A 56,742-nucleotide genomic window follows, 5' to 3' on the forward strand; every position below is an offset into this window, starting at 1 on the left:
ACGCCGAGAACGTCGATTTCATCGAGGGCCTGCCGTTGAGCGGCGTGCGCTGGGTGGTGGTGACGTTGCCGCTGGCGGCGTCGGTGCGCGCGCTGCTGCACGCGCTGCGGCAGGCCGGCTACGATGGGCAGGTGGCGGTGACGGTGCGCGACGCCGAGACAGGCGCGGCGCTGCGCGGGCACCGCGTCGGCTGGGTGCTGCGGCCGTTCGAGGACGGCGCGGCGCACGCCGCCGAGCGGCTGCACGGACTGCTGGGGGCAACCCCGCAAGGAGGATGACGACGATGGATCAGGCGACCTGCGAGCAGGCGCCGCCGCAGGCGGTGCTGGCGGCCACCGACCTGTCGGACGGCGCGGCGCTGGCCGAGGCGCGGGCGGCGCGGCTGGCGCGCGAGCAGGGCTGCGCGCTGGTGCTGCTGCACGTGCTGGCGCACGACTGGCTGCAGGCGCTGCGCGAGTGGATGGGGCCGACCGCCGGGGCCGAGCGCGTGCTGCGCCAGACCGAGGCGACGCTGGCCCAGCGCGCCGAGGCGCTGGCCGCAGCGCACGGCGTGCCGGTGCACCCGTGCGTGATCGAGGGGCACCCGGTGGCGCAGATCGTCGCCGTGGCGCAGCGGCTGCAGCCGCGCTGCATCGTGGTCGGCGCGCGCGGCGGCAACCCGCTGCGCCGCCTGCTGCTGGGCACGACCTCGGAGCGGCTGCTGCGCAAGGCCGCCCATCCGCTGCTGGTGGTGCGCACGCCGGCGCGCGACGCCTACCGGCGCGTGCTGCTGCCGGTGGATTTTTCCGCCTGGTCGGCGCCGACGCTGGCGCTGGCGCAGCGCCTGGCGCCGCAGGCGGCGGTGGAGCTGCTGCACGTCTACACCGTGCCGTTCGAGGAGAAGCTGCGCTTTGCCGGCGTGGACGACGAGGTGATCGCCTGCTACCGCGAGCGCGCGCGCCAGCACGCCAGCGCCGAGCTGCACGCGCTGGCACACCGCGCCGGCTGGGTGCCGTCGCGCTACCAGGCGCTGCTGCACGAGGGCGACCCCGCCGCCGCCGTCGTCGAGGAGGCACAGCGCCGCGGCAGCGACCTCGTCATCATCGGCAAGCACGGTCGCAGCGCCACCGAGGAGCTGCTGCTCGGCAGCGTCACCAAGCACGTGCTGGCCGAGGCGCCGTGCGACGTGCTGCTGTCACCGGCGCGGGCCGACGACGTTTGATGTTGGCGATTCGGCCCGCGGTGTATGCCGCGGCTGGGGTCAAAAGCCGGCTTCTTTCTGATGGCGCAGCGCCAGGATCGTGACTTGATCCTCGCCGACGCGGTGTCGCCTTCAGATCCTTCCCGCCGTCCGCAGCGCCTGCGCCACCTCGCCCACCAGCGCCGGGCCGCGGTAGATCAGGCCGGTGTAGAGCTGCACCGCGTCCGCTCCGGCGCGCAGCTTGGCCACGGCGTCGGCGCCGCTCAAGATCCCGCCGACGCCGATGATCGGGTAGCCGGGCCCCAGGCGCGCGCGCAGCGCGGCGATCACCCGGTTGCTCGCCTCGGCCAGCGGCGCGCCCGACAGTCCACCGGCTTCCTCGGCGTGGGGCAGGCCGCGCACCGCCTCGCGCGCCAGCGTCGTGTTGGTGGCGATGACGCCGTCCATCCCGTGGCGCTGCAGCGCCTCGGCGATGGCGCCGATCTGCGCCTCGTCCAGATCCGGCGCGATCTTGACGAACAGCGGCTTGCGCGCGCCGTGCGCGTCCTCCAGGCGCGCACGCTCCTGCATCAGGGCCGCAAGCAGCCCCTCCAGCGCCGCGTCGCTCTGCAGCTGGCGCAGGTTGGCGGTGTTGGGGCTGGAGATGTTGACGGTGACGTAGTCGGCGTGCGCGTACACCCCGCGCAGGCCGAGCAGGTAGTCGTCCACCGCGCGCTCGATCGGCGTGGCGGCGTTCTTGCCGATGTTGAGGCCCAGCACCAGGGCGGCAGCGCCGTCGCGGCGCACGCGGCTGGCGCGCACGTGCCCGACGAAGGCTTCGAGCCCCTCGTTGTTGAAGCCGAAGCGGTTGATCAGCGCCTGCGCCTGCGGCAGGCGAAACAGCCGCGGGCGCGGGTTGCCGGGCTGCGGCCGCGGCGTGACGGTGCCGACCTCGACGAAGCCGAAGCCCAGCGCCGCCCAGGCGTCGATGCAGCGCGCGTTCTTGTCCAGCCCGGCCGCGAGCCCCACCCGGTTCGGCAGCCGCAGGCCGGCCAGTTGCACCGGGTCGTCCACGCGCGCATCGGCCAGGCAGCGCATCAGCGGGGTGTGCTGCACGCGCTCCAGCCAGCGCAGCGTCAGATCGTGGGCGTCCTCGGCGTCGAGGCGAAACAGGACGGCGCGGGCGGCGGCGTAGGGGATCCAGCTCATCGGATAATTGTCGCATCCCAACCCACCACAACCCGAGGAGCCGAGCCGATGACCGCCGCCACCCCAACGACGCAGGACGAACTCAAGGCCCTGGTGGGCCGCGCCGCGCTGGATTACATCGGGCACGGGCGCATCATTGGCATCGGCACCGGCTCCACCGTCAACTGCTTCATCGATGCGCTGGCCCAGCAGCGCGAGCGCATCATCGGCGCGGTGTCCAGCTCCGAGGCCACGACGCAGCGGCTGCGCGCGCACGGCATCCGCGTCTTCGACGCCAACGAGGTTGAGGAATTGGAGGTTTACATTGACGGCGCCGACGAGATCGACCCGCGCGGCTTCATGATCAAGGGCGGCGGCGCGGCGCTGACGCGCGAAAAGATCGTCGCCGCGCAGGCGCGCCGCTTCGTCTGCATTGCCGACCAGAGCAAGTGGGTGGAGGTGCTGGGGCGCTTTCCGCTGCCGGTGGAGGTGATCCCGATGGCCGCGCAGCGCATCATCCGCCAGTTCGCCGCACTCGGCGGCACCGCGCGCGTGCGCCTGCGCGACGGTGCGCCGCTGGTCACCGACAACGGCCAGCACATCCTGGACGTGACGGGGCTTGCGATCACCGATCCGCCCGCGTTCGAGAGCATGGTCAACGACTGGCCGGGTGTGGTGACGGTGGGGGTGTTCGCGCACCAGCGCGCGCACGTCTGCCTGCTCGGCACGCCCGAGGGCGTGCGCACCATCACGTTCGACGGTCCCGGGCGCTGAGACGCCGGGCCGCGGCGGGTCGCCGTGCCCCGTGCGCCCATTCAGACCGGCTCGCCTGCCAGCCCCTTGTGCCGCAGCAGCGCGTCGATGCGCGGCTCGCGGCCGCGGAAGGCGACGAACGACTGCAGCGCCGGGCGGCTGCCGCCGACCTCCAGGATCTCCTGCCGGAAGCGCCGCCCCGTGGCCGCGTCGAGCACGCTGCCGCCCGCGGCGGCGGCCTCCTCGAACGCGGCGAAGGCGTCGCTGCTGAGCACCTCGGCCCACAGGTAGCTGTAGTAGCCGGCCGCGTAGCCGCCGGCGAAGATGTGGCTGAAGGTGTGCGGCATGCGGTGCCAAGCCGGCGGGCGCAGCACGGCCACCTCGTCGCGCACCTGCTCCAGCAGCGCCATCACGTCGCCGTCCGGGGCGCCCTCCAGGTGCAGCCGCATGTCGAACAGCGCGTATTCCACCTGCCGCAGCAGCTGCAGCCCGCTCTGGAAGTTGCGCGCCGCCAGCATTTTGTCAAACAGCGCGCGCGGCAGCGGCTCATCCGTGTCCACGTGGCCGCTCAGGGCCTGCAGCGCCTCGTAGTCCCAGCCGAAGTTCTCCATGAACTGGCTGGGCAGCTCCACCGCGTCCCATTCGACGCCGCGGATGCCGGCCACGTCGTGCTCGTCGATGCGCGTCAGCAGGTGGTGTAGGCCGTGGCCGAATTCGTGCAACAGCGTCGTGACGTCGTCGTGCGTCAGCAGGGGCGCGCGGCCGTCGGTCCCTGCGCCGAAATTGCAGACCAGGTGCGCCGCTGGCGTCTGCAGCCGGCCATCGTCCGGGCGGCGCCAGCGGCTGCGCACCTCATCCATCCAAGCGCCGCCGCGCTTGCCAGCGCGGGCGCTGGGGTCAAGGTAGAAGTGACCGATCAGCGCGCCGTCGCGCTCCAGCCGGAACACGCGCACCGACGGGTGCCACACCGGCGCCTCGTCCGGCACGATGCGCAGCTCGAACAGCCGGCCCACCAGCTCGAACAACCCCTGCAGCACGCGCGGCAGCGGGAAGTAGGGCTTGACCTCCTGTTCGCTGTAGGCGTAGCGCTGCTCGCGCAGCCGCTCGGCGATGTAGGTCCAGTCCCACGGCTGCGGGTCCGCGAGGCCCAGATGCCGCGCGGCGAACGCGCGCATGTCGGCCACGTCGCGCTCGGCGAAGGGGCGCGCGCGCCGCGCCAGGTCGCGCAGGAAGCCGATCACCTGCTCGGGCGTCTCGGCCATCTTGGGCTCGAGCGACAGGTGCGCAAAGCTGGCAAAGCCCAGCAGCCGCGCTTCTTCAGCGCGCAGCTGCAGCAGCTCGCGCATCAGGGGGCCGTTGTCGAAGCGCTTGAGCTCGCCTTCGGCCTGGTCGCTGGCGCGCGTGCCGTAGGCACGGTAGAGCCGCTCGCGCAACGCCCGGTGGTGCGCGAACTGCTGCACCGGCAGATAGACTGGCAGCTTGAGGCCGAGGCGATAACGCCCCGGCTGGCCGGCGGCCTCGGCGGCGGCGCGGGCGCTGGCGCGCACGTCGTCGGGCAGGCCGGCGACCTCCTCCTCGCTGGCGTCGTAGGTCCAGGCGTCGGTGGCGTCCAGCGCGTTCTCGCTGAACTTCTGCGAAAGCTCCGCCTGCCGCTCCTGGATGGCGGCAAAGCGCGTCTTGGCCTCGCCCTGCAGCTCGGCGCCGCCGAGCACGAAGCCCTGCAGCGCCAGTTCGCGCGCGCGCCGCTGCACGGCGTCCAGCGCCGCCTCGTCCAGCGCCTTGTACTTGGCGTAGAGCGCCTCGTCGGCGCCCAGCCGCGTCCAGAATTCGGTGACGCGCGGCAGCAGCGCGTTGTAGGCGGCGCGCAGCGCGGGCGTGTCGGCCACGGCGTTGAGGTGGCCGACCACGCCCCAGGCGCGCTCGAGCCGCTCGGTGGCCACGTCCAGCGTGCGCGCCAGTTCGCGCCAGTCGGCGGGAAAGTCAGGCGCGGTGGCGCGCGCCAGCGCCGCCTCGGCGTCGTGCAGCAACGCCTCGAGCGCCGGCTCGACATGCTCGGGCCGCACGGCGTCGAAGCGCGGCAGGCCGTCAAAGTCCAGCAGCGGGTTGGCAAGCAGGGAAGGGTCGGTGCGGGTGTTCATGCCCGCAAGCATGCCACGGCTGGCGCGCCCGCGCGCGCCGCAGGGGCGGCGGCGCACCGGGCGCTTCAGCCGCTGCGGGCCGCGGCGGCCTTCTTCGCGCTCTTCTGGCGCTTCTTGGCCTTCTTGACCAGGCCGCCCGGCGTCAGGCGCTGGTTGCCCAGCACCCGCACGGTCTTGATATCAGGCCGGCGCCCCGGTTGCTTGGCCGGCTTGATGACCTTGAATTCGCGCGGGCCGGGCTTGCGCTGCGGGTCGGCGGCCTTCTCCTTGGCCGGCTTGGGGCGCCACAGCACCAGCAGCTTGCCGATGTGCTGCACCGGGGCGGCGTGGAGCCGCTCGGCCAGCTCGGCCAGCCACGCCTCACGCTGGGCGCGGTCGCCCGCCAGCGCGCGCACCTTGATGAGGCCGTGCGCCTTGAGCGCCGCGTCGATTTCGGCGACGACGGCATCGGTCAGGCCGCCGGCGCCGATCATCGCGACTGGCTCGAGGTGGTGGGCCGCGCCACGGTGGGCGGCGCGCTCGGCAGGTGTCAGGTTCAGGGCAGGCATGGGGCGATTATCCCGCGGGCGGTGCGTGGCCGATATAGTGCGGGCCATGGTCAAGGTCCGCACGAAAAGCAAGAAGGTCGACAAGGCCTGGTTCCAGCAGCACGTTACCGACCCGTGGGTGCGGCGCGCGCAGCAGGAGGGCTACCGCGCGCGCGCGGCCTACAAGCTGCAGGAGCTCGACGAGGCGTTCCACCTCGTGCGGCCCGGGCAGGTCATCGTCGATCTGGGCTGCGCGCCGGGGGCGTGGAGCCAGTACCTGCGCCGCCGCCTCGGCACGCAGCCGGGGCCGGACGGGCGGCCGCGCGTGCGCGGGGTGATCGTCGGCGTGGACCTGTTGCCGGTGGAGCCGATCGATGGCGTGCACCTGCTGCAGGGCGACTTCCGCGAGGAAGCGACGCTGCAGGCGCTGCAGGCTGCGCTGCGCGCGGCGCTGGGGGCGGCGCCCGAACGCGCGGTGGACCTCGTGGTGTCGGACATGGCGCCGAACCTGAGCGGCATCGAGGAGGTGGATGCGGCGCGCATCGAGCACCTGGTGGAGCTGGCGGCGGACTTCGCGCTGCGGCACCTCAAGCCCGACGGGGCGCTGGTGGTCAAGGTGTTCCACGGCGGCGCCTACGACGCCGCGGTGCGGCTGCTGCGCCAGCACTTTCAGACCGTCAAGGCGCACAAGCCGAAAGCGTCGCGGCCCCAGTCGGCGGAAACCTTCCTCGTCGCCCGCGGTCTGAGAGCTTGAGGCCCGTTGGCGCTACGCTATCCGCGCGATAGCCAGGGTTTCGCATCAAAGGCGGCGTGGTGCGCTTGAGAACGCCTACAATGGGCCTCACATGCAGCAGTGTCGCGCCCCTTGGGCGTCTGGGTTGAGCAGGAGCCTTCGTTGAACAACAACCAGTGGATCTCGAAAGTGGCGATCTGGATGGTGATCGCCATGGTGCTGTTCACGGTCTTCAAGCAATTCGATGGTCGTGCCACCACCGGCGCCGGCTACATGGCGTACTCCGACTTCCTCAACGAGGTCAAGGCGCAGCGCATCAAGAGCGCCACGATCCAGGAAGGCTCCAGCGGCACCGAGATCATCGCCGTCACCACCGACGACCGCCGCATCCGCACCAACGCCACCTACCTTGACCGCGGCCTGATCGGTGACCTGATCGCCAACGACGTCAAGTTCGACGTGCGCCCGCGCGAGGAAGGCTCGCTGCTGATGACGCTGCTGGTCAGCTGGGGGCCGATGCTGCTGCTGATCGGCGTGTGGATCTACTTCATGCGCCAGATGCAGGGCGGCCGCGGCGGCGCGTTCAGCTTCGGCAAGAGCAAGGCGCGCATGCTGGACGAGTCGGCCAACACGGTCACGTTCGCCGACGTGGCCGGCTGCGACGAGGCCAAGGAAGAGGTCAAGGAGCTGGTCGACTTCCTGAAGGATCCGCAGAAGTTCCAGAAGCTCGGCGGGCGCATTCCGCGCGGGCTGCTGCTGGTGGGGCCGCCCGGCACCGGCAAGACGCTGCTGGCCAAGGCGATCGCCGGCGAGGCTAAGGTGCCGTTCTTCAGCATTTCTGGCTCGGACTTTGTCGAGATGTTCGTCGGCGTGGGCGCGGCGCGCGTGCGCGACATGTTCGAGCAGGCCAAGAAGAACGCGCCCTGCATCATCTTCATCGACGAGATCGACGCGGTGGGGCGCCAGCGCGGTGCCGGCTTGGGCGGCGGCAACGACGAGCGCGAGCAGACGCTCAACCAGATGCTGGTGGAGATGGACGGCTTCGAGACCAACCTCGGCGTCATCGTGATTGCCGCCACCAACCGGCCCGACATTCTGGACGCCGCGCTGCTGCGCCCGGGTCGCTTCGACCGGCAGGTGTATGTGACGCTGCCGGACATCCGCGGGCGGGAGCAGATCCTGAAAGTGCACATGCGCAAGATCCCGATCGGCCCGGATGTCAGCGCCGAGGTGATCGCGCGCGGCACCCCGGGCATGAGCGGGGCGGACCTGGCCAACCTGTGCAACGAGGCGGCGCTGATGGCGGCGCGGCGCAACGCCCGCGTCGTCGAGATGCAGGACTTCGAGAAGGCCAAGGACAAGATCCTGATGGGCCCGGAGCGCAAGAGCATGGTCATGCCGGAGGAAGAGCGGCGCAACACCGCCTACCACGAGGCCGGCCATGCGCTGATCGGCAAGCTGCTGCCCAAGTGCGACCCAGTGCACAAGGTCACGATCATCCCGCGCGGGCGGGCGCTGGGCGTGACGATGAGCTTGCCCGAACGCGACCGGTATTCCTACGACAAGGAATACATGCTGAACCAGATCGCGATGCTGTTCGGCGGCCGCATCGCCGAGGAGGTCTTCATGAACCAGATGACCACCGGGGCGAGCAACGACTTCGAGCGCGCCACGCAAATCGCGCGCGACATGGTGATGCGCTACGGCATGTCCGAGAAGCTCGGGCCGATGGTCTATGCCGAAAACGAGGGTGAGGTGTTCCTCGGCCGCTCGATCACCAAGACCACCAACATCAGCGAAGAGACCATGCGGCAGGTCGATGCCGAGGTGCGCCGCATCATCGACGAGCAGTACGCGCTGGCCCGGCGGCTGATCGAAGAAAACAAAGACAAAATGCACGCCTTGGCGCAGGCGTTGCTGGAATGGGAAACGTTGGACGCCGACCAGATTGACGACATCATGGCGGGGCGTCCGCCGCGGCCCCCGAAGGACATCACGCCGCCCAACCCTTCCTCTGGCGGCGGTCAAGGGGGCGGAGCAGCTCCGGTGGTGGGCCAAAACGAAACGGCCCCGCAGGCTCCGACGGCGGCTTGATCCGAACCATTGGCGTCGGTGCGCCGTTGCGGTCGGGCCTCGTGATTCGGCACGGTTCCCAGTTGGAGGTTGCAGCCCGACGGTTCGGCACAATAGCGGGGTATGCACGTTCCTCACGCTCCCGCTTGGCGCACCCGACGTTTCTGGATTGACCTTGCCCGCCCGCGCGTGATGGGCATCGTCAACGTCACGCCGGACTCGTTTTCCGACGGCGGCGTCCATGCGGACACGGCCAGCGCCCTGCGCCACGCCGAGGCGCTGCTGAGGGAGGGAGCCGACATCCTCGACATCGGTGGCGAATCGACCCGACCCGGCGCGCCGCCGGTGCCGCTCGAGGAGGAGCTGGCGCGCGTCGCTCCGGTGGTGCGCGAGGCGGTGCGCTGGGGCGTGCCGATCAGCATCGACACCTCCAAGCCCGAGGTGATGGCCGAGTGCCTGGCGCTGGGGGCCGACATCGTCAACGACGTTTGGGCGCTGCGGCGCACGGGCGCGGATGGCCGCAGCGCCGAGGACGTGGTGGCGCAGGACCCGGCCTGCGGCGTGGTGCTGATGCACATGCACCGCCAGCCGCAGGACATGCAGGTGCAGCCGATGCAGGGCGACGCGGTGCCGCAGGTGCGTGAATTCCTTGCCGCGCGGGCGCAAGCGCTGCTGGCGCGCGGCGTGGCGGCTGAGCGCATCGTGCTGGACTACGGCATCGGCTTTGGCAAGACGGTGGAGCAAAACCTCGATTTGCTCGCCCGCCAGCGCGAGCTGCTGGCGCTCGGCTGGCCGCTGCTGGCCGGCTGGTCGCGCAAGTCCACGCTGGGGCGCCTCACCGGCGTGGCGGTGGCCGCCGAGCGGCTGGGGGCGAGCGTCGCCGCGGCCATGCTCGCGGTGCAGCGCGGCGCGCGCATCGTGCGCGTGCACGACGTCGCCGCCACCGTGCAGGCGCTGCAGGTCTGGATGGCGTTGAACGAAAGGGAAAGCGACAGGGAGGACGCATGACGACACGACAGTACTTCGGCACCGATGGCATCCGCGGCACGGTGGGGCATCCGCCGATCACGCCGGACTTTGCGCTGCGGCTGGCGCACGCGGTCGGCCAGGTGCTCAGGCGCACCGAGGCGCGGCCCACGGTGCTGATCGGCAAGGACACGCGCATCTCCGGCTACATGCTCGAGTCGGCGCTGGAGTCGGGCTTTGCCTCCGCCGGGGTGGACGTGGTGCTGCTCGGGCCGGTGCCGACGCCGGCGGTGGCGTACCTGACGCGCGCGCAGCGGGCGAGCCTCGGCGTCGTCATCAGCGCCAGCCACAACCCCTACCCGGACAACGGCATCAAGTTCTTCAGCGCCCACGGCACCAAGCTGCCCGACGAGTGGGAGCTGGCGGTGGAGGCGGCGCTGGCGCAGCCGCCGGCGTGGGTGGAGTCGGCGGCGCTCGGCGCGGCGCGGCGGCTGAACGACGCCGCCGGGCGCTACATCGAGTTCTGCAAGAGCACCTTTGCCCCGGACCTCAGCCTGCGCGGGCTCAAGATCGTGGTCGATGCGGCGCACGGCGCGGCCTACCAGATCGCGCCGGCGGTGTTCCACGAGCTCGGCGCCGACGTGGTGCCGATCGGCTGCAGCCCCAACGGCCGCAACATCAACGACGGCGTCGGGGCTACGCATCCGCAGACGCTGATCGCTGCGGTGCGCGCGCACGAGGCCGACCTCGGCATCGCGCTGGACGGCGACGCCGACCGGCTGCAGATGGTGGACGCCAGCGGCCGCCTCTACGACGGCGACGAGCTGCTGTACGTGCTGGCGGACGACCGCCTCGGCCGCGACGAGGTGCTGCCGGGCGTGGTCGGCACGCTGATGACCAACATGGCGATCGAGCAGGCGCTGGCCGCGCGCGGCGTGCGGCTGGTGCGCGCCAAGGTCGGCGACCGCTACGTGCTGGAGGAGCTGCACCGCCACCACTGGCTGCTGGGCGGGGAGGGTTCCGGCCACCTGATCATTCTGGATAAACAAACCACCGGCGACGGCATTGTCTCGGCGCTGCAGGTGCTGCAGGCGTGCCTGCGCCAGCAGCGCACGCTGGCGGAGGTGCTGCGCGGCGTGGAGCGCTTTCCGCAGGTGCTGCGCAACGTGCGGCTGGCGCCGGGCGCGGACTGGCGCGCCAACGCCGCGCTGCAGCAGGCGCAGCGCGAGGCCGAGGCGGCGCTGGGCTCCAGTGGCCGCGTGCTGATTCGCGCCAGCGGCACCGAGCCGGTGCTGCGCGTGATGGTGGAGGCGCGCCGCGCCGAGGACGCCGAGCGCTGGGCGGAGGCGTTGGCGCAAGCCGCTCTGTCGCATCCGGCGTTGGCAGCGGCGGCCTAGCTCGGGCGGCGGGGATGCGTTTTCCCCGCAACCACGGACTGCGCGCGCTAGCGCCGCGCGGCGGCCAAAAACGCCTCCAGCATCGGGGTGGGATCCAGCATCGCCTCATCGTCCAGGCGGTGAAATTCGGGGTGCCACTGCACCCCGAACACAAATGGGCGGCCTTGATAGCGAATCGCTTCAATCAAACCATCGGGCGCGGTGGCCTCAACCGCCAAGTCGCGGCCCAGCCGCTTGATCGCCTGGTGATGAATCGAGGCCACCATGCGCCCCGGCAGCGCCCCGTTCCAGCGCTCCAGCCAGCCCCCAGGGGCCAGCTGCACTTCGTGGCGGTGGCGGTCGTAATCGGCGGTTTCATGTGCAATCGCGTGCGGCACCAGCGCAGCGATGTCTTGATAAAGGCTGCCGCCGAAGGCCACGTTGATCAACTGCATGCCGCGGCAGATGCCCAGGATCGGCTTGCCGGCCTCGAGGAACTCGTGCACCAGCTCCAGCTCGTAGGCGTCGCGCACCGGGTCGCCGGCCCACTCGGGCTTGAGCGGCTCCTCGCCGTAGGCGCGTGGGCTGACGTCGGCGCCGCCCTGCAGAATCAAGCCATCCAGATACTGCGCGTAATCGCGCACCCGAATGCTGCTGCGCTGCAGCGCGCCATCTTGCAATACCGACGGGATCATCAACACCAGCGTGTCGCGCGAGGCGGCCCACTGCGCCACCGACTGTTCCAGCACCTGCAGCGTCTTGGTGCGCAGGCCGGTGCCGCCGGCTTCGGGATGGAAAATGCGGGCCGACAGGCCGATGTGCACGGGGCGATGACGTCCGAACATGGCAAGCGCGCTCAAGGGTAGGCTTTGCGATGATAGACCGCCGCGCGCTGGCTCGGTTCAGTCCGCGCGCCGCCACAGCGCCTGCCCGGCGCGGATCGTGCCGCCCGGCTCGATGCCGTCGGCCAGCCGCCAGTGTGCCGGCACGAACAGGATGAGGGTCGAGCCGTGCTCGAACCAGCCCATCTCCTGCCCGCGGCTTAAGCTCGCGTCGCACGGCAGCTCGTGCGGGCCGCGCCAGCGCAGGTGCAGCGTGACGTCGAGGAAGTGCAGCCGGATGCTGGCCACCAGGATCGCCGCCACCGGCACCAGCGCGATCGGGCTGCCGTCCGGCAGCGTCGCCTCGATCAGCGCGCGCTCGTTGCGGCAGAACAGCCCCGGGATACGCCGCAGCGCCGGGGGGTTGACGTTGAAGACGTCGCCGCTGACGTAGCGCACGCGCCGCACGTGCAGGTCGGCCGGGGCGTGGAAGCGGTGGTACATCGTCGAGGTCAGCCGCAGCGTGACGAAGCGCCCGTTGGCGTGCACGGCGGCGGCCTCGGGGCCGATCAGATCCTCCAGCCGATAGGGCATGCCCTTGGCCTGCCAGACGGTGGTGCCGTGCACGTCGCCGCAGGCGCCGACGATGGCGTCGCACGGGCTGCACAGCACGTCCGGGTCGGGGTCGAAGGGGCGCGCGCCGTCGCGCAGCGCGCGCGTGAAGACGTCGCGCAGGCTGCGGTAGTCGGCCGGGGCGGCCTCGCTCAGGTCCAGGTCCGCAAACAGCCGCCACACCGCCAGCGCCAGCCGCGTGAAGGTTCGGTTCTCGATGCGGCTCAGCCGCCCCATCAGCAGGGTCAGCGCCACGCGCGGCACGTGGTTGGTCAGCGCAAAGTTGAGCGGCTCGTGTTGCAGCACGCGGTCGCGCCAGGCGCGCCAGCCGGCCCGCGCGGGCTGCGATTTCACAGGCGTGTCAAAGGGCATACGTAGAACTGTCGCGCAACGCGTTGAAGGAATGGTGACACCGATGCTCGAACCGGTCTGGTGGGGGGCCGCCGCGGCGCTGGCGGCCGCGCCGTGGGGCTGGCGGCGGCTGCGTCTGTCGCGCGCCAAGGCGCCGTCGCTTGCGGGGCACCCGCGCATGGCCAAGCGCGTGGCCCGCTGGCTGCCCGGCTACGCGCTGCAGGCACCGCAGGCGTTCGCGCTGGACGGCGCGCCGGCCGACGTGCTGCAGGCGCGTCTGCAGGGCTGGCAGGCGCTGTCGCAGCGACTGCGCACAGCTGCGCCGCAGACGCTGGCGCTGACCGCGCAGGCGCGCGAAGGCATGCCGGACCTGCGCCTGACCGGGCGCTACCGTGTGCCGTATCCGTTCGCGCAGCTCGCGCGCGAGCTGCCGGTGGGCGCCTTCTGGGCGCGCAACGACGGCCCCTGGCTGATCGACCTCGATGGCAACCGCTTCCTCGACCTGACCGGCTCCTACGGCGTCAACATGCTGGGGCTGGACTTCTACAAGGGCACGATGGAGGAGGGTGCGCGCCTCGGCGCGGCGCTGGGGCCGGTGCTGGGCGGCCTGCACCCGTGCGTGGCCGACAACGTCGCGCGCCTGAAGGCCTTGAGCGGCATGGACGACGTGACGTTTCACATGTCCGGCACCGAAGCGGTGATGCAGGCCGTGCGGCTGGCGCGCTACCACACCGGGCGGCGCTACGTCGTGCGGTTTGCGGGCGCCTACCACGGCTGGTGGGAGGACGTGCAGCCCGGCCCCGGCAACCCGCTGCCGCCGCGCGAGACCTACACGCTGGCGGACCTGAGCGAGGCGACGCTGGAGGTGCTGCGCACGCGGCGCGACATCGCCTGCGTGCTGGTCAACCCGCTGCAGGCGTTGCACCCCAACCGCGCCGCGCCGAGCGACTCCACGCTGGTCAGCGGCGCGCGCGCGGCGGCCTTTGACCGCGACGCCTACGCGCGCTGGCTGCAGCGCCTGCGCGAGGTCTGCACCGAGGCCGGCATCGCACTGATCTTCGACGAGGTGTTCGTCGGCTTTCGCCTGGCGCCGGGCGGCGCGCAAGCGTATTTTGGCGTGCAGGCCGACCTGGTCTGCTACGGCAAGACGCTGGGCGGCGGCCTGCCGGTCGGCGTGGTCTGCGGCAAACGGCGCTGGATGGAGCGCTTTCGCCCCGAGCGCCCGGCCGACCTGTGCTTCGCGCGCGGCACCTTCAACGCCCACCCCTACGTCATGGGGGCGATGAACGCCTTCCTGCGCGCGCTGGATCGGCCGGAGGTGCGCGCCGCCTACGACGGGCTGGAGGAGCGCTGGCGCGCGCGCGAGCGGCGCTTCAACGCGGCGCTGCAGGCCGCGGGGGTGCCGGTGCGGGTGGCGGCGCTGTCGTCGATCTGGACGGTGCTCTACACCCAGCCGGGGCGCTACCACTGGCTGCTGCAGTACTACCTGCGCGACGCGGGACTGGCGCTGAGCTGGGTCGGCACCGGGCGGCTGATCTTTCCGATCGCGCTGGAGGAATCAGTGTTCGAGGAGACGCTGCAGCGGTTTCTCGCCGCCTGCCGGCGCATGCAGGCCGACGGCTGGTGGTGGCGCGACGAGACGCTGCCGCCCGAGGCGTGGGCCCGCCGCCTTCGCCGCGGCCTGCTGCGCGAGACGCTGCAAGCGTGGTGGCGCGGAAGAAAGCAGCACGGCGCGGGGGCGCCGCCTGACGCCGCGGCTGCCCGCTAAGGCTTGGGCTGCCCGGCCCGTGCGGGCGACCCCAGCGCTGCAGGCTGTTGTCGCCGAAGCAGCGAGCCTTGGCGCGCGAGCCGCGAACGGGCTAGGTTGCCGCCGTCAACCGGCGCGCGGATGACCCGGGTCGAGCAGCTGACCGCGCAGCAAATAAAGCGGCGCGCGGTGGTAGAGCTTGATGTCGTGAAACGGGTCGGTGAGGATCTTGGTGACCCAAACCACGCCAGTGTAGAGATCGCGCTCGACCCACAACTGCAGCACGCGCACCAGCAGCCCGCCGACGCCAATCGCCAACCACAGCCAGCCGACGTTGTGCCAGAAGCCGCGCCAGTCTTCATGCGGCTCCAGCCACCCGAACGCCGTCGGATCCCACACCAGCAGCAGCGGCGAGGCCGCCCACACCGTCATCAGCACCACCTTACGCTTCAGGTTGTAGCCGACCTTGACCGCTTCCTTGTATTCGTGCGTCACCTGGTTGACGTGGTCGTAGCCTTTGGGCTCAAAGAAGAAGTGGCCGGATTGGCGCGTCACCATCGAGACGCCCCACGCGATCAGCGCGGCGGTGGCCGGGTCATGGAACAGCCATACATAGGCCACCACAAAGCTGATGGCGCTGATCAGGTGCAGCGTCTGGTTGATGCGGCTTTGGTGGTAGTAGCGGTGGTCATCCCAGCGCTGCTCGCGCAGGGTGTGCAAAAAACGTTGCAGCATCATCGGGCAGCCTTATCCAGCAAAGGGTCAGAGGGGTTGGAAGGGTGGCCGGACGTCCGCTCGGTCGCCGCAGCCTCGCGGCGGCGGGGATCCGGTCCACGTCATGCTCGCGACATCGTGTGACATCGCCGTGACACATGAACGCTAAGACGTCGATGTCACACGCTTGTCGCAAGCGCGGCCGATGCTGTGCGGCATGGATGCGCGCCTGACGGTTGAAAATTTCCCGCCCCGCCGCACGCTGCTGCGTGTTTCGGTGGTCACTGAAACCTTTCCGCCCGAGGTCAACGGTGTGGCCACCACGGTGGAGCGGCTGGTGCGCGGGCTGCAGCTGCGCGACCACCACGTGCAGGTGGTGCGCCCGCGCCAAGACAGCGACGCCTACGACCGCGACGGCAGCCGCTTGGGTCTGGAGCAGGTGCTGACACGCGGCTTGCCCATTCCGCGTTACCCGCAGTTACGCATGGGTCTGCCGGCGCAGCGCGCGCTGCAAGCGCTGTGGATGCGTCGCCGTCCGGATATCGTGCACATCGCCACCGAGGGGCCATTGGGCTGGTCGGCGCTGCGCACCGCGCGCAAGCTGCAGCTGCCGGTGAGCTCGGATTTTCGCACCAACTTCGACGCTTACAGCGAGCATTACGGCGTGGGCTGGCTGCGCCGTTCGGTGCAGGCTTACCTGCGGCGCTTTCACAACCACGCCGACTGCACGCTGGTGCCCACAGAGGGTTTGCGCCAGCAGTTGCGCGCTGCGGGGTTTGAGCGGCTCATCGTTGTGCAGCGCGGCGTGGATGTCGATCGTTTCACCCCCGCGCTGCGCAACCCGGCGTTGCGCGCGGTTTGGGGGGTGGGGCCCGACGAGCGCGTGTTGTTGTACGTCGGACGGCTGGCGCCGGAAAAAAATCTTGAACTCTTGGCCTCAACGTTTGAGGCGATGCTTGCGGTGCAGCCCCGCTGGCGCCTGGTGGTGGTGGGCGACGGCCCGCAGCGCGGCTGGCTGGCGCAGCGTTGCCCGCAGGCGGTGCTGCTGGGTGCGTTGCACGGCTCGGCGCTGGCGCAAGCGTATGCCAACGGCGATTTGCTGGCGTTTCCGAGCTTGACGGAGACTTTTGGCAACGTGACGCTGGAGGCCCTGGCCAGCGGGCTGCCGGTGCTGGCGTTTGACTACGCGGCCGCGGCCGAGGTGGTGCGCCATGGCGAAAGCGGTCTGCTGGCTCCGGTGGGCGATGCGCAGGCTTACCTGCAATGTGCGCGCGCGGTGGCGGGTGACGATGCGTTGTTGCAGCGCTTGCAAGGTGGCGCCGTGCATGCGGTGCAGCACTTGGGCTGGGGGCGCATTGTCGAGCAGGTGGAGTCGATTTGGTTGCGGCTGCTGGCGGCGCACGCTGCTGGGCCGGCGGTGGTCAAGTCGTCGCCGTGGTGGGACGGTCTGCCCGCCACCGGCGCGTGAGACCCCACAGCAGCGCCAGTCCCAGCGCCATCGTCACCCCGAGCGCCGACAGCAGCGGCACCAGCGGCCAGTCGGCGCGCATCGCCCAAGCCAACGCGCCCAGCATCACGAGGACGCTGGCATTTTCGTTGAAGCCCTGGATGGCGATCGACTGCCCCGGCTGCAGCAGCCGATGGCCTCGGTATTGCAGCAGCGCGTTCATCGGCACCACCAGCATCCCGCCCAGCGCGCCGATGACCAGCAGCCCCAGCACCGCGAGCTCCAGCTCGCGCGTGTGCACCGCCACCGCCAGCAGCGCGCCCAGCGCCACGCCCAGCGGCAGCACGCGCCAGGCCCGGCGCAGCTCCACCTTACGGGCGGCCCAAGCTGCGCCCGCGACCACCCCCAACGCCACGGTGGCTTGCAGGTAGGCAGCCTGGGACAGCGCCAGATCGAGTTGCAGTTCGGCCCAGCGCAGCACCGCGATTTGCATCAGCGCGCCAAACCCCCAGAACCATGTGGTCACGGCCAGCGATAGCCCCCCAAGCGGATCGCGCCACAGGCGCAGGTTGTCGCGCCAAAACCGGGGCCAAAGCGCAGGCCATTCTCGCGCGGGCAGGCCGCGCCGAACCGGCCGTGACGGGATGCGGCGGTTGCACCAGGCCGCCAGCACATACAAGGTCAAAACGGCGGCAAAGGCAGGCAGCAACGCGGTCGGCGGCAGCCACGGCGGCAGCCCCAGCCAAGCCGCGGCTTGCGGCGCTTGCCAAGCCGGCGAAACCCACCATCCGCCCAACGCGGTGCCCAGCAGCACCGACAGCACCACCGACACTTCCACCCAGCCGTTGGCGGCCACCAGGTCGCGCCCAGGGGTTGATTCGGTGATCCAGCCATATTTGGCTGGCGCATACAGCGCCGCGCCCAGGCCGAGCATCGCGAACGCCACTAGTGGATGCAGGCCAGCCACCAGACCTGCCACCGCCAGCGCTTTCAAGGCATTCATGCGGCCCATCAGCACGTTTTTGCGCACCGCATCGGCCCATGCCCCTGCGATCGGCGCCAGCAGCACATAGCTCCAGGTGAACACCAGTTTCAGCAGCGGCGCCCACCAAAGCGGGTGGCGTTGCTCTTGCAAATACGCAATCGCGACGATCAGCACCGCGTGGTCGGCCAGTCCTGAAAAAAACTGCGCCGCCACCAACCAAAAAAAACCCGCCGGCATCGAGCCCGCACTCTGACGCGTTTGCATGACAGCCGCATGAAGCGCTGCCGCTTGCCGCACGCGTCACGCGATTGACACGGAACCGCCAACGCGGCGTCATGGCGGCTTCCAACAATGCCCTGTCAGCGGGTCTTGCCGACGCCGCCTGTGCCCTGAAGCGGAGAAATCGCCCGATGAAAGAGTTGCCGATCCCGACGCTGCACTTAACCACTTTAGTGGGGGGCCAGACCCCCCCGGGCCGCTTGGCCGGGAGGTTGCTTCCAGCGCGCCCGACTGAGCGGGCCGCAACCCCGGCAGCCCCGTTGGAAGTGGTCTGGGCGCGCCACCTCGACGAAGTCCGCGCCGCCCAGCGCTTAAGGTATCAGGTGTTTGCCGAGGAGATGGGCGCGCGCCTACGTACCCCACTGCCCGGTCATGACGTGGATCTGTTCGACGATTATTGTGAGCACTTGCTGGTTCGCGAAGCGGGCAGCGGCGAGGTGATCGGCACCTACCGCGTGCTGACCCCCGCGCAGGCCAAGCGCGTCGGCTGCTTCTACAGCGACACCGAGTTCGACCTGACGCGCCTGCGCGCCCTGCGCGAGCAGATGGTGGAGCTGGGCCGCTCCTGCGTGCACCCGCAGCACCGCCACGGCGGCGTGATCATGGCGCTTTGGGGGGCGCTGGCAGACTTCATGGTGCGCAACCGGCTGGACGTGATGATCGGCTGCGCCAGCATCCCGATGCACTACGAGGGTCCGCACGGCATGGCCGGCGGCGGCCACGCCGCGGCCAGCATCTGGCGCCAGGTGCGCGAGCGCCATCTGGCGCCGGTGGAGTTCCACGTTACGCCGCGGCTGCCGCTGCCGGTGCACGAGCTGGACGACACCCTGCCGGTGGAGCCGCCGGCGCTGGTCAAGGGCTACCTGCGGCTGGGCGCCAAGGTGCTGGGCGCGCCGGCCTGGGATCCGGACTTCAACACCGCCGACTTGCCGATGATGATGCGGTTGGCCGACCTGCCGCCGCGCTACCGCCGTCACCTGCTGGGGGCATAATGGTGCGCGCCTGGTGGGCCGGGGCAGCCAAGCGAATGGCAGCAGCCGCCCCTCAGCCCCCGTTGCCTGCTGCCTGGGATGACGAGGACGGCCTGCCGCGCAGTGGCGAGCGTTTGCGAGCGGTCTTCATCTCCGATGTGCATCTGGGCACGCCGGGATGTCAAGCCAAAGCGTTGCTGGCGTTCCTCAAGGCGCATCCCAGCGACCGGCTGTATTTGGTCGGCGACATCATCGATGGCTGGCAGCTGCGCCGCCGCTGGTATTGGCCGCAAAGCCACAACGATGTGGTGCAAAAAATCCTGCGGCGTGCACGCAAAGGCTGCCACGTGATTTACATACCCGGCAACCACGACGAGTTTGCGCGGCACTTCGTTGATCATCAGTTTGGCGGCGTGGATGTGGTGGCCGAGGCGGTGCACGTCACCGCCGACGGCCGCCGGCTTTGGGTGACGCACGGCGATCTGTATGACGGCGTGGTGCAATATGCCCGGTGGTTGGCCTACCTTGGCGATACGCTCTACGAGTGGGCGCTGCGTCTGAACCGTCATCTCAATTCCCTGCGCGCGCGCTTGGGCCTGCCGTATTGGTCGCTGTCGCAATACCTGAAGCATCGGGTCAAGTCGGCGGTCAATTTCATCACTCGGTTTGAGCAGGCGCTGGCCCACGAAGCGCGCCGCCGAGGCTTGGACGGCGTCATCTGCGGCCACATTCACCGTCCGCAGATCCGCGTGATCGACGGGGTGTTGTATTGCAACGACGGCGACTGGGTCGAAAGTCTAAGCGCCTTGGTGGAGCACCGCGATGGCCGCCTGGAGTTGGTGCACTGGGCGCATCCCACTGTGCCGCTGGCGCAGACCCAAACGGCGCCGGCTCCGTCGGGGGCAACGGTCACCAAGCCGTCTTAAAATGCACAAGCAGGCGCGAAACCCGGTTTTTTCCTTGCCGCGTCCTGCATGCGGCCTGTTTGTTGTGCCTGCACCATGACCGCCACCCCCATCTTCCGCCACGCTTTTCTCGATCGCGACCAAAGCATCCTGGCCTTCAACGAGCGCGTGCTTGACTGGGCATGCCGGCGTGATGTGCCGTTGCTGGAGCGGCTGCGCTACTTGGCCATTGTGTCGTCCAACCTGGACGAATTTTTCGAAGTGCGTTTTGCGCCGCACCACGCCGCGCGCTTGGCGGGGGAACAACGCGGCGCGGCCACGGTGGAAACTTATCACGCGCTGACGCAGCGCATCCATGCCTTGGTCGATCGCCAATACGCCATTTACAACGACGAGCTGTTGCCTGCGCTGGAAAAACGCGGCATCCGCATCATCACGCATGGCGAGCGCAATCCCCATCAACGCCGCTGGGTGCGCGATTATTTTGTTCACGAGGTGCAGCCGCTGTTGTTGCCGGTGGCGTTGGATCCGGCGCACCCGTTTCCGCAAGTGGCCAACAAGTCGCTCAACTTCATCGTGCGGCTCGGGGGGCGCGACGCGTTTGGTCGCGAGCATGAAATCGCCATCGTCAAAGTGCCGCGGGCGCTGAAGCGCTTTGTGTTGATGCCTAGCGCCCAAGGCTCGCGCCAGCAGCATTTTGTATCGATCTCCAGCATTATCCGCGCGCATCTGCCGGATCTGTTTCCTGGCCGCACGGTGCTGGAGTTTTCGCAGTTTCGCGTCACGCGTCATTCCGACCTTGCGCTGGACGAGGAGGAGGTCAAGAACCTGCGCACCGCGTTGCGGCTGGGGCTGCAGCAGCGTCACTTCGGTCAGGCGCTGCGGCTGGAGGTCTCGGCCGGCTGCTCGGACTTTTTGGCTAACTTTTTGCTGGAGCAGTTCGAGCTGCCGCCGGAAAGCCTCTATCGCGTGCCGGGGCCGGTCAATCTCGTGCGGCTCAACCAGCTTATTGACTTGATCGACGCCCCGGCGTTGCGCTTTGAGCGCTTCTCGCCAGGCTGGCCGGTGGGGCTAACGCCGGGGCAGTCGTTCTTCGAGCGGCTCAAGCAAGGGGACGTGCTGATTCACCAGCCCTACGAGAGTTTTGATGCGGTGCTGGCTTTTTTGCGCGAGGCGGTCGAAGACCCCGATGTGCTGGCGATCAAGCAGACGATTTACCGCACCGGCTCGCGCGGCGAAATGACCGAGCTGCTGCGCGAAGCCGTGCGCCGCGGCAAGGAAGTCACCGCGGTGGTGGAGCTCAAAGCGCGCTTTGACGAAGAGGCCAACATCAACCACGCCGAGCGACTGGAATCGGTGGGGGCACAGGTTGTTTACGGCATTGTTGGCTTGAAGACCCATGCCAAAATGTTGCTGGTGACGCGGCGCGAAAACGGTCGTCTGGTGCGCTATGCCCACCTCTCGACCGGCAACTACAACCCCAGCACGGCCAAGCTTTACACGGATCTTTCGTATTTGACGGCGGATGAAGATTTGACGGCGGATGTCGATGCGGTTTTTGGGCACCTGGCCAGCCAAAACCGGCTGCCCAAACTGCGCAAGGCGCTGATGGCGCCGTTTCATTTGCAAAAAGGCTTGCTGGAGCGCATCGAGGCATGCGCCGCTGCGGCCAAAGCCGGCCAGCCCGCGCAAATTCTTTTGAAGATGAACGCGCTGACCGACGAGCCACTGGCGCGCGCGCTGGTGCAGGCTTCGCAGGCCGGTGTGGAGATCGACGCCATCGTGCGCGGCGCATGCATCTTGCCGGCTGGCGTGCCTGGCCACACCGAGCGGGTGCGCATCCGCTCCATCGTGGGCCGCTTTTTGGAGCATTCGCGGGTGTTTTATTTCCGCTACGGTGACCACGAAGAGCTGTGGCTGTCCAGCGCCGACTGGATGAACCGCAACATGCTGCGCCGCGTGGAGTTGGCTTGGCCCGTGACGGATCCTCAATTGCGTGCGCGCATCATGGACGAATGCTTGCACCTGTATCGATCGGATCAGCGCGACGCCTGGCTGTTGCAACCGCACGGCGAATACATCAAAGCTTCCAGCCTTGCCGGCAAGACCAGCCGCAGCGCGTTGGTGTCGGCGCAGACGCAGCTGATGACCCGCTACGGAACCCGGGGGTGAGCAACGATGGATTTGATTCTCTGGCGGCATGCGGAAGCGGAAGACTTGGATGAAACCGATGAAGGCGGGGGTAACGACTTGTCCCGCCGTTTGACGCCCAAAGGCGAAAAACAGGCGGCGCGCATGGCCGCCTGGTTGGATCGACAGCTGCCCGAAGGCACCCGCATCTGGTGCAGCCCAGCGGTGCGCACCGAGCAGACGGTGTTGGCGCTGCGACGCAAATACCGCGTGCACGAAGATTTGGCGCCGGGCGCGAGCCCCGATCAGCTGCTGGCCGTGGCGCAGTGGCCCGATGCGCGTCAACCGGTGTTGCTGGTTGGGCATCAGCCGACGCTGGGGCAGGTGGTGGCGCGCTTGCTTGGCATCAGCGCGGGTGAATGTTCGGTGCGCAAGGGTGCGGTTTGGTGGCTGCGCCGGCGCGAGAAGCACGGCCACTGGCAGACCGTGCTGCTGTCAGTGCAAACCCCTGAATTGCTGTAAAAAGCTAACCAGAGCCCCTGGGGTCAGGGCAGCTGCAGTTGCAGCCGCCATGGGGTGCGTTCCCACGCAGCGGCTTCCTCTTGCAGCAGCCAGGCCGACTGCGGAAATTGCCGCGCCCAGCCTGGCTCCGCCAACAGCCGAAACGTCGCTCGTGGGACAAAACGCAGCGCCAACGCCTCCACGGCGGGATCCTTGCGAGCGTGGCACAGCAGCACCGCCAGCCGCAGGCACATCAGTTGCTTAGCGAACAGTTCGTCGGACAGCGCCTCTTCCACCTTGCGCAGCTTGCCACGCTGGCCCAACACCAGCAGGCTCAGCCGGTGCAGCTCGGGCAATGAAAAGCCCGGCGCGTCCACATGATCCAGGATGTAAGCGCCGTGCTTGTGCGCGTCGGTGTGCGAGATGTGCGCGCCGATTTCGTGCAGCCGCGCGGCCCAGGCCAGCTTTTGCGAGTAGCGACCGTTGTGCGGATCGGGTGCGGCCACCTGCTCGAACAACCTCACCGCCGTCGCGCGCACCCGCTCCGCCTGCGCGGCGTCCACTGCAAATTTTTGCGCCAGCCAGCGCACCGTGCGCTCGCGCACATCGGTGGCATCGCTGGCGCGATCGATCAGATCGACCAGCGCTCCCTGGCGCAGGGCGCCCTGCGCGCGGTGCACCTCCTGCCAGTCGAACAGCTCGAACAGCGCCAGCATGATCGACACCCCGCCGGCCAACACCGGGCGGCGATCGTCTTTGAGCCCCTCCAGCCGCAAGGCATCCACATGACCAGCGCGCACCATGCGCTCCACCAACCATTGCAGACCTTCTCGGGTGATCATGCCGGGGGCAAAGCCCGCCAGCGTCAGCATCTCCGCCAGGGCGCCAGCGGTGCCGGAGGAGGCATACACCGCGTCCCAACTGCCCGGGGTGAACACGTCCAAGGCTTGATCCAGCACGGCGCGAGCGGCCACCACCGCCAGCCGCAAGCTGCGCTCGCTGACGCGTCCAGCGGCAAAGTAGCGCGTTGACCAGGCCACGCTGCCCAGCGGATACGACTCCATCCGCAACGCACGGTAACCCCGGCCCAGAATCACCTCGGTGGAGCGGCCCCCGATGTCCACCACCAGGCGCCGCTCGTCGGCCTGCGGCAGCAGATGCGTGACGCCTTGGTAGATCAAGCGCGCCTCTTCATGTCCGCCGATGACATCGATCGGAAAACCCAGCACCTGCTGCGCGCGAACCAAAAATTCGTCCCGGTTGCGCGCCTCGCGCAGGGTTTGCGTGGCCACCGCGCGCACCTGGCGCTTGTCAAAGCCGCGCAGCCGCTCGCCGAACCGCTCCAAGCACGCCCAGCCGCGTTCCATGGCCTCGGGGCTTAGCCAGCCGTCTTCTGACAGGCCGGCCCCTAGTCGCACGGTTTCTTTCCAATACTCGACGCGCTCGATATGGCCGGCTTGGTAGCGGCCGATCTCGAGCCGAAAACTGTTGGAGCCGAGGTCCAGGGCGGCCAGCAGGGTTCCGTCTTGCATGCGCGCGGTGCCGTTGGGGGGTTGCCAAGCCTCAGCATACCAGAGCGCCGCCGCGGCGCCGTGTGACGAGGATGTCACAGAACCGTCATAAAGCCGCCCTAGGATGCGCGGGCGGTCGTCGTGGGAGATGGCCGGTCGAGTCCAACCTTCGGAGCGATGCAGATGAAACTCAAGAAACTCGTGGCGCTGATGGGCGTCGTCACGCTGGGCTTCACGGCCCAACAGGTCATGGCGCAGGCCGCGCAGGTCGATCCGGCCCTGCCCCGGTACGAGAAGGCCGCCGGTGTGTCGGGCAACTTCACGAGCATCGGTTCGGACACGCTCAACAACCTGATGACGCTGTGGGCCGAGGAGTTCAAGCGTCTGTATCCCAACGTCAACATCCAGATCCAGGGCGCCGGCTCCTCCACCGCGCCGCCGGCCCTGACCGAGGGCACCTCCAACTTCGGCCCGATGAGCCGCCTGATGACGGCCAAGGAGATCGAGAGCTTCGAGAAGAAACACGGCTACAAGCCGACCCCGGTGCCGGTGGCCATCGACGCGCTGGCCGTCTACGTGCACAAGGACAACCCGATCAAGGGCCTGAGCATCGAGGAAGTCGACGCGATCTTCTCCAGCACCCGCAAGTGCGGCGGCGCGACCGACATCACCAAGTGGGGGCAGCTGGGCCTGACCGGCGACTGGGCCAACCGCGACATCGCGCTGTACAGCCGCAACTCGGTGTCGGGCACCTACGGTTACTTCAAGGACGTGGCCTTGTGCAAGGGCGACTTCAAGCGCAACGTCGCCGAGCAGCCCGGCTCGGCCTCGGTGGTGCAGTCGGTGGCCACGCAGCTCAACGCGATCGGCTACTCCGGCATCGGCTACAAGACCTCCGGCGTGCGCGCGCTGCCGCTGGCCAAGAAGAAGGGTGAGCCGTTCGTCGAGCCGGACGCCAAGCACGCCGTCGATGGCAGCTACCCGCTGGCCCGTATCCTGTACATCTACGTCAACAAGAAGCCCAACCAGCCGCTGCCGCCGCTGGAGCGCGAGTTCTTCAAGATGGTGCTGTCGCAGCAGGGTCAGATGGTGGTGGTCAAGGACGGCTTCGTGCCGCTGCCGGCTACGCTGGCCAAGAAGGCTCTCGATGACCTGACCAAGTGATCGGGAGCGCCCAGCCATGAACCGACTGCACTGGATGGGCGCGGCCGCAGCCGCCGCCCTGTTGGCGGGCTGCGCGACCCAGCCGGCGCCGGCCCCCAAGGCCGAGCCGGCCAAACCCGCCGCCGCGCCGGCTCCCGCGCCTGCGGCTGCCGCCCCCGCGGCGGCGCCGGCAGCGTCCGCGCAGGCGCGCGAGTTTTACGTCGTGCTGCCGGAAGACGGCCGCTACTACGCGTTCGGCTCCTTCAAGCTATACCAGGACTACCTGGCGCACGGCGAGGTGCCGCTGACCCGCACCCGCATCGGCGCCGGCCCCGGCGGCCGCACGGTGGTGTTCGCCATCACCAACGACGACGTCAAGAGCGGCCAGCCGAGCCAGCCCGAGCAGGTGTTCGACGGCAAGCTGGCCGCCGCGCCGGGCTTCTACGGCGAGGTGTTCAAGGACGGCCGCTACTACGTCTTCGGCGAGCTGAAGGATCTGCTGGACTTCGCCGCCTTCGGTGAAGTGCCCTATTCGTTCACCGACATCGGCGCCGGCCCCAACGGGGCCACCATCGTCTGGGTGATGAACAAAGACTCGTTTGCCAAGGGGCGTCCGGCCGAGCGCATCGAGCGCTTCCGCCAGCAGCGCCAGCAGGGCAAGTGAGCCCGCTTGGCCAGGAGACGAAGCTGGCGGGTCGGTATGATCCGCCAGCCGCTTTTTTCGACCGGCGATGCCCGTTGCGGTATCGTGACGGTTGCCGGCCTGACGACCCCGTTCGCGTCCGTCGCCCCCGACGGTAGACCCATCCCATGAGTTCGACCCAAGCCCCCCAAGCCCCCCGCAGCCTGACCGCCGCCAGCGTCGACCGCGCGATGGGGCGGCGCCTGTGGATCGACCGCTGGTTCCGGCACTTCATGACCGCCGGCGGCCTGGGCGTCATCGTTGCCATCTCGGCCATCTTCTTCTACCTAGCCAGCGTGGTGGTGCCGCTGTTCCTGCCGCCCACCGTCGACCGCGCCACCCAGTACCCGGCGCCGGGCCCCGACCGCCAGCCGGTCGTGGCGCTGCAGGCCGACGAGCGGCTGGAGGAGCTGATCCGCGTGCAGGCCGACGGCCAGGTCGTTTACGCCGATTTCTTCAAGGGCGAGGTGCACGCCACGCGCCGCATCGAGCTGCCCGCCGGCGTGGAGGTCAGCGCCACCGCGCTGTCCGACCGCGCCTCCAAGACGGTGGCGTTCGGGCTGGCGGACGGCCGCGTCGTCGTCGCCAAGACCGGCTTCAAGACCAGCTTCGACGCCGAGGCGCGCCGCGTCATCGAGCCGGAGATCGAATATCCCGCCGGCGAAGCGCCGATCGCGCTGGATCCGCAGGGCCGCCGCCTGGTGCAGCTGGCGGTGCAGTCCGGCAGCGATGGCACCACGCTGGCCGGCGTCAGCGAGGACGGGCGCCTGCTGCTGAGCGCCATCTCGATCGAGCGCAACCCCATCACCGGCGCCGAGACGGTGGACACGCGCAGCGCGCAGGTGGAGCCGGCGCCGGCCGACATCCGCATGGTGCTGGTGGAATTCAAGCAGCGCGAGATGTACGTGCTGGCCGGCGAGCGCGAGCTGTGGCGCTACAGCATCGCCGACAAGGGCGCGCCGGAGCTGCTGGAAAAGGTCATGCTGGCGCCCGAAGGGCAGCGCGTCACCGCGCTGACGATGCTGTCGGGCGGCTACTCGCTGATCGTCGGCACTGACCAGGGGCAGCTTTCGCAGTGGTTCCCGGTGCGCGAGGAGGGCACGCGCTTTAAGCTGAGGCACATCCGCGACTTCAAGCCGATGCCCGGCGCGATCACAGTGCTGGAGCCGGAGTTCAACCGCAAGGGCTTCATGGCCGGCGACGACAAGGGCCATCTCGGCAGCTACTTCGCCACCTCCAAGCGGCTGCTGTTCCTGCGACCGCTGTCGGACCAGCCGCTGGTGCGGCTGGGCTATCCGCCGCGCGGCAACGCCTACATGGCCGAGGACGCCGCCGGTCGGCTGCACGTCGCGCACGTCGAGAACGACTACCCCGAGGTCTCCTTCTACGCCATTTGGCAGAAGGTCTGGTACGAAAGCTACGAGGAGCCGTCGTACGTCTGGCAGTCGTCGGCGGCCAACGCCGACTTCGAGCCCAAGTTCAGCCTGGCGCCGCTGACCTTCGGCACGCTCAAGGCCGCCTTCTACGCCATGATCGTCGCGGTGCCACTGGCGCTGCTGGGCGCGATCTACACCGCCTACTTCATGTCGCCAAAGGTGCGCGGGCTGGTCAAGCCCACCATCGAGGTGATGGAGGCGCTGCCGACCGTGATCCTGGGTTTCCTGGCCGGGCTGTGGCTGGCGCCGTTCGTCGAGAACAACCTCGCCGGCGTGCTGCTGACGATCTTCACCTTCCCGCTGACGTTCTTCGTCGCGGCTTGGCTGTTCCACCTGCTGCCGGAGGGCATCCGCCTGCGCGTGCCGCCGGGCTGGGAGGCGGCGATGCTGATCCCGGTGCTGATCGTGCAGGTGTGGCTGTGCCTGGCCATCGGCCACCCGATCGAGGCGGCGTTCTTCGGCGGCGACATGCCGAACTGGCTCAGCAACGTGGCCGGCATCAAGTTCGAGCAGCGCAACTCGCTGGTGGTGGGCATCGCGATGGGCTTCGCGGTGACGCCGACGATCTTCTCGATCGCCGAGGACGCGGTGTTCTCGGTGCCCAAGCACCTGACCACCGGCTCGCTGGCGCTGGGCGCCACGCCGTGGCAGACACTGACGCGCGTGGTGCTGCTGACCGCCAGCCCCGGCATCTTCTCCGCCGTCATGATCGGCCTGGGCCGCGCGGTGGGCGAGACGATGATCGTGCTGATGGCCACCGGCAACACCGCGGTGATGGACTTCAGCATCTTCACGGGCTTTCGCACGCTGTCGGCCAACATCGGGGTGGAGATGCCCGAGGCCGGCGTCGGCGAGACGCATTACCGGTTGCTGTTCCTGTCGGCGCTGGTGCTGTTTGCCTTCACCTTCGTCGTCAACACCATCGCCGAACTGGTGCGGCAGCGGCTGCGCCAGCGCTACCAGACCATCTGAGCGCCGACCGAGGACACGCTGCATCATGAAAGATTGGCTCAAATCCGGTTCACCGTGGATCTGGATGACCGGCGGCGCCGTGGCGCTGGCGGTGCTGTCGGTGTTCTTCGTGCTGTGGATGACCGCGGCCAAGGGCCTGACCCACTTCTGGCCGAAGGCCGTGCTGGAGACCACCTTCCGCGACGGCGACCGGCAGGTGCGCCTGATCGGCGAGCTGCGCGAGACCGAGGAGGTCTCGGTGCGCCGCCTGCAGGAGGCCGGCTTCAAGATCGACACGCAGGACGCCTTCGTCGAGCGGGTGCTGATCAAGCTCGGCAACCGCGACCTCACCGGGCAGGACTTCCGCTGGTTCCCGCGCCCGCTGCTGGGCGAATTCAGCTACCCGCGCGACATCCTGACCGTGGAGCGCCACGAGTGGGGCAACTTCTACGGCCACCTCAAGGCCGTCAAGGAAGGCGATCAGGTCGTCGCCGAAGGCCCGCAGGCCTGGGGCGAGCTGCAGGCGCGCGTGCAGCGCGCGCAGCGGCTGTTCCGCGAGATCCTGCGCATCGAGAAGGACGACATCGGCGACGTCAACTACCGCATCGAGCAGCTGCGCCTGCGCGAGCGCAAGGCCCAGCTGCAGGGCAAGCTGGACGACGCGCTCAAAGCCGAGCTGGCGCAGCAGCGCGCCGCGCTGGATGCGGAGTTCGCCCGGCTGCAGGAGCGGCTGCAGAAGCTGCGCGAGGACATCGGCCGCGACGCGCTGGTGGCCGAGGTGGCCGACGGCCGCGCGGTCGAGGTCAAGCTCGCGCTGGTGGCCGACGTCTACCAGGCCAACGCCATGAGCACGGCCGACAAGATCGTGCACTACGTGCGCAAGTTCTGGGAGTTCCTCACCGACGACCCGCGCGAGGCCAACACCGAGGGCGGCATCTTCCCGGCGATCTTCGGCACCGTCACGATGGTGCTGGTGATGTCGGTGATCGTGACGCCGTTCGGCATCATGGCCGCGGTTTACATGCGCGAGTACGCCAAGCAGGGGCCGCTGATCCGCGTCATCCGTGTCTCGGTCAACAACCTGGCCGGCGTGCCCTCGATCGTCTACGGCGTGTTCGGCCTGGGCTTCTTCGTTTACGTGCTGGGCGGCAACATCGACCGGCTGTTCTACCCCGAGGCGCTGCCGGCGCCGACGTTCGGCACGCCGGGCCTGATGTGGGCGTCGCTGACGCTGGCGATCCTGACGCTGCCGGTGGTCATCGTCGCCACCGAGGAGGGGTTGGCGCGCGTGCCGCGCTCGGTGCGCGAGGGCAGCCTGGCGCTGGGCGCCACCAAGGCCGAGACGCTGATCCGCACCGTGCTGCCGATGGCCAGCCCGGCGATGATGACCGGGCTGATCCTGGCGGTGGCGCGCGCTGCCGGCGAGGTGGCGCCGCTGATGCTGGTCGGGGTGGTCAAGCTTGCCCCGTCGCTGCCGATCGATGGTTACCCTCCGTTCATTCACCTGGAGCGCAAGTTCATGCACCTGGGCTTTCACATCTACGACGTCGGCTTCCAGAGCCCCAACGTCGAGGCCGCGCGCCCGCTGGTGTACGCCACCGCGCTGCTGCTGGTGATCCTGATCATGGTGCTGAACCTGGCGGCCATCAAGCTGCGCAACCACCTGCGCGAGAAGTACCGCGGACTGGAAAGCGTCTGACCCCCGACCCCCCGAACGGCCCGCCGGCCGGCCGCCGCCGCGCCCGCGGGCCCCGATGCCGAGCACGATCATGAGCGAGCAAGCCAACAAGACCACCTTCGTTCAGACCCACGCGGCGTTCCACCAGGCCCCGCCGCTGGAGACGCTGCCCAAGGCGCTGGAGGTGAAAAACCTCAACCTCTGGTACGGCGACAAGCACGCGCTGCACGACATCAACATGGGCATTCCGAAGGGCAAGGTGGTGGCCTTCATCGGGCCCAGCGGCTGCGGCAAGTCCACGCTGCTGCGCTGCTTCAACCGCATGAACGACCTGGTGGACAATTGCCGCATCGAGGGCGAGATCCTGCACGAGGGCGTCAACATCTACGACCGCAGCGTCAACGTCGCGCAGCTGCGCCGCCGCATCGGCATGGTGTTCCAGAAGCCCAACCCGTTCCCGAAGTCGATCTACGAGAACGTGGCCTACGGGCTGCGGCTGCTGGGCGTCAAGAACAAGGCCTACATCGACGAGGTGGTGGAAAAGTCGCTGCGCGGCGCGGCGCTGTGGGACGAGGTCAAGGACCGGCTCGACGCCAACGGCCTGAGCCTGTCGGGCGGCCAGCAGCAGCGGCTGGTGATCGCGCGCGCGATCGCGCTGGAGCCGGACGTGCTGCTGCTGGACGAGCCGTGCTCGGCGCTGGACCCGATCTCCACCGCCAAGATCGAGGAGCTGCTGATCGAGCTCAAGGAGCGCTTCACGATCGTGATCGTGACGCACAACATGCAGCAGGCCGCGCGCGTGTCGGACTACACCGCCTACATGTACCTCGGCGACCTGATCGAGTACGACGCCACCGACACGATCTTCACCCGGCCCCGGCGCCAGGAGACCGAGGACTACATCACCGGCCGCTTCGGCTGATGGCCACCCACGCAAGGAGCAACCCATGGACAAGCACATCTCCAGCCAGTTCGACGCCGAACTCAACTCCATCTCCACGCGCGTGCTGGAGATGGGCGGCATCGTCGAGCGCCAGATCCAGTGGGCGGTGCAGGCGCTCGTGCAGGAGGACGGCGCGCTGGCCAAGCAGGTGCTCGACGCCGAGCGCGCGATCAACGAGCTCGAGCTCGGCATCGACGCCGACCTGTCGACCACCATCGCGCGGCGCCAGCCCACCGCGCGTGACCTGCGCTTCCTGATCGGCATCTCCAAGACCGTCAGCAACCTGGAGCGCGCCGGCGACGAGGCCGCGCGCATCGCGCGCATGGCCGCCTCGATCGCCGAGAGCGGCCACGGCCGGCGCCTGCCGGTGTCGGAGCTGCGCCTGGCCAGCGAGCTGGCCGCCACCCTGCTGCGCCGCGCGCTGGACGCGCTGGCGCGGCTGGACGTGGAGGAGGCGCTGGCCATCCTGCGCGAGGACGACCGCGTCGACGTCGAGTTCAACGGCTTCGTGCGCAAGCTGGTCACCTTCATGATGGAAGACCCGCGCACGATCTCGCCGAGCTTGGACCTGCTGTTCGTCGCCAAGGCGATCGAGCGCATCGGCGACCACGCCAAGAACGTCGGCGAGGTCATCATCTACATCGTCAAGGGCCTGGACGTGCGCCACGCCCCGATCGAGCAGGTGGAGTCGGTGGTGCGATGAGAAAGCTGCCGCGCGTGCTGGTGGTGGAGGACGAGCCGGCGATCGCCGAGCTGATCGCCGTCAACCTGCGCCACAACGGCTTTGCCCCGATCGTGGTGTTCGACGCCGACGCGGCGCAGCGCGAGGTCGACGCCGTGCTGCCCGACGTGATCCTGCTGGACTGGATGCTGCCCGGACGCAGCGGCGTGCAGCTGGCGCGCGCCTGGCGCATCGACGACCGCACCAAGGGCGTGCCGATCATCATGCTGACGGCGCGCTCGGAGGAATCCGACAAGGTGCAGGGGCTGGACGCAGGCGCCGACGACTACGTCACCAAGCCGTTCTCGACCCAGGAGCTGCTGGCGCGCATCCGCGCCGTGCTGCGCCGCCGCGCGCCGGAGAGCGTGCCGGATACGGTGCAAGCGGGTGCGTTGGTGTTGGACGCCGCGGCGCATCGCGTCACGTGGCAGGGAAGGGAGCTGAAGGTGGGACCGACGGAATTCCGCCTGTTGCATTATTTGATGAAACACCCGGAACGCGTTCATAGTCGAGCCACGTTGTTGGATCGGGTATGGGGGGATCACGTCTTTATTGAGGAGCGCACGGTGGACGTGCACATCAAGCGCTTGCGCGAAGCTTTGGGTCCGGCAGGCGCCATGATCGAAACGGTGCGCGGGGCTGGCTATCGGTTTTCAACAGGGGCTGCGGTCGCTGCGTGACAGCTTAGCCGCGCGAATTCGTTTTTGAGGATGTGGCCGCGCGTCTTGGGTTTGGCCGCAAGCTCGCTTGGCGTGGCGGGGTTGCTGGCTTGGTTGACGCCTTGGCCGCAGTGGGCGTGGGCTGGCGCGGTGGGCGGGGCGTTGCTCTGGCAGGCTTGGGATCATCGGCGTTGGCGCGTCGTGTTGCAATGGTTGCGCGATCCGCAAGCCGCGACGATGCCCGAATTCGGTGGCGCGTGGGGTGAGTTGCTGGCCCGGGTGCGCAAACCGATCAAAAGCGCCAACCGTAAAGCACGCAAAGCTCAGGCCCGGCTGCAAGAGTTTCTGTCGGCCATCCAGTCGGCGCCTAATGGGGTGGTGCTGCTGAGCAAAGAAGGCGCCATCGAGTGGTGCAATTTGATGGCTGGAGAGCATCTTGGCTTTGATGCCAAAAGGGATTTGGGGCAGCGCATCCGCAATTTGGTGCGTGATCCGGCGTTCATCGAGTACTTAAATCAGAAAGATTTTAGCCGCCCGGTTGAAATTGATGGCCGCGATGCTCGACCTGGTCATCCTCAGCGCATCGCGCTGCAAATTTTTCCCTATGCCAAAGGCCGCCGGCTGTTGTTGACGCGCGACGTGACGGCGATTGAGTTGGCCGAAGCCATGCGGCGCGACTTTGTCGCGAATGTGTCGCATGAGATTCGCAGTCCGTTGACAGTGATCAACGGTTTTATCGAAACGCTGCAAACCCTGGATTTGGATGAAAGTCAACGTCGGCACTTTTTGGATTTGATGGCCCAGCAGGCGCGGCGCATGCAGGCGCTGGTGGATGATTTGTTGACCTTGTCGCGGCTGGAGGGCAGCCCCGCGCCGGACGCCAGCCACTGGGTCGACGTGGCCGCGCTGGTCGACGAGGTTGCCGCGCAGGCGCGCGCGCTGGCCGAGGTGCTGCATCAGGGCCGGCAGAGCTTGGAGGTGCGGGCGGGGCCTGCGCTGATGGTGGCAGGTTCGCAGGCCGAGCTGGCCAGCGCGCTGAGCAATCTGGCCAACAATGCGGTGCGTTACACCCCCGCTGACGGTCACATCGAAATGGGCTGGCTGTGGCTGCCGGATGAGAGCGTGGAGTTTTTTGTGCACGACGATGGCCCAGGCATCGAGCCCGAGCATTTGCCAAGGTTGACCGAGCGGTTTTATCGTGTCGATCGCAGTCGCTCCCGTGAGACCGGCGGCACGGGGTTGGGGCTGGCCATTGTCAAGCATGTGGCCCAACGCCATGGCGGACAGTTGCTGATCGACAGCGTGGTGGGGCATGGCTCGACCTTTCGTTTAAGGTTGCCTCCTGCGCGTGTAACCCCTATGGAGTCCGGTGAAGCAGGTCGCCTTGCCAGCGTGCCTTCGCTCGAACGTCATGGCGCGCGCCCAACCTCTGGGGTTGGCGCCCGCTCATAGAGTCGCCAACGTTCCCGGTGCGGGCGCAGGCGGGCAAGGTCGGCGCGCAGCAGCCAGCTGTCTTCGGGAGTCACCGTGGCGCGCGGCCCCACCAGCAGCAGCGGGCAAGCGGCATCGGAGCCGCCCTGCCAGCGCCGCAACGTCAGGCCCCCATGCAGTTGCAAAGCGCCCAATTCCCCGGCACTGAGGCCCGTGACGGCCAGGCAAACCCCCGGCGGCACCCGTGCGGCCACGCGTTCGCTGATGGGACGCAGTCCCAAACCCCAGTTCAACAGGGGCAGCCAAAGCGTCATCAGCAACAACCAATTCAACGTCAAGCCTGACGCCGACAGCACTAGACCTTTCCAAAGCGCCGGAGCGCAGCGGCTTGCGCGCCACAACGCCACAGCGAACCACGACACGGTGGCTGCCAGCGCCAAAGCCAACGCGCCCCAGTGGAGGGGGGAATCGAAACCCGGCACGAGCCGCGCCACATTCGCGGCTGGTTTGGCCGGCACCCCGGTCATCATGGCGATCCAAATCACCCAAACGATGATCGCGGCCCCGGTGTAGAACAACAGGGCAAACCAGTCCACCGCCGCTGCAAGGCTGCCGCGTAGGGTGGGCAGCGCCCAAGCCGCCAAGATGGCCAGCGCCGGCAGCGCCAGCAACAGGGTGCGATCGTTGCCTCCTTCGGCCCACGCCATCATCAGCACCAAGCCTGCCCACGTCAGCGGCCAACCCAGATGCGGCTGCGTCAGCTGCCGACGCCAGCGCCACAGCGCCAGCAGCGCCAGCAGGGCGCTGGGCCACACGAACCAAGCCAGCAAGCGTCCCCAGCTGCGCCAGCGATCGCTGTCCAACAGGCCATCCCAGCCGTGGGGCCAGGGCAGCGCGGGCACACCGTAGGTTACTCGGGCCAATCCAAGCGCGGCCGCCAGCGCCGCAACGCCGGCCAGCGTAGCCGCGACCACGTAGCGGCGCCGCACCCCGGTGCGACGCCACCACAGGGCTGCAGCCCAAGGCAGCGCCGCTCCCAGCGCTGGGGCGCCTGAGAGGGCCAAGGCAAGCGCCGACAGAGCAACAGCGAAGAGGGCTAGGAACCAGGCGCGCCGGTCTTGCGATGCTGAGCCTCGCCAGGCTTGCGTCGTGGCCCAGCCGAGCACGCTGACGGCTGCAAGTTGCACCGCCGCGCCGCTGATTTGGTGCGCCAGGGTGGCCAACCCCAGGGTGGCCACCAAAGCCAGCAGCGCGCCGTCGGCCAAGGCGCGCGCATAATCCACCGCGCGCACCGACTCTCCAAACGCTGGGGTAAGCGGTTGCGCGGTGGGCTGCCTGGCCAGCCGGTAAGCTGCATACCACGTGCACGCCAAGCTCAGGCCCAACATCGCCACGAACGGCAACTGCGCTGCCACCACGGGGGGCAGCATCGGCAGAGCGCTCATGGCGGCGGCCCCGAGCCAGTAAGGCAGCCATTGCAGCGGCAAAACCGCTTCACCCAGGACCTGCGGGTGCAGCCATGAGCCGCCGTCGCGCATGCTCAGCATGGCCGCCAGCGTGGTGAGCTCCGCGCCGCGCCACGGGTCGCGCCCGACGAAGCCCGGCAACACGTAGGCGACGATCAGCAGCCACGGCACCCAGCGTGGCAGACGCCGCACCGCTTCGGGGGTGACCAGGGCAGGGGTGGGGGCTTTCATCTCACGAAACAAAACGGCCCGCAAGCGGGCCGTTTTGGGGAGCCAAACAATCCAACACCCGAGTCAATGGCCGGGCTTGGGTGTGGTCGGTTACTTGGCCGCAGCGCGCGCGTAGCGGCTGCGGAACTTCTCGACACGGCCGCCCATCGTGTCCACCGTCTTTTGCGTGCCGGTGTAGAACGGGTGCGACTCGCTGGAGGTCTCCAGCTTGAACAGCGGCAGCTCGCGGCCGTCATCCAGCTTGATCGTTTCCTTGGTCGGCGCGCACGAACGGATGATGAACTGGGCGCCGTTGGACAAATCCACAAAACAGACTTCGCGATATTCGGGATGGATGCCTTCTTTCATGTTGCGCTTCCTGGTAAGCGGCAGCCACAATCCGGCCCATCCGGAGTGCACTTGCCTTTGTCAAATCTTTGTATTATAGCTTCTCAGCCGCCTCGGCGCATTAGTTCGAAGAACTCCTGGTTGTTCTTCGTCTGCTTCATGCTCTTGAGCACCATCTCCATCGCCTCGATCTCGTCCATGTTGTAGAAGAACTGGCGCAGGATGCGGGTCTTTTGCAGGATCTCCGGCGGCAGCAGCAGCTCCTCGCGCCGCGTGCCGCTGCGGCTGAGCTGGATCGAGGGGAACACGCGCTTCTCGTACAGCCGGCGGTCGAGGTGGATCTCGCAGTTGCCGGTGCCCTTGAACTCCTCAAAGATCACCTCGTCCATGCGGCTGCCGGTGTCCACCAGCGCGGTGGCGATGATGGTCAGGCTGCCGCCTTCCTCGACGTTGCGCGCCGCGCCGAAGAAGCGCTTGGGCCGCTGCAGCGCGTTGGCGTCCACGCCGCCGGTCAGCACCTTGCCGCTGGAAGGCAGCACGTTGTTGTAGGCGCGCGCCAGCCGGGTGATGGAATCCAGCAGGATCACCACGTCCTTTTTGAGCTCCACCAGCCGCTTGGCGCGCTCGATCACCATCTCGGCCACGTGCACGTGGCGCGCCGCCGGCTCATCGAAGGTGGAGGCGATGACCTCGCCGCGCACGGTGCGCTGCATCTCGGTCACCTCCTCGGGGCGCTCGTCCACCAGCAGCACCATCAGGATCACCTCCGGGTAGTTGGTGGTGATGGCGTGCGCGATGTGCTGCATCATGACCGTCTTGCCGCTCTTGGGCGGGGCCACGATCAGCGCGCGCTGGCCCTTGCCGATCGGGGCGATGATGTCGATGATGCGGCCGGTGATGTTTTCCTCGCTCTTGAGCCCCTCGCGCTCCAGCTTCATCTGTTCCTTGGGGAACAGCGGCGTGAGGTTCTCGAACATGATCTTGTGCTTGTTCTGCTCCGGCGGCAGCCCGTTGACCTTGTCGAGCTTGTTGAGCGCGAAGTAGCGCTCGCCGTCCTTCGGGATGCGCACGTCGCCCTCGACCATGTCGCCGGTGTGCAGGTTGAAGCGGCGGATCTGGCTCGGCGAGATGTAGATGTCGTCGGTGCTGGCGGTGTAGCTGGCGCTCGGGTCGCGCAGGAAGCCAAAGCCATCTGGCAGCACCTCTAGCACGCCGTCGGCGAACACCTGCTCGCCGGCGCGGGCGCGCTTTTTGATGATGGCAAACATCAGCTCCTGCTTGCGCATGCGGCCGGTGTTCTCGATTTCGAGCGATTCGGCCATTTTGAGCAGTTCGGCGACGTGCAGGGCTTTCAGTTCGTTGAGGTGCATGAGCAGGGGCCTCCGAATACGGGGGCTGGACGCAACCCAATCAGGGGATCACGAAGAGCGGTCGGTTAAAAGCCAACCGCGAACAGGAAGGGCAGTCATGCAGAGCAGAAGAGCATGACCGCCCGCGCGTTCGATGCAATGATTTGCGGAGGGCTCCGGGCTGAAAGGGCAGCCTTTGGGGAGCGGCCACGCCACGATGCGGTTTGAGCCTCGGCAAGCTGCTTTAGGCTACCGCCGCAAGCCCGTATTATCGCACGAGAAAGGAGGGCGCACCACAGGCGCCTGGGCGGCATCAAGCCAGATGCGGCTCCACAAAGGCCGTCAGCTGCGCTTTGGACAGAGCGCCGACTTTGGTGGCCACCAGCTCGCCCCCCTTGAACAACATCAGGGTTGGGATGCCGCGGATGCCGTAACGCGCGGGAATGTCCCGGTTTTCATCGACATTGACCTTGGCCACCACCAGCCGGCCTTGGTAGGTTTGCGCCACGTCGTCGAGGATGGGGGCGATCATGCGGCATGGCCCGCACCACTCGGCCCAAAAATCCACCAACACCGGGGTGTCGCTTTGCAGCACCGCGCGGTCGAACGTGGCATCGGTTACATGTTGAATCAGTTCACTGGCCATGGTGGGAAAAGCGCAAGGGATAGCAACAGGGGTGGGGTGACGAGCCTTGACCCCGGCACTGACTCCACGGTTAGGGCTGCTTGGTTCCCCACCTGACCCGGTTGGCCGCTTCACCATGCGGGAAGGCCCGTCAGATGTCATTCTACGCCACCGGATCGTCCGATCGCTGAAGTCGGCAGTTCAAGCCAACGCCCATGTCATAGGGGTTTCATGGTGGGCCGGCACGCTTAGGCAGGTTGGGCCGAGCCGATCGAGACGTTTTGGAGGATGGTTTCACATGGATTGGGCATCGCCGTCAACTCCCAAGAGCGCTGTCTTCTGTGGCAGGCCACGGCGTCGGACGCTGGCGTGGCTGGGGGCATTGGTCGCCGGCATGGCAGCGCCGTCGCTGCGCGCGGCGGCCTACCCTGAGCGAGCGGTGCGCATCGTGGTGCCGTTCGCGGCAGGGGCGGGCACCGACGCGATGGGCCGCCTCATTGCGCAGCAGCTCAGTGCCCAGATGCAGGCGCCGTTCGTGGTGGAAAACCGCACTGGCGCCTCTGGCGCTGTGGGGGCCCAGGCGGTGGCGCGCAGCCTCGCCGATGGTCACACCCTGCTGCTGGCGGCGGCGCCATTTACTACCGTGCCCGCGGTGTTGCCCACAGCTGGTTACGACCCGCTCGCGGATTTCGACCCGGTGGGCATGTGGGCCACCGGCCCTTTGGTGTGGGCTGTTGGCGCTCAGGTGCCGGCGCGAACCTTGGGCGAGTTCATTGAACTCGCGCGCAAGCGTCCAGGGTATTACAACTACGGATCGGCGGGGGTTGGCGGCGTCAACCATTTGGCGCTGGAGATGCTGAAGGCGCGCACCCGCACCTTCATCACCCACATTCCCTACCGTGGCATCAGTCAGGCGGTCAGCGACACGCTGGGCGGTCAAATTCACGTGCTGACCGGCACCGTGCCAGCGCTGGCGCCCATGATTCGGGACGGGCGCTTGCGCGCGTTGGCGGTGACCGGCCCGCGGCGTACCCCGGTGCTGCCTGAAGTGCCCACGATGGCCGAAGCCGGCTTGCCTGACTTTGTGGTGCTGAACTACTTCGCTCTGGTGGCGCCGCGCGGCACGCCCTCAACCATTCGCGAGCGGCTCAACCGCGAAATGGGGCAAGCCGCGCAGGCGGCCGAGGTCAAAGCCCGTCTGGCCGCCGACGGGCTTGATCCCGCAGTGGACACGCCGCAGGCGCTGGCGGCGTTTCTGGCCCAGGACTTGGCCATGTGGCGCGACGTGGTCAAGCGGCAAAATTTGAGCGTCGAAGCGCTTTGAACCCAGGCATTGGGGCCGCGCGACGGCAGGCGGGCTTGCAGCCTAGAATGCCGGCATGGCTTACGTCGTGCTGGCCCGCAAATACCGCCCCCGCACCTTCGCTGAGATGGTGGGGCAAGAGCACGTGGTGCGGGCGCTGTCCAATGCGCTGCGCAGCGGGCGGCTGCATCACGCTTATCTTTTTACCGGCACGCGCGGCATCGGCAAGACCACCGTCTCGCGCATTCTGGCCAAGGCGCTCAATTGCACCGGCCCGGACGGCACGGGCGGGGTTACCGACCAGCCGTGCGGGGTGTGCGACGCCTGCCGCGACATCGACGCGGGCCGCTTCATCGATTACACCGAGCTGGATGCTGCCTCCAACCGCGGCGTGGAGGAGGTGCAGACACTGCTGGAGCAGGCCGTTTACAAGCCAGTGCAGGGGCGCTTTAAGGTCTTCATGATCGATGAAGTGCACATGCTGACGAACACCGCCTTCAACGCCATGTTGAAGACGCTGGAGGAGCCGCCGCAGTATCTGAAATTCGTGCTGGCCACCACCGACCCGCAGAAGGTGCCGGTGACGGTGCTGAGCCGCTGCCTGCAGTTCAATCTGCGACCGATGCCGCCGGCCACCGTGGCTGAGCACCTGCAGCGCGTGCTGGCCGCCGAGGGCATTGAAGCCGAGCCCGCGGCGCTGCGGCTGCTCGGGCGCGCCGCGCGCGGCTCGATGCGTGACGCGTTGAGCCTGACCGACCAGGCCATCGCCTACGGCGGCGGGCGGGTGCGGGAAGACGCGGTGCGTGCGATGCTGGGCGCCGTCTCGCGCGGCCACGTGGCGGCGCTGCTGCAGGCGCTGGCGGCGCGCGACGCGGCGCGGCTGGTGGCGCTGGTGGAGGCGATGCGTGCCGAAGGCGTGGCCGCCGCGGCCACGCTGGAGGAGCTGTGCGCGCTGCTGCAGCGCATCGCCGTGCTGCAGTGGGCCGGCGACATGGCGGCGGCCGACGAGGACGAAGACGCCGCCGAGGTGGGGGCTCTGGCCGAGCAGTTGGCGCCCGACCACGTGCAGTTGCTCTATAGCCTGGCGCTGCATGGCCGCGCCGAGCTCGGGCTGGCGCCGGACGAATACGCGGCGTTGACGATGGTGCTGTTGCGCGCATTCGCGTTTGCCCCGCCGTCTGGCGCCGTGTCGGCGCCGCAGGCCATCCCGGTGGCGCAGGCGCAGACGCAGACGCAGGAGGCTGTCGCTCCATCCACGCACCCGGCAACCTTGCCCGTGGCCTCAGAGCCGCCTGAGCCGACACCGCAGGCGGATGCGGCCGAGGCGGCCTCGATGCAGACGGTTCGCCTGGAAGAACCGGCGGTTGGTCCCGCAGCCAGCCAAGCCGGTCACGCCGTCCACCGATCAAGCGCTTCGAACGAGCCTGCCAGCCACGCCGCGGCGCTAGCCGACGCCTGGGCCGAATGGGTGGAGCGCCTGGATGCAGCTGGCCAGCTGCAGGCGCTGGCGCGCGAGTTGGCGTTGCAGTCCACGCTGGTGGCGCGCCAGCCGCAGGGCTGGCGCTTGCGTTGCCCCAACGCGACGCTGGCGCAAGACGGCCCGCGCGAGCGCTTGCGCGCCGTGTTGGCGTCGCATCTGGGCGCTGGTGAGGCTTGGCGGTTGGAGGTGGAGGTCGGGCCGGCGCAGGACACGCCGGCGCAGCGCCGGGCGCAGCGCCGGCGTGCGCGTCTGGCCGCGGCTGAGCAGGCGGTGGCCGAGGATGCGGTGGTGCAGGCGCTGCAGCGTGACTGGGGCGCGCGGGTGGTGCCTGGTAGCATCGAACCCTTCGATCCCGCGCCGCAGGCATGAGGCGGACGCGGCTCGTCCCGGTCATCATGCTCTTTTCCTGAAGGACGCCCACACCGATGTTCAACAAAGGACAACTCGCGGGCCTGATGAAGCAGGCCCAAGCCATGCAGGACAACCTCAAGCGCGCGCAGGAAGAAATCGCGGCGTTGGAGGTCACGGGAGAAGCCGGCGCTGGCTTGGTGAAGGTGGTCATGACCGGCAAGCACGACGTCAAGCGCGTCACCATCGACCCGAGCCTGCTGGGCGACGACAAAGAGATGCTGGAAGATCTGGTGGCCGCCGCGTTCAACGCCGCGGTGCGCAAAGTGGAGGAGGCCACTCAAGAGCGCATGGCGCGGGTGACCGCGGGTATGCCCGGCCTGCCGGGCGGTCTGAAGCTGCCGTTCTGAGTGCGCGGGGCTTTCGGCTACCGTGGCGGCGACGGATGACGGCAGCCTGCAACGCTTGGTGGGCGCGCTGCAGCGCCTGCCAGGCGTGGGGGTGCGTTCCGCCGCTCGCATGGCTTACCACCTGCTGCTGCACGACCGCAGCGGCGCGCTGGAGTTGGCGCACGCGCTGCGCCAAGCGGCCGAAAGCGTGCGTCACTGCGCGCTGTGCCACACGCTGTGTGAACAAGAGGTTTGCGCCACATGCGCAGACCCCAACCGGGATGCCAGCCAGCTTTGCGTGGTCGAAAATCCGGCCGACCAAGCCGCCATGGAGCGCGCTGGCATCTACCAAGGGCGATACTTTGTGCTGATGGGTCGGCTGCGCCCGCTGGAGCCGCAGGACGCGCAGGCCCCGGGTTGGCACGCGTTGCAGCAGCGCGTGCAAACCGACGCTGCGTTGCGGGAGCTCATCGTGGCCACCAGCTTTACGGTGGAAGGCGAGGCCACGGCGCACGCGCTGGCGCAACTGGGGCGCGCCTTGGGGCTGCGGGTGACGCGCCTGGCGCGCGGGGTGCCGTTGGGCAGCGAGCTGGAGTTTGTCGATCCCGGCACCCTTGCGCACGCCTTGGCCGACCGTCGGCCTGTTTGAAGCCGGCCCGGGCAGTCAACCAGCGCGCAGCCCTGCGGGCAAGTCCCGATGCCCCGCGAGGGCCATCGCGATAAGCTGCCGACCGAGGTTGAAAGCGGGCGGCGCGGCGGTCAGATGGCCCGGTCGCGCTGCCGTCCAGCCACAAAAGGCTTCCGATGGATCGTCGGCGCTGCTGTGCGAGTCTGGTTGCGCTGCTGGCGGCGCAATCGGCCAGGCCGGCGGCGTTGGATCGGGTGGCGGTGCAATGCGAGGCCGTCACGCCTTGGGCGGCGTTGCCGTTGCGCCTGGCGCAGCGGTTGGGATTCACTGCCCAAGAGCGGGTGGAGCTGCGCTGGGTCACGTCAGCCGACGCCGAGGGCAGCGAAAGCTCGGCAGTCCCTGGGTTGCGCGTAGGGCCGTTTGACCGTTTGGTGCGCTGGGTGCTGGCGGGCGGAGATGCACGCATTGTGGCCGGCTGGGTGCGCTCGCCCCAATTTGCGGTCGGGTTGGCGCCCGCTACGCCCGACAGCCAGCCGTGGCGCTTGGGGGTTCCCCATGACCGCCAGCTCTGGGCCAGTTTGGCTGGTATGGTGCTGCAGCGCGGCTGGTCGCGCAAGGCGGTGCTCTGGCAGCCCCTGGCCGACGCCGCCGAGGCCGAAGCGGCGTTGGCGTCGGGCTCGGTGCAGGGGTTGGCGTGGGGCGATCCGCTCCTGACGCGCTTGGAGCGCGCCGGGCGGCTGCATGTTTTGGCCGATTTGCGCCATCCGCTGCAGGGCCAGCGCTGGCTCGGCGGGCCATTGTTGTGCACGGTTCTGGCGGCGCCGTCGGCTTTGTGGGACGCCCAGGCGGCGTTGCTGCAGCGTGTGGCGCGGGCGTTGCGGCGCGCCCTGGCCTGGCTGCAAGAGGCCAGTGCGATGGATCTGGCGCCGCACGCTGATCTGGCGGGGCTGGCGCATGACCGTGTGACCTTTCTGCAAGTGTTGGAGCGTTTGCGCCCTTCTTACAGCCTGACGGGCAGCGTGGACGCCCAAGCCGTGCATCAGTCGCTGCGCTTGCTGGCCTCGTTGCCGGGCGGCGTGGTCGATCAGGGTTTTGATCCGCAGCGCTTGCTGCCGCCGCGCGGCTGGGCCGGTGCCTGAGCGGCGGGCCGGGGGCGATAATCGGCCCCGATGAACGAGCCTGCCCCCCAAGCCGACCTGTTCGCCGCCGCCGACGCCACCGAGGCGGCCGAGCGCGTGCGCCTGCAGGCGCTGCGCGAGCAGCTGGCCTACCACGCCTGGCGCTACTACGTGCTGGACGACCCGGAGATCCCGGACGCCGAGTACGACCGCCTGATGCAGGAACTGCAGGCGCTGGAGGCGCGCCACCCCGAGTGGGTGACACCGGATTCGCCGACGCAGCGCGTGGGTGGCCAGGCCCTCTCCAGCTTTGCCAGCGTGACGCACCGCGTGCCGATGCTGTCGATCCGCACCGAGACCGACACCCGGCCCGAGGCGGCGCTGGCGTTCGACGCCCGCATCCGCCGCGAGCTGGAGCTCGCGGACGACGCGCCGCCGGTGGACTACGTGGCCGAGCCCAAGTTCGACGGGCTGGCCATCACGCTGCACTACGCGCACGGGGTGCTGCAGCGCGCCGCCACGCGCGGTGACGGCGCCACCGGCGAGGACGTGACGCACACCGTGCGCACGATCGGTCAGGTGCCGCTGCGGCTGCGCGGCGCGGGCGCGGCGATCCCGCACGTGGAGGTGCGCGGCGAGGTCTACATGCGCCGCGACGACTTCGAGGCGCTCAACGAGCGCCAGCGCCAGCGCATCGCCGCCGGCGAAAAGAACGAAAAGACCTTCGTCAACCCGCGCAACGCCGCGGCCGGTGCGGTGCGCCAGCTCGATCCGGCGGTGGCGGCGGCGCGTCCGTTGAGCTTCTTCGCCTACGGCCTGGGCGAGATCACCCCGCCCGAGGAGGGCGGGCCGGCGTTTGAGCGCCACTGGCAGGTGCTGCAGGCGCTGCGCGAGTGGGGTTTTCCGGTCTCGGAGCTGGCCGAGCGCTGCGCCGGCGGGGCGGCGCTGGCCGACTACCACCGCCGCATCGGCCAGCGGCGCGACGCGCTGCCGTTCGACATCGACGGCGTGGTCTATAAAGTGGATCGGCTGGACTGGCAGCGGCGGCTCGGGTTCGTCACGCGCGAGCCGCGCTGGGCGCTGGCGCACAAGTATCCGGCGCAGGAGCAGCTCACGCGCGTGCGCGCCATCGACGTGCAGGTCGGCCGCACCGGCAAGCTGACGCCGGTGGCCCGCCTCGAACCCGTGTTCGTCGGCGGGGTCACCGTCACCCACGCCACGCTGCACAACGAGGACGAGGTGCTGCGCAAGGACGTGCGCGTCGGCGACACGGTGATCGTGCGCCGCGCCGGCGACGTCATCCCCGAGGTGGTGGCGGTGGCCCCGCCGCTGCCGCAGCCGCGCGGCGAGCCGTTTCGCATGCCGGCGCACTGCCCGGTGTGCGGCAGCGCCGTGGTGCGCGAGCCGGGCGAGGTCGATCACCGCTGCAGCGGCGGGCTGTTCTGCCCGGCGCAGCGCAAGCAGGCCATCCTGCACTTCGCGCAGCGGCGCGCGATGGACATCGAGGGGCTGGGCGACAAGCTCGTCGATCAGCTGGTGGACGGGGGCCTGGTGCGCACGGTGGCCGACCTGTATCGCCTGGGCCTGCGCCAGCTCGCGGAGCTGCCGCGCATGGCCGACAAGTCCGCCGGCAACGTGCTGGCGGCGATCGAGCGCTCCAAGGCGACGACGCTGGCGCGCTTCCTCTACGCGCTGGGCATCCGCCACGTCGGCGAAAGCACCGCGCGGGATCTCGCGCGCCACTTCGGCCGGCTGGAGGCGATCATGGACGCCGACGTCGAGGCGCTGCAGCAGGTGCCCGACGTCGGCCCGGTGGTGGCGCGCAGCATCCGCGCCTTCTTCGACGAGCCGCACAACCGCGAGGTGGTGGAGCAGCTGCGCGCCTGCGGCGTGCACTGGCCCGAGCATGACGGCGCGCGCGAGGACTCGCAGCCGCAGCCGCTGGCGGGCAAGACGCTGGTGCTGACCGGCACGCTGCCAACGCTGACGCGCGAGGAGGCCAAGGCGCTGATCGAGGCTGCCGGCGGCAAGGTGGCTGGGTCGGTGAGCCGCAAGACCGACTACGTCGTCGCCGGCGAGGCCGCCGGCAGCAAGCTCGACAAGGCGCGCGAGCTCGGCGTGCCGGTGCTGGATGAGACCGGCCTGCGCGCGCTGCTGGCCGGCGGCGCGGTCAGTCCTTGAACTTGTAGTGGTCGCGGTTGAGCACCGCGGCCACCGCCGTCACTTCCTCCGGCCACATCTGCATGTTCAGCGCGGCGTTGCACTGCTCGACCATGCCGCGCAGCAGGCCGGCGGTGTTGATGCGGCCCTGCGGGCGGTAGATCGCGCTGCCGTCGCCGCCGACCCGCTCGGCATGGCACTGACTGCAGCGGTGCTGGCGGATCAGCTGTTCGCCGAGCGCCAAATCGGCATCGCGAAAGATGGCCGGCACCTCCGCCCCGACCCCAGGCGTTGCCAACAACGCCGCCGCGGTCAGCCAGGGCGCCGCAGCGCGGCGGGTGGCATGACGGGAACGAGCTCGAGCAAAGTCAAGCATGGCGGTTGTCTCCTCTGCTTTCTAAGCGGGACGCAAGCTCGCGGGTGCGCCATAGCACTCTGCATAGGGTAACGCGCCTTTTTAGGCTTCGTCCAGCACTTGAAGCAGATCCTGCGTCAGCAGAGCTTGTTCCCGCGGCAGGTGTAGCGAAGGGCCGCTGAGCAAAAAGGTGTCTTCCACCCGCTCGCCCAGCGTGGCGATTTTGGCCAGATGCAGTTGCACCTGGTGCCGCGCAAACACCCTTGCCAGGCCGTAAAGCAAACCCTTGCGGTCGCTGGCCGACAGCGACAGCAGCCAGTGCTGGCCGCGCTCATCAGGCTGCAGCGTGACGCGCGGCACGACCGGAAAGTTGCGTACCCGCCGCGAAACCCGCGCCCGCGCCGGCGCAGGCAGCGGCCTGTCCGGATCCAGCGCCCGAGGCAGCTCGCTTTCCACCAGCGTGACCAGCTCGCGGTAATGTTCGGCCAGCGCATCGGTGGTCACGTGAAAGGTATCCAAGGCGTAGCCATCTGCGGTGGTGTGGATCTTGGCATCCAAAATGGAAAACCCCGCGTGGTCGAAGTAGCCGCAGATGCGGGCGAACAGTTCGGGTTGGTCGGCGGTATAGAGCAACACTTGCAAGCCTTCGCCACCTGGCGCCAAGCGCGCGCGCACCACGGTGGGCGGCGCGGACGCGGTGTCGTGCGGCGCCAGCGCGCGCGACAGGTGGCGGGTGTGCCAGGCGATTTCATCGGCGCTGTGGCGCATGAAATAGCCCACGTCCAGGCGCGCCCACAGCGCGGCGTGCGCCTGGTGCGGCAGCGCGTGCAGCGCCAGTTGCGCCAGCGCCTCGCGTTTGCGCGCCTCCACCTCGGCGTGCGGGTCGGGCGCGCCGCCGCCCAGCACGCGCAACGTGGCGCGGTAGAGGTCTTCCAACAGCCGCGCTTTCCAGCCGTTCCACACTTTGGGGCTGGTGCCGCGGATGTCGGCCACCGTCAGTAGATACAGGCCGGTCAGCCGCCGCTCGTCGCCGACGCGGCGCGCAAAGGCTTCAATCACCTGCGGGTCGCTGGTGTCCTGGCGTTGCGCGACGTGGCTCATGGTCAAATGTTCGGCCACCAAAAAGCGGATCAGCTCGGCGTCCTCCCGCGCGATGCCGTGCTGGCGCGCGAACGTCAGCACGTCGCGTGCGCCCAGTTCGGAGTGGTCGCCGCCGCGGCCCTTGGCGATGTCGTGAAACAGCGCAGCCAGATAAAGGACCCAGGGCTTGTCCCAGCCGGCGGCCAGCTGTGAGCAGAACGGATATTCGTGCGCGTGTTCGGGAATAAAAAAACGTCGAATGTTGCGCAGCACCATCAGGATATGCTGATCCACTGTGTAAACGTGGAACAGGTCGTGCTGCATCTGGCCCACGGTGTGCCGAAATGGCCACAGGTAGCGGCCCAACACCGAGGTTTGGTTCATCAGCCGAAAGGCGTGCGTGATACCTTGCGGCTGTTGCAGGATTTGCATAAACGTGCGGCGGTTGACCGGGTCGCGCCGAAACGCCGCGTTCATCACCGGACGCGCGTTGTAGAGGGCGCGCAGCGTGCGCGCCGACAAGCCCTTGATGCCGGGAATTTGCTGATACAGCAAAAAGGTTTCCAAGATGGCGTGCGGCTCGCGCCAATAAAGTTCGTCGCTGATCACCTCCAGCATGCCGTCGCGCTCGGCAAAGCGGGCGTTGATGGGACGCAACGGCGTCGGGCTGCGTTCGTCGTGTTCCAGCCGTTCGCGGATGTTGAGCAGCAGAATTTGGTTGAGCTGCGTGACCGCCTTGGCGGCCCAGTAGTAACGCCGCATCAGCCGTTCGCTGGCGCGGCGGGCGCGACGCGCGCTTTGCTCGCGGCTGAGGTCGGCAGGCCCAGCAGCTTCAAGGCCAAACGCTTGAGCCAGCGCCGCCTGCAGGTCAAACACCAGCCGATCCTCGCGCCGGCGCGCCAAAGCGTGCAGCCGCGCCCGGATGAGGCTCAGCAGCGCTTCGTTGGCGCGTAGTTGACGCGCTTCGTGCGCGGTGGCCAAGCCCCGGCGCGCCAGCTCGCTCCAGGAGTGTCCCAAACCCGCAGCTTTGGCCACCCACAGAATGACGTGCAGGTCGCGCAGGCCGCCAGGCGATTCCTTGCAGTTGGGCTCCAGCGCGTAGGGGGTGTTTTCGTAGCGCTGGTGGCGCTGCTGCATTTCGAACTGCTTGGCGCGGCAGAAGGTCAGCGGGTCGATGGCCTCCAGCACGCGCTGTTGCAGCTGCTGCGCGGCGCGGCGCGGCCCGGCCAGCCAGCGCGCCTCCAGCAACGCCGTCTGCACGGTGATGTCGCGGGCGGCTTCGCGCAGGCATTCCTCGACCGTGCGAGCGCTGGAGCCGATTTCCAAGCCGATGTCCCAGCAGGCTCCCACGAAGCGCTCCACTGCGGCGCGTTGGGCGTCCTCAGCTGCGTCGGGCAGCAGCACCAGCACGTCGATGTCGGAGTAGGGGAACAGCTCACCGCGGCCGTAACCGCCTACCGCCAACAACGTCAGCGCAGGCGGCATGCTGAGCTCTTTCCAGAGCGCGCGCAGCGTCGCATCGGTCAGCGCCGCCAGCCGCCGCAGCCAGCGCCGCACGCCGGCGCTGCGGCCCCCCAGCGCTTCGATGCCGTTGAGGATATCGGCCTTGCCTTGGCGATGCCGCTCACGCAGCGCAGCCAGCCGGGGAGTGAGGTCGTCGGCGACCATGGCGTTGGGAATCATCCCCACGGCGCAAGCAAGCGCCATGCCACAGCATGATCAAGCTGGCGCGGCAGCCCCAGCGCCACGCACAAAATCGGGCGGCGGCGGCGCACCGGGCGACAGCGTCAGCACCTCATAGCCGTCTTCGGTGCACAGCACGGTGTGCTCCCATTGCGCCGACAGCATGCGGTCCTTGGTCACGATGGTCCAGCCGTCGCCGAGCTCGCGGATTTCGCGGCGGCCCTGGTTGATCATCGGCTCGATGGTGAAGGTCATGCCGGGGCGCAGCTCCAGCCCTGTGCCCGGCTGGCCGTAGTGCAGCACCTGCGGATCCTCGTGGAACTTGCGCCCGATGCCGTGGCCACAGAACTCTCGCACCACGCTGTAGCCGGCGGCCTCGGCGAAACGCTGGATCGCGTGGCCGATGTCGCCCAGCCGCGCCCCAGGGCGCACCATTTCGATGCCTTTCCACATGGCCTGGTAAGTGATTTCGCACAAGCGGCGGGCATGCGGCGCCACCTCGCCAACCAGGAACATGCGGCTGGTGTCGCCGTGCCAGCCGTCCTTGATGACGGTGACGTCGATGTTGAGGATGTCGCCTTTTTTGAGCGGCTTGTCGTTGGGGATGCCGTGGCAGACGACGTGGTTGACCGAGGTGCAAATGCTTTTGGGAAAAGGCGGGTAGCCGTGCGGCGCGTAGTTCAGCGGTGCGGGGATAGCACCCTGCACGCGGACAATGTAGTCGTGCGCCAGGCGATCCAGCTCATTGGTGGTCACGCCTGGACGCACGAACGGCGCCAAATAGTCAAGCACCTCAGCCGCCAGCCGCCCTGCGCGGCGCATGCCTTCGATGCCGGCGGCGTCTTTGAACGTGATGGTCATGGAGCGCGATCGTAACAAAGCCCCCGTTCGCCCCACGTCGGCGGGGCTGTTGGAACGCGGCCCTAACCAGGGCGTGGCGGCAGCAAGCAGGGTGCAAGCCGACTATCGATCCGCAGCGGCCTGGGGTGCGGCAAGCGCGGCAGCTTCGGCGCCGAGGTGAAACACTTGCAGCGCGCGCAACAGCTCCTGCGCCTGCTGGCGCAGCGCCTCGGTGGCGGCGCCGGCCTGCTCCACCAGCGCGGCGTTTTGCTGCGTGGCCTGCTCCAGCTGGCCCATGGCGGCGTTGATCTGCGCGATGCCCTCGGACTGCTCGCCCGCGGCGGCGGAGACCTCGCCGATGGTGTCGGCCACGCGCTGCACGGCCTGCACCACCTCCAGCATCGTCTGGCCGGCCTGCTGCACTTGCTGGCTGCCGTGGCCGATCTGGGCCACGCTCTCCTCAATCAGCGCCTTGATCTGGCGCGCGGCCTCGGCGCTTCTCTGGGCGAGCGCCCGCACCTCGCCGGCCACCACCGCAAAGCCGCGTCCGGCCTCACCCGCGCGGGCGGCTTCCACCGCGGCGTTAAGCGCCAGGATGTTGGTCTGGAACGCGATACCGTCGATGACCCCGGTGATGTCGGCGATGCGCTGGCTGCTGGCTTGGATGGCTTCGATCGAAGCCACGGCTTGCTGCGCGGTGCTGCCGCCGCTTTGCGCCACGCGGGAGGCTTCGGCGGCCAGCTGGTTGGCGGTGCGGGCGGCTTCGCTGCCATGGCGCACGGTGTCGGCCAGCGAGGCGGTGCTGGCCGCGGTTTGTTCCAGGCTGGCGGCGGCTTGCTCGGTACGGGCCGACAAATCCTGATTACCGCGCGCCAGCTGCTCGGCGGCGCTGGCCACCGCCTGCGCGGCCTGCACAAACTGCCGCACCAAGTCGGCCCAGGTGCGCCGCAGCGCTTCCGCCGCCTGCAGCAGCTGGCCAAATTCGTCGCGCGAGGCGGCGCGCGCCGGCTCATCCAGCCGCCCTTGAGCCAGCCGTTGCAGCGCGCGCTGCGCCAGCGCCAGCGGCTGCACCACGTGGCGACGCACAAACCCGATCAGAAACGCCAGAATGACCGCCGCGGTGACCCCAACGATGCTCCACAGCAACGCCAAATCGGCCCGCACCGTGCGAGTGGTTTCCGCCTGACGCTGCAGCGACACCATCGCCCACTGCCAGGCAGGGTAGGCTTCCCAAACTGCATCGACCGCGCCGTGCCCAGGCAAGCCATCAAAATCGGGCAGCACCAGGCGGCCTCGGGTCTGATCGCGCTGCAACGCTTCGCGCAAGGCTTGCAGCAAGGGGTGATCGGCATTCAGAGCGGGGCGATCGACGCCATACCACGAGCCTTGGCGCGGTCCGGCGCCCACATCCAGCGCGGCCATCAGCCGGTTGGGGCTGTTGTTGGCTTGCAGCATCTTGGCCAGAACCCCCAATTCGCTGGACAGGTCATAGCCCACGAACAGCACCGCCCGCACTTCGCCGTCGATTTTGACCGGTTGGTATTGCGTCATGTAGGGGCGGCCAAACAGCACCGCGCGTCCGACGTAGCGCTGACCCGCCATCAGCGCCTTGTAGGCAGGGTGCGACTGACCCAGCAGCGTGCCCACCGCGCGCGAGCCGTCTTCTTTCTTGAGGCTGGTGGCAATGCGAAGAAAATCATCACCTTGGCGCTGAAAGATGGTGGCCACGCCGCCGGTGCGCTGGGTGAACAGATCCACCTGCGTGAAGTCGCCTTCCAGTGGTTGGCCGTAAAGCGTCAATTTGTTCTGTGATGACCAGCCCAGCGCGACGGCTGGGACGAGCTGCTCGAATTCGCCAAAAAGCCGCGCAGCCCCGCGTTGGCCGGCCCGATCCACTTGCTCAGCCACGGTGACGGCGGCTTCGGCATCGGCGGCCAGCCGATCCAGCGCCGCTTCGCGCCGCTCCGCATGCATCTGCACGCTGAACCAGCCCAGCGCCAGCATCATCAGCAGCCAAGCGCTGAGCAGCGCCAGCGCCAAGCGAACCCCGATGCGCTGCGTCCATGGCAGCTCGGTGATGGTGTGCGAACTCATCGGGCCAAGCCCTCCAGATGTCGTTTTTGGCGTCGATCCTGATGGAACGATGCCAAGCATAACCGTCTGCCGCTGCGCTGAGGGCGCCAACCTGCACGTATCTTGTTGACCGCTAGCGCAAGCCCGAGGGAGTTGGCCGGAAAGGTTGAGCCAGCCATGGGGGCGGCATCGCTTAAAACTGTTTTTTTATACAGTATAGGCGTGGCGTCAACGCAACTGCATCCCCAAGTCTGGCGCGCCAGCGAGCTGGCCGCCTCCGTGCAGTCCACCACCCCTACCGGCTGGACGGCGTTGGACGCGCAGCTGCCCGGCGGCGGCTGGCCGCTGGGCGCGGTGGTGGAGCTGCAGGCGGCGGTGCCGCCGTGGCGGCTGCTGCTGCCGGCGCTGCAGCAAGCCTGCCGGCACGGCCAGGTGGCGCTGGTGGCGCTGCCGCTCGTGCCGAACGCGGCGGCGTGGGCCGCGCACGGCCTGCCGCTGTCGCGGCTGTGGTGCGTGCACCCGTGCGACGCACGCGAGGCGCTGTGGTGCGCCGAGCAGTTGCTCACCTGCCCCGAAGTGGCGCTGTGCTGGCTGCACGTGGAGGAGCCGCCGCCGCTGGCGTGGACCCAGCGGCTGCAGCAGGCCGCCGCGGCGGCGCGCTGCGCCGGCGCTCGTGGCGACGGCGCCGACTGGCCGGCCCCGCTGGTGGTGCTAAGCCGCCCGGATGACTCGGCGCGGCCCGACGGCGCCAGCGCCGCGCCGCTGCGGCTGCGGGTACGCGTGGAAGGGCCGGCCACGCTCGTGGTGCAGGTGCGCAAGCGCCGCGGCCCGCCGCTGGCCCGCGCGTTGCGCCTGCACGCGCCGTGGCTGTGGAGCGAATGGATCGAACCATGAACGCGGATCCCTCCGATGCCCCGGCCCCGCTGTGGGCGGCCTGTCTGCCGAGCCGACCCGACGCGGCGCCGGTGGCCGCCGCGCTGGCGACGCTCGCGCCCGCCGTCGCGCCGCTGCACGACGGCTGGGTGGCCGATCTGACGCGCACGCAGCGCCTGTTCGGCGGGCGCGTGGCGCTGCTGCGGCGGCTGCAGGCCGCGCTGGCGCCGCTGGGCTGGGCGCGGCTCGGCGTGGCGCCGACGGCGCCGGCGGCGCTGGCGCTGGCGCGCATGGCGCCGGCTGGCGGAGGTCTGCGCCACGCGCTGCCGCCGCGCTGGCCGCAGGCGTTGCTGGCCCTGCCGCCGCAGGCGCTGCCGGAGGCCGCTGCGCACGCGCCGACGCTGCAGGCGCTGGGCCTGCGCACGCTCGGGGCGCTGCATGCGGTCGGCGACAGGCTGGCGGCGCGCACCGACCCGGCGCTGCCGCGCGCGCTGCGCCAATGCCTGGGCGAAGAGCCGCTGGCGCTGGAGCCGTGGCGCGCGCCGCCCGAATGGCACGGCGAGCAGGCGCTGCCCGGCCCCACCGCCGAGGCCGCCGCGCTGGCGTTTGCGGCGCAGCGGCTGCTGCAGCCGCTGCAGGCGTGGCTGCGCGCGCGGCAGCTCGGCGTGCTGCGCTGGGCGCTGGGCTGGCCGGGGCAGCCACAGGCGCTCGTCTTCACGCACCGCGAGCCGGTGCAGGACGCCGCGCGTCTGCTGCGGCTGCTGCGCGAGCGGCTGCAGCGGCTGACGCTGGCGCAGCCGGTGGAGACGCTCGTGTTGCGCACGCTGCAGCTGGCGCCGTGGCGCCCGCGCTCGGCGGCGCTGCTGCCCGGCGCGGCGGGCGATGACGGCGGCGCCTCATGGGCCGCGGTGCTGGAGCGACTGAGCGCCCGTCTGGGGCCGCAGCGCGTATGCCGCGCCGACCTGCGCGCCACTTGGCAGCCGGGCGAGGCCGGCGGCTGGCGGCCTCTGTCCGACGACGGTGCTGCCGAGCCGACGCTGGCGGCGCTGCCCCCCGACGCCGCCTGGCAGCCGCCGTGGTGGCTGCCGCAGGACTGCGTGCTGGCCGGCGACGCGCGTGGCCGCCCGGTGCGGGACGGCCAGCCGCTGCGGCGCCTGCACGGGCCGCTGCGCCGGCAAGGGGATGGGGCAGCGCCGCCGGTGCAGGCCTGCCTGGCGCTGGACGCGCACGGGCAGCCGTGGTGGATCGAGCGCCAAGGCCGTGCGCCGTGGCGGCTGCGGGGCGTCTATGGCTGAGGATGCCGCCGACGCGCCCGCCGCAGCAACGGCCCGAGGGGCGGCGCAGCCGGTGACGCTGTGGACGCAGAGCGCCTACGCGTTCGGCGAGGCGTGCGCGGCGCCGGAAGCGCTGGTGGCGCGGGCGCACGCGCTCGGCCATGCGGCGCTGGCACTGACCGACGCCTGCACGCTGGGCGGGGTGGTGCGCGCGCATGTGGCGGCGCGGCGGCTCGGGCTGCCGCTCATCGTCGGCGCCCATTGGCGGCTGCAGCACCCGGCGCTGCCGGGCGGCGGCTTCACGCTGCTGGCGCTGGCGATGAACCGCGCCGGCTACGGCGCCATCAGCGACTGGATCAGCCGCCTGCGCCAGCGCGGCGCGCCGCTGCCACCGGTGCCGCACGATCCGTGGCAGCTGCCGCTGCACGCGGCGTGGGACGAGGCGCCGCCGCTGCCGGGCTGCGCGGTGGTGGCGCTGCCCTGGAGCTGGGCGCTGCCGCAGGCGCCGCGCGCGCAGTGGCGGCTGGCGCTGGCCGGGCTGGCGCAGGCGTTGCGCCGGCGCTTCGGCATGCGCGTGTGGCTCGGCGCCAGCGCCGACGGCTGGCTGCACGATGCGGCGTGGATCGCGCTGCTCACCGAAGCCGGCCGGCGCGGCGGCCTGCCGGTGGCCGCGGTGCCGCAGGTGCGCATGGCCGAGCCCGGCGAGCAGGCGCTGCTGGACGTGCTGACCGCCACCCGGCTGCACCGGCCGCTGCCGGAGCTGGGGCTGGCGCGCCAGCCGCACGCCGAGGCGCACCTGTGGACGGCGCGGCGCTGGCGGCAGCGCTACCCGGCGGCGCTGCGCGCCGAGGCGCACCGCATCGCCGCGCTGTGCCGCTTCCGGCTGGATGAGCTGCGCTACGAATACCCGCCCGAGGTCGTGCCGCCTGGCCGCACGCCGGCGCAGCACCTGCGCGCGCTCGCCTTCGAAGGCGCGGCGCGGCGCTACCCGCACGGCATCCCGGACGGCGTTCGGCATCAATTGGAACGCGAGCTGGCCCTGATCGCCGAGCTGCGCTACGAAGCCTATTTCCTCACCGTGCACGACATCGTGCGCTTCGCGCGCAGCCGCGGCATCCTGTGCCAGGGGCGCGGCTCGGCGGCCAACTCGGCGGTGTGCTATTGCCTGGGCATCACCGAGGTCGATCCGGCGCGCAGCCAGCTGCTGTTCGAGCGTTTCATCAGCCGCGCGCGCGCCGAGCCGCCCGACATCGACGTCGATTTCGAGCACCAGCGCCGCGAGGAGGTCATCCAGTACCTCTACGCCCGCTACGGCCGCGCGCGCGCGGCGCTGGCGGCCAGCACGATCACCTGGCAGCCCGCCAGCGCGGTGCGCGCGGTGGGGCGGGCGCTGGCGATGCCGCAGCCCGCCATCGAGCGGCTGGCGCGCTGGTGCCGCCGCCGCGCGCCGCAGGATCTGCCGCCGCAGGCGCTGCAGGAGGCGGGGCTGGAGGCCGGCGACGCCGGCGTGGCGCGCTGGCTGGCGCTGGCGCAGGCGCTGCTGGACCTGCCGCGCCACCGCGGCCAGCACACCGGCGGCTTCGTGCTGGCACGCCAGCGGCTGACGCTGACGGTGCCGGTGGTGCCGGCGGCGATGGCCGGGCGCACCGTCGTCGAGTGGGACAAGGACGACCTCGAGGCGCTGGGCATGCTGAAGGTGGACGTGCTGGCACTGGGCATGCTGTCGGCGCTGCGCGGGGCGCTGGACCTCGCAGCGCGCTGGCGGGGGCGCGCGCTGACGCTGGCCGACATCCCGGCGGAGGATGCCGCCACCTGGGCCATGATCCAGCGCGCCGACACGGTGGGTGTGTTCCAGATCGAAAGCCGCGCGCAGATGAGCATGCTGCCGCGGCTGCGCCCGGCGTGCTTCTACGACCTGGTGGTGCAGGTGGCCATCGTGCGTCCGGGGCCGATCCAGGGCGGCATGGTACACCCCTACCTGGCGGCGCGGGCGCGGCAGCGCCTTGGCCTGCCGCCCAAGCTGCCGCACCCGGATCTGGAGCCGGCGCTGCGCCGCACGCTGGGCGTGCCGATCTTTCAGGAGCAGGTGATGCAGATCGCCATGCTGGCCGCAGGCTTCAGCGCCGAAGAGGCCGACGCGCTGCGCCGCGCGATGGGCGCCTGGCGGCGCAAGGGGGGGCTGGCGCCGTTCGAGGACCGGCTGCGCGCCGGCATGGCCGCGCGCGGCTACCCGGCCGACTTCGTCGAGCGCCTGGTGCGGCAGATCCGCGGCTTTGGCGACTACGGCTTTCCGGAAAGCCATGCGGCCAGTTTCGCCCTGTTGGCCTGGGCCAGCGCGTGGCTGAAGTGCCACGAGCCGGCGGCGTTTCTGGCCGCGCTGCTCAACGCCCAGCCGATGGGCTTCTACGCCCCGGCGCAGCTGGTGCAGGACGCACGCCGCCACGGCGTCGAGGTGCGCCCGGTGGACGTGACGCGAAGCGACTGGGACTGCACGCTGGAGCCGCCGGCCGACCCCGCTGCCGGCCAGCCCGCGGTGCGGCTGGGCCTGCGACTGGTGCACGGGCTGGGCGAGCCGGCGGCGCGGCGGCTGGTGGCGGCGCGCGCGCAGCGCGCCTTCCTCGACCTGGACGACCTGGCTACGCGCGCGCGGCTGACGCGCACACAGCTGCGCGCGCTGGCGCAGGCCGACGCGCTGCAGGCGCTGGCCGGATCGCGCCGCCAGCAATGGTGGCAGGCCAGCGCCTGGCAGCCGCCGCTGGCGCTGGCCGAAGGCGTCGGCGCCGAGGCGGCCACCGCTGCCGGACGGCGCCTGGCCGAACCCGCGCCGGCCTTGCCCGCGGCCACGCTGGCCGAGGAGGTGTGGGCCGACTACGCGGCGCTGGGTCTGTCGCTGCGCGCGCATCCGCTGGCGCTGCTGCGCGCGCGGCTGCCGGCGGGTTGCCGCCGCGCCGCCGAGCTGCCCGGCTTGGCCGGTGGCCGGCGGCTGCGCGTGGCGGGCCTCGTCACCGCGCGGCAGCGCCCGGCCACCGCGCGCGGCACGCTGTTTTTGACACTGGAGGACGAGACCGGCAGCGTGCAGGTGATCGTGCGCGCCGCGTTGGCCGAGCGCACCGAGGCGGTGTGGCGCAGCGGCCAGCTGCTCATCGTCGAAGGCCGTTGGCAGCGCTTGGGCGCGCCGCCGCACGCGGTCGGACACCTGGTGGCGTGGCGGCTGGCGCAGGCCGACGCGCTGCTGCGCGGCCTGCGCAGCGCGAGCCACGATTTCCACTGACGCACGGCCCGCGCGTTCAATCCCAGCCGTGCGGGCGCAGCAGGCCGACCACCACGCCTTCGATCGTCAGTGGCTCACCCGGCGCCACGACGAGGTCGGGAAAATCCGGGTTGGCGGCCTGCAGGCGCCAGCCGGCGCCGTCGCGCTGCAACCGCTTGATGGTGACGTCGTCGCCGAGCCGCGCCACCACGATCTGGCCCACGCGCGCCTCGCACATGGCCTGCACCGCTACCAGGTCGCCGTCGTGGATGCCGGCATCCCGCATCGACCAGCCGCGCACGCGCAGCAGGTAGTCGGGCCGGCGCGCGAACCAGCGCGCGTCAGCTGGATACACCGCC

Annotated in this window: 46 protein-coding genes, 1 other RNA gene and 1 pseudogene (2 of these 48 cut by a window edge); 30 read left to right on the forward strand and 18 right to left on the reverse strand. The window is 69.5% G+C overall.

From position 1 onward, the window contains the following. Window positions 1-278, forward strand: partial view of a cation:proton antiporter gene (locus Talka_RS01345; protein ID WP_143889243.1) — the 3' end only. Its footprint begins 1,381 nt before the window's first position; only the last 278 of its 1,659 coding nucleotides appear in the window; the start codon falls outside the window, past its left edge; the stop codon is at window positions 276-278. 5 nt (window positions 279-283) lie between these two features. After that, window positions 284-1,201 (forward strand): universal stress protein, encoded by a 918-nt coding sequence (locus tag Talka_RS01350; protein ID WP_143889245.1) that lies wholly within the window; start codon window positions 284-286, stop codon window positions 1,199-1,201. Between the two features lie 111 nt (window positions 1,202-1,312). Here Talka_RS01350 and Talka_RS01355 read toward each other — a convergent pair whose 3' ends face one another. Further along, window positions 1,313-2,368, reverse strand: a complete 1,056-nt coding sequence (locus tag Talka_RS01355; RefSeq protein WP_143889247.1) for a quinone-dependent dihydroorotate dehydrogenase — start codon at window positions 2,366-2,368, stop codon at window positions 1,313-1,315. Window positions 2,369-2,416: 48 nt separating this feature from the next. Between Talka_RS01355 and rpiA the strand changes: the two genes are divergently transcribed. Next, window positions 2,417-3,121: a ribose-5-phosphate isomerase RpiA gene (rpiA, locus tag Talka_RS01360; protein WP_143889249.1), complete on the forward strand. Its 705-nt coding sequence runs from the start codon at window positions 2,417-2,419 to the stop codon at window positions 3,119-3,121. Window positions 3,122-3,162: 41 nt separating this feature from the next. Here the strand turns inward: rpiA and Talka_RS01365 are convergent, their stop codons facing one another. Both Talka_RS01365 and Talka_RS01370 read right to left on the reverse strand, forming a co-directional pair. Further along, window positions 3,163-5,238 (reverse strand): M3 family metallopeptidase, encoded by a 2,076-nt coding sequence (locus tag Talka_RS01365; protein ID WP_143889251.1) that lies wholly within the window; start codon window positions 5,236-5,238, stop codon window positions 3,163-3,165. Window positions 5,239-5,303: 65 nt separating this feature from the next. Then, on the reverse strand, window positions 5,304-5,786 hold the full coding sequence (locus Talka_RS01370) for a YhbY family RNA-binding protein (RefSeq protein WP_143889253.1): 483 nt from the start codon (window positions 5,784-5,786) through the stop codon (window positions 5,304-5,306). 46 nt (window positions 5,787-5,832) lie between these two features. On the opposite strand from Talka_RS01370, the gene Talka_RS01375 reads away from it, so the two are divergent. The 4 genes from Talka_RS01375 to glmM all read left to right on the forward strand — a co-directional run bounded on the left by Talka_RS01375 (window position 5,833) and on the right by glmM (window position 10,934). After that, window positions 5,833-6,519: an RlmE family RNA methyltransferase gene (locus Talka_RS01375; RefSeq protein ID WP_143889255.1), complete on the forward strand. Its 687-nt coding sequence runs from the start codon at window positions 5,833-5,835 to the stop codon at window positions 6,517-6,519. Between the two features lie 180 nt (window positions 6,520-6,699). After that, entirely contained in the window at window positions 6,700-8,592 is a 1,893-nt protein-coding gene (ftsH, locus tag Talka_RS01380) for an ATP-dependent zinc metalloprotease FtsH (protein ID WP_143889453.1), read from the forward strand. Between the two features lie 102 nt (window positions 8,593-8,694). After that, complete coding sequence (folP, locus tag Talka_RS01385; protein ID WP_143889257.1) at window positions 8,695-9,579, forward strand: dihydropteroate synthase; 885 nt, start codon at window positions 8,695-8,697, stop codon at window positions 9,577-9,579. After that, the gene (gene glmM, locus Talka_RS01390) at window positions 9,576-10,934 is read left to right on the forward strand and encodes a phosphoglucosamine mutase (protein ID WP_143889259.1); all 1,359 of its coding nucleotides are present in this window, start codon (window positions 9,576-9,578) and stop codon (window positions 10,932-10,934) included. Before folP ends, glmM begins: the two co-directional genes overlap by 4 nt. Window positions 10,935-10,981: 47 nt before the next feature. On the opposite strand, the pseudogene Talka_RS01395 reads toward glmM, so the two are convergent. After that, window positions 10,982-11,743, reverse strand: a pseudogene (locus Talka_RS01395) (gamma-glutamyl-gamma-aminobutyrate hydrolase family protein); the annotation flags it as partial. A gap of 72 nt (window positions 11,744-11,815) precedes the next feature. Continuing rightward, window positions 11,816-12,700 carry an archaetidylserine decarboxylase gene (asd, locus tag Talka_RS01400; protein ID WP_246100514.1) on the reverse strand — a complete coding sequence of 295 codons (885 nt, stop codon included), beginning with the start codon at window positions 12,698-12,700 and terminating at the stop codon, window positions 11,816-11,818. A 61-nt stretch (window positions 12,701-12,761) separates the two neighbouring features. Between asd and Talka_RS01405 the strand changes: the two genes are divergently transcribed. Further along, on the forward strand, window positions 12,762-14,465 hold the full coding sequence (locus Talka_RS01405; RefSeq protein WP_143889264.1) for an aminotransferase class III-fold pyridoxal phosphate-dependent enzyme: 1,704 nt from the start codon (window positions 12,762-12,764) through the stop codon (window positions 14,463-14,465). 105 nt (window positions 14,466-14,570) lie between these two features. Here the strand turns inward: Talka_RS01405 and Talka_RS01410 are convergent, their stop codons facing one another. Beyond that, a complete protein-coding gene (locus Talka_RS01410; protein ID WP_246100515.1) occupies window positions 14,571-15,182 on the reverse strand; it encodes a hypothetical protein in 612 nt (203 codons plus the stop codon). Between the two features lie 193 nt (window positions 15,183-15,375). Between Talka_RS01410 and Talka_RS01415 the strand changes: the two genes are divergently transcribed. Further along, window positions 15,376-16,626, forward strand: coding sequence for a glycosyltransferase family 4 protein (locus Talka_RS01415; RefSeq protein WP_246100516.1), 1,251 nt, complete (start codon window positions 15,376-15,378; stop codon window positions 16,624-16,626). On the opposite strand, the gene lplT is transcribed toward Talka_RS01415, so the two are convergent. After that, window positions 16,580-17,854: a lysophospholipid transporter LplT gene (gene lplT, locus Talka_RS01420; protein WP_246100517.1), complete on the reverse strand. Its 1,275-nt coding sequence runs from the start codon at window positions 17,852-17,854 to the stop codon at window positions 16,580-16,582. The genes Talka_RS01415 and lplT overlap by 47 nt on opposite strands. Window positions 17,855-18,000: 146 nt before the next feature. Here lplT and Talka_RS01425 point away from each other — a divergent pair, with 146 nt between their 5' ends. The 4 genes from Talka_RS01425 to Talka_RS01440 all read left to right on the forward strand — a co-directional run bounded on the left by Talka_RS01425 (window position 18,001) and on the right by Talka_RS01440 (window position 22,397). Continuing rightward, a complete protein-coding gene (locus Talka_RS01425) occupies window positions 18,001-18,861 on the forward strand; it encodes a GNAT family N-acetyltransferase (protein WP_143889266.1) in 861 nt (286 codons plus the stop codon). After that, window positions 18,861-19,766 (forward strand): UDP-2,3-diacylglucosamine diphosphatase, encoded by a 906-nt coding sequence (locus Talka_RS01430; protein ID WP_143889268.1) that lies wholly within the window; start codon window positions 18,861-18,863, stop codon window positions 19,764-19,766. Before Talka_RS01425 ends, Talka_RS01430 begins: the two co-directional genes overlap by 1 nt. Before the next feature lie 75 nt (window positions 19,767-19,841). Further along, window positions 19,842-21,917: a polyphosphate kinase 1 gene (ppk1, locus tag Talka_RS01435; protein ID WP_246100519.1), complete on the forward strand. Its 2,076-nt coding sequence runs from the start codon at window positions 19,842-19,844 to the stop codon at window positions 21,915-21,917. Between the two features lie 6 nt (window positions 21,918-21,923). Beyond that, window positions 21,924-22,397, forward strand: a complete 474-nt coding sequence (locus Talka_RS01440) for a SixA phosphatase family protein (protein ID WP_143889272.1) — start codon at window positions 21,924-21,926, stop codon at window positions 22,395-22,397. A gap of 23 nt (window positions 22,398-22,420) precedes the next feature. Here Talka_RS01440 and Talka_RS01445 read toward each other — a convergent pair whose 3' ends face one another. After that, window positions 22,421-23,908, reverse strand: a complete 1,488-nt coding sequence (locus tag Talka_RS01445; protein WP_143889457.1) for a Ppx/GppA phosphatase family protein — start codon at window positions 23,906-23,908, stop codon at window positions 22,421-22,423. Window positions 23,909-24,070: 162 nt separating this feature from the next. On the opposite strand from Talka_RS01445, the gene Talka_RS01450 reads away from it, so the two are divergent. The 8 genes from Talka_RS01450 to phoR all read left to right on the forward strand — a co-directional run bounded on the left by Talka_RS01450 (window position 24,071) and on the right by phoR (window position 33,552). After that, entirely contained in the window at window positions 24,071-25,051 is a 981-nt protein-coding gene (locus Talka_RS01450) for a PstS family phosphate ABC transporter substrate-binding protein (protein WP_143889274.1), read from the forward strand. Between the two features lie 16 nt (window positions 25,052-25,067). Beyond that, entirely contained in the window at window positions 25,068-25,694 is a 627-nt protein-coding gene (locus tag Talka_RS11870) for a hypothetical protein (RefSeq protein WP_185970033.1), read from the forward strand. A gap of 146 nt (window positions 25,695-25,840) precedes the next feature. Then, window positions 25,841-28,120 carry an ABC transporter permease subunit gene (locus tag Talka_RS01460; RefSeq protein ID WP_143889276.1) on the forward strand — a complete coding sequence of 760 codons (2,280 nt, stop codon included), beginning with the start codon at window positions 25,841-25,843 and terminating at the stop codon, window positions 28,118-28,120. Between the two features lie 25 nt (window positions 28,121-28,145). Next, window positions 28,146-29,798, forward strand: a complete 1,653-nt coding sequence (pstA, locus tag Talka_RS01465) for a phosphate ABC transporter permease PstA (protein ID WP_143889277.1) — start codon at window positions 28,146-28,148, stop codon at window positions 29,796-29,798. 70 nt (window positions 29,799-29,868) lie between these two features. After that, window positions 29,869-30,699: a phosphate ABC transporter ATP-binding protein PstB gene (pstB, locus tag Talka_RS01470; protein ID WP_143889279.1), complete on the forward strand. Its 831-nt coding sequence runs from the start codon at window positions 29,869-29,871 to the stop codon at window positions 30,697-30,699. Between the two features lie 25 nt (window positions 30,700-30,724). Further along, the gene (gene phoU / locus Talka_RS01475; protein ID WP_143889281.1) at window positions 30,725-31,423 is read left to right on the forward strand and encodes a phosphate signaling complex protein PhoU; all 699 of its coding nucleotides are present in this window, start codon (window positions 30,725-30,727) and stop codon (window positions 31,421-31,423) included. Then, window positions 31,420-32,121, forward strand: a complete 702-nt coding sequence (gene phoB, locus Talka_RS01480; RefSeq protein ID WP_143889283.1) for a phosphate regulon transcriptional regulator PhoB — start codon at window positions 31,420-31,422, stop codon at window positions 32,119-32,121. Before phoU ends, phoB begins: the two co-directional genes overlap by 4 nt. A 30-nt stretch (window positions 32,122-32,151) precedes the next feature. Then, complete coding sequence (gene phoR, locus Talka_RS01485; RefSeq protein WP_143889285.1) at window positions 32,152-33,552, forward strand: phosphate regulon sensor histidine kinase PhoR; 1,401 nt, start codon at window positions 32,152-32,154, stop codon at window positions 33,550-33,552. On the opposite strand, the gene Talka_RS01490 is transcribed toward phoR, so the two are convergent. The 5 genes from Talka_RS01490 to ffs all read right to left on the reverse strand — a co-directional run bounded on the left by Talka_RS01490 (window position 33,510) and on the right by ffs (window position 37,682). Continuing rightward, window positions 33,510-35,228, reverse strand: coding sequence for a hypothetical protein (locus Talka_RS01490; RefSeq protein ID WP_143889287.1), 1,719 nt, complete (start codon window positions 35,226-35,228; stop codon window positions 33,510-33,512). The two genes, phoR and Talka_RS01490, sit on opposite strands and share 43 nt — an antisense overlap. Before the next feature lie 90 nt (window positions 35,229-35,318). Further along, complete coding sequence (locus Talka_RS01495) at window positions 35,319-35,576, reverse strand: type B 50S ribosomal protein L31 (protein WP_143889289.1); 258 nt, start codon at window positions 35,574-35,576, stop codon at window positions 35,319-35,321. 83 nt (window positions 35,577-35,659) lie between these two features. Beyond that, window positions 35,660-36,925 carry a transcription termination factor Rho gene (rho, locus tag Talka_RS01500; protein WP_143889291.1) on the reverse strand — a complete coding sequence of 422 codons (1,266 nt, stop codon included), beginning with the start codon at window positions 36,923-36,925 and terminating at the stop codon, window positions 35,660-35,662. A gap of 292 nt (window positions 36,926-37,217) precedes the next feature. Further along, the gene (trxA, locus tag Talka_RS01505) at window positions 37,218-37,550 is read right to left on the reverse strand and encodes a thioredoxin TrxA (RefSeq protein ID WP_143889293.1); all 333 of its coding nucleotides are present in this window, start codon (window positions 37,548-37,550) and stop codon (window positions 37,218-37,220) included. Window positions 37,551-37,585: 35 nt separating this feature from the next. After that, window positions 37,586-37,682, reverse strand: an RNA gene (ffs, locus tag Talka_RS01510) — signal recognition particle sRNA small type. 241 nt (window positions 37,683-37,923) lie between these two features. On the opposite strand from ffs, the gene Talka_RS01515 reads away from it, so the two are divergent. The 6 genes from Talka_RS01515 (at window position 37,924) to ligA (ending at window position 44,976) form a co-directional block, all read left to right on the forward strand. After that, complete coding sequence (locus Talka_RS01515; protein WP_143889295.1) at window positions 37,924-38,853, forward strand: tripartite tricarboxylate transporter substrate binding protein; 930 nt, start codon at window positions 37,924-37,926, stop codon at window positions 38,851-38,853. Window positions 38,854-38,908: 55 nt separating this feature from the next. After that, window positions 38,909-40,681 (forward strand): DNA polymerase III subunit gamma/tau, encoded by a 1,773-nt coding sequence (gene dnaX / locus Talka_RS01520; RefSeq protein ID WP_143889297.1) that lies wholly within the window; start codon window positions 38,909-38,911, stop codon window positions 40,679-40,681. Window positions 40,682-40,737: 56 nt separating this feature from the next. Continuing rightward, a complete protein-coding gene (locus tag Talka_RS01525) occupies window positions 40,738-41,070 on the forward strand; it encodes a YbaB/EbfC family nucleoid-associated protein (protein WP_143889299.1) in 333 nt (110 codons plus the stop codon). Window positions 41,071-41,092: 22 nt separating this feature from the next. Next, the gene (gene recR / locus Talka_RS01530) at window positions 41,093-41,698 is read left to right on the forward strand and encodes a recombination mediator RecR (RefSeq protein WP_143889300.1); all 606 of its coding nucleotides are present in this window, start codon (window positions 41,093-41,095) and stop codon (window positions 41,696-41,698) included. Window positions 41,699-41,853: 155 nt separating this feature from the next. Next, window positions 41,854-42,816 (forward strand): substrate-binding domain-containing protein, encoded by a 963-nt coding sequence (locus Talka_RS01535; protein ID WP_143889302.1) that lies wholly within the window; start codon window positions 41,854-41,856, stop codon window positions 42,814-42,816. Window positions 42,817-42,846: 30 nt separating this feature from the next. After that, window positions 42,847-44,976, forward strand: a complete 2,130-nt coding sequence (gene ligA, locus Talka_RS01540) for an NAD-dependent DNA ligase LigA (RefSeq protein ID WP_143889305.1) — start codon at window positions 42,847-42,849, stop codon at window positions 44,974-44,976. Here the strand turns inward: ligA and Talka_RS01545 are convergent. From Talka_RS01545 to Talka_RS12210, 4 genes are all read right to left on the reverse strand, one after another. Continuing rightward, window positions 44,966-45,331 (reverse strand): hypothetical protein, encoded by a 366-nt coding sequence (locus Talka_RS01545; protein ID WP_246100520.1) that lies wholly within the window; start codon window positions 45,329-45,331, stop codon window positions 44,966-44,968. The genes ligA and Talka_RS01545 overlap by 11 nt on opposite strands. Before the next feature lie 81 nt (window positions 45,332-45,412). Then, window positions 45,413-48,073, reverse strand: coding sequence for a [protein-PII] uridylyltransferase (locus Talka_RS01550; protein ID WP_246100531.1), 2,661 nt, complete (start codon window positions 48,071-48,073; stop codon window positions 45,413-45,415). A gap of 36 nt (window positions 48,074-48,109) precedes the next feature. Further along, window positions 48,110-48,934, reverse strand: coding sequence for a type I methionyl aminopeptidase (gene map / locus Talka_RS01555; protein ID WP_143889309.1), 825 nt, complete (start codon window positions 48,932-48,934; stop codon window positions 48,110-48,112). Window positions 48,935-49,036: 102 nt separating this feature from the next. After that, on the reverse strand, window positions 49,037-51,007 hold the full coding sequence (locus Talka_RS12210; protein WP_185970017.1) for a methyl-accepting chemotaxis protein: 1,971 nt from the start codon (window positions 51,005-51,007) through the stop codon (window positions 49,037-49,039). A 201-nt stretch (window positions 51,008-51,208) separates the two neighbouring features. Between Talka_RS12210 and Talka_RS01565 the strand changes: the two genes are divergently transcribed. The 3 genes from Talka_RS01565 to Talka_RS01575 are packed head-to-tail and all read left to right on the forward strand — an operon-like array spanning window position 51,209 to window position 56,404. Next, a complete protein-coding gene (locus Talka_RS01565; protein WP_185970018.1) occupies window positions 51,209-51,880 on the forward strand; it encodes a hypothetical protein in 672 nt (223 codons plus the stop codon). Then, a complete protein-coding gene (locus Talka_RS01570) occupies window positions 51,877-53,154 on the forward strand; it encodes a DNA polymerase Y subunit UmuC family protein (RefSeq protein ID WP_143889315.1) in 1,278 nt (425 codons plus the stop codon). The genes Talka_RS01565 and Talka_RS01570 overlap by 4 nt, the downstream gene beginning before the upstream one ends. Continuing rightward, window positions 53,147-56,404, forward strand: a complete 3,258-nt coding sequence (locus Talka_RS01575) for an error-prone DNA polymerase (RefSeq protein ID WP_143889317.1) — start codon at window positions 53,147-53,149, stop codon at window positions 56,402-56,404. The genes Talka_RS01570 and Talka_RS01575 overlap by 8 nt, the downstream gene beginning before the upstream one ends. Window positions 56,405-56,420: 16 nt before the next feature. Here Talka_RS01575 and lexA read toward each other — a convergent pair whose 3' ends face one another. Beyond that, window positions 56,421-56,742, reverse strand: the 3' portion of a protein-coding gene (gene lexA, locus Talka_RS01580) for a transcriptional repressor LexA (RefSeq protein ID WP_185970019.1). It continues 335 nt past the right edge of the window; only the last 322 of its 657 coding nucleotides appear in the window; its start codon lies beyond the right edge, outside the window; it ends in the stop codon at window positions 56,421-56,423.

Origin of the sequence: Tepidimonas alkaliphilus (genome assembly GCF_007556595.1) — a bacterium.
Taxonomy (GTDB): domain Bacteria; phylum Pseudomonadota; class Gammaproteobacteria; order Burkholderiales; family Burkholderiaceae_C; genus Tepidimonas; species Tepidimonas alkaliphila.

Coding starts and splice junctions, on each gene's coding strand:
- Talka_RS01350 (WP_143889245.1), top strand. CDS start 284: ATGGATCAGGCGACCTGCGAGCAGGCGCCGCCGCAGGCGGTGCTGGCG.
- Talka_RS01355 (WP_143889247.1), bottom strand. CDS start 2,368: ATGAGCTGGATCCCCTACGCCGCCGCCCGCGCCGTCCTGTTTCGCCTC.
- rpiA (WP_143889249.1), top strand. CDS start 2,417: ATGACCGCCGCCACCCCAACGACGCAGGACGAACTCAAGGCCCTGGTG.
- Talka_RS01365 (WP_143889251.1), bottom strand. CDS start 5,238: ATGAACACCCGCACCGACCCTTCCCTGCTTGCCAACCCGCTGCTGGAC.
- Talka_RS01370 (WP_143889253.1), bottom strand. CDS start 5,786: ATGCCTGCCCTGAACCTGACACCTGCCGAGCGCGCCGCCCACCGTGGC.
- Talka_RS01375 (WP_143889255.1), top strand. CDS start 5,833: ATGGTCAAGGTCCGCACGAAAAGCAAGAAGGTCGACAAGGCCTGGTTC.
- ftsH (WP_143889453.1), top strand. CDS start 6,700: ATGGTGATCGCCATGGTGCTGTTCACGGTCTTCAAGCAATTCGATGGT.
- folP (WP_143889257.1), top strand. CDS start 8,695: ATGCACGTTCCTCACGCTCCCGCTTGGCGCACCCGACGTTTCTGGATT.
- glmM (WP_143889259.1), top strand. CDS start 9,576: ATGACGACACGACAGTACTTCGGCACCGATGGCATCCGCGGCACGGTG.
- Talka_RS01405 (WP_143889264.1), top strand. CDS start 12,762: ATGCTCGAACCGGTCTGGTGGGGGGCCGCCGCGGCGCTGGCGGCCGCG.
- Talka_RS01410 (WP_246100515.1), bottom strand. CDS start 15,182: ATGATGCTGCAACGTTTTTTGCACACCCTGCGCGAGCAGCGCTGGGAT.
- Talka_RS01415 (WP_246100516.1), top strand. CDS start 15,376: ATGGATGCGCGCCTGACGGTTGAAAATTTCCCGCCCCGCCGCACGCTG.
- lplT (WP_246100517.1), bottom strand. CDS start 17,854: ATGCAAACGCGTCAGAGTGCGGGCTCGATGCCGGCGGGTTTTTTTTGG.
- Talka_RS01425 (WP_143889266.1), top strand. CDS start 18,001: ATGAAAGAGTTGCCGATCCCGACGCTGCACTTAACCACTTTAGTGGGG.
- Talka_RS01430 (WP_143889268.1), top strand. CDS start 18,861: ATGGTGCGCGCCTGGTGGGCCGGGGCAGCCAAGCGAATGGCAGCAGCC.
- ppk1 (WP_246100519.1), top strand. CDS start 19,842: ATGACCGCCACCCCCATCTTCCGCCACGCTTTTCTCGATCGCGACCAA.
- Talka_RS01440 (WP_143889272.1), top strand. CDS start 21,924: ATGGATTTGATTCTCTGGCGGCATGCGGAAGCGGAAGACTTGGATGAA.
- Talka_RS01445 (WP_143889457.1), bottom strand. CDS start 23,908: ATGCAAGACGGAACCCTGCTGGCCGCCCTGGACCTCGGCTCCAACAGT.
- Talka_RS01450 (WP_143889274.1), top strand. CDS start 24,071: ATGAAACTCAAGAAACTCGTGGCGCTGATGGGCGTCGTCACGCTGGGC.
- Talka_RS11870 (WP_185970033.1), top strand. CDS start 25,068: ATGAACCGACTGCACTGGATGGGCGCGGCCGCAGCCGCCGCCCTGTTG.
- Talka_RS01460 (WP_143889276.1), top strand. CDS start 25,841: ATGAGTTCGACCCAAGCCCCCCAAGCCCCCCGCAGCCTGACCGCCGCC.
- pstA (WP_143889277.1), top strand. CDS start 28,146: ATGAAAGATTGGCTCAAATCCGGTTCACCGTGGATCTGGATGACCGGC.
- pstB (WP_143889279.1), top strand. CDS start 29,869: ATGAGCGAGCAAGCCAACAAGACCACCTTCGTTCAGACCCACGCGGCG.
- phoU (WP_143889281.1), top strand. CDS start 30,725: ATGGACAAGCACATCTCCAGCCAGTTCGACGCCGAACTCAACTCCATC.
- phoB (WP_143889283.1), top strand. CDS start 31,420: ATGAGAAAGCTGCCGCGCGTGCTGGTGGTGGAGGACGAGCCGGCGATC.
- phoR (WP_143889285.1), top strand. CDS start 32,152: ATGTGGCCGCGCGTCTTGGGTTTGGCCGCAAGCTCGCTTGGCGTGGCG.
- Talka_RS01490 (WP_143889287.1), bottom strand. CDS start 35,228: ATGAAAGCCCCCACCCCTGCCCTGGTCACCCCCGAAGCGGTGCGGCGT.
- Talka_RS01495 (WP_143889289.1), bottom strand. CDS start 35,576: ATGAAAGAAGGCATCCATCCCGAATATCGCGAAGTCTGTTTTGTGGAT.
- rho (WP_143889291.1), bottom strand. CDS start 36,925: ATGCACCTCAACGAACTGAAAGCCCTGCACGTCGCCGAACTGCTCAAA.
- trxA (WP_143889293.1), bottom strand. CDS start 37,550: ATGGCCAGTGAACTGATTCAACATGTAACCGATGCCACGTTCGACCGC.
- Talka_RS01515 (WP_143889295.1), top strand. CDS start 37,924: ATGGCAGCGCCGTCGCTGCGCGCGGCGGCCTACCCTGAGCGAGCGGTG.
- dnaX (WP_143889297.1), top strand. CDS start 38,909: ATGGCTTACGTCGTGCTGGCCCGCAAATACCGCCCCCGCACCTTCGCT.
- Talka_RS01525 (WP_143889299.1), top strand. CDS start 40,738: ATGTTCAACAAAGGACAACTCGCGGGCCTGATGAAGCAGGCCCAAGCC.
- Talka_RS01535 (WP_143889302.1), top strand. CDS start 41,854: ATGGATCGTCGGCGCTGCTGTGCGAGTCTGGTTGCGCTGCTGGCGGCG.
- ligA (WP_143889305.1), top strand. CDS start 42,847: ATGAACGAGCCTGCCCCCCAAGCCGACCTGTTCGCCGCCGCCGACGCC.
- Talka_RS01545 (WP_246100520.1), bottom strand. CDS start 45,331: ATGCTTGACTTTGCTCGAGCTCGTTCCCGTCATGCCACCCGCCGCGCT.
- Talka_RS01550 (WP_246100531.1), bottom strand. CDS start 48,073: ATGATTCCCAACGCCATGGTCGCCGACGACCTCACTCCCCGGCTGGCT.
- map (WP_143889309.1), bottom strand. CDS start 48,934: ATGACCATCACGTTCAAAGACGCCGCCGGCATCGAAGGCATGCGCCGC.
- Talka_RS12210 (WP_185970017.1), bottom strand. CDS start 51,007: ATGAGTTCGCACACCATCACCGAGCTGCCATGGACGCAGCGCATCGGG.
- Talka_RS01570 (WP_143889315.1), top strand. CDS start 51,877: ATGAACGCGGATCCCTCCGATGCCCCGGCCCCGCTGTGGGCGGCCTGT.
- Talka_RS01575 (WP_143889317.1), top strand. CDS start 53,147: ATGGCTGAGGATGCCGCCGACGCGCCCGCCGCAGCAACGGCCCGAGGG.